Below are 57,088 nucleotides of genomic sequence, written 5' to 3'. Positions count from 1 at the left end.
CCCTGGCCGACGACGGGGCGGTGCCCGTCGTCGTCCCGGCGGCGCTCGCCCTCGCGAGCGGGCTGTCGGGTCGGGTCCACGCCCACGAGCGGGCGGTGTCCCTGCTGACGAAGGAACCCGCGCTGGTGCCGGCGGGGGCGGTCAGACCGTTCGGGCCGTACAACGCGGACCGGCTCTTCGAACGGACCCGGGCAGGCGCGGGAGCCGGTCCCTCGACGGCCGACGCCGCCGCCGCCGGTCTGCTGTCGGCGCTGGGGCACGCCGCGCTGCTGCGCGTCGTACGGGGCGGGGGCGCCGCGGTCGTGCCGCTGCCCGACCCGGACGGGCCGGACGCCGAGGGGTCGGATGCCGAGCTGGTGTTCCTCGTACGGTCCGCGGACCGTACGGGGCTGCCGGTGGAACTCCTGGACCTGGGCGAGGGCGCTCACAGCGGTGCGCAGGTGATGCTGGCCCGGGCCGGGGAGCTGTGGGCGGTCGGCGCCGGTCTGGATCGGCGTACGGCGGCGGTGGAGGCGCTGCGGGAGCTGCTGGGCGCGGCGCAGTACGAGGCCGACGCGACGGTGGCGGGCTCGGTCGCGGACACCGGCGATCCGCTGCTGCGGGACCTGGACCCGCGCGCGCTCGCGGTGGCCGGCGAGGCCGCCCCCGTCGAGGGCGGGGCCGGGACCGACTGGAACGCGGTGTCGGCGCGCCTGGAGGCCGCCGGACGGGACGCGTACGTGGTGGAGACCGGGTCGGCGGACCTGGCGGGCGTGGGCATCCACACCGTGCGGGTGCTGCTGACCGCGCCGCGGGAGCCCCGCGATGACGCGTAGCGCGCTCGTGGAGGGGCTCGGGGCCGAGGCGGCCGGGCGCTTCGCCGACCTGCTGGGACGGTCTCTGGACGCCCTCGGCGCTCCGCCCGTGCGGTTGTCGACGCTCGGTGTGCGGGACGCGTTCGCCGGCCACGACGGGTCGTCGCCCGCGGTGGACGCCGCCTCCGAGACCGCCCCGGAGGTCTCCCCGGGCGCCGTGCCCGTCTGGCTGTACGGCCACCAGGCCGTCGTCGGTCCGGTCGGACGGCCTGCGGGCGGGGCGGGGTGTCCGCACTGTCTGGAGCGGCGTTGGCAGGGGGTCCGCTCGGTGGCGCTGCGGGACGCGCTGGAGTTGGGCGGGGGCACCCGGCCGGCGGGTGAGTGGCCGTACGCGCACGCCTTCGCCGCCGATGTCCTCGCGGCGCTGGTCGCGGGAGTCGGGTCGGGCGCGGGCCCGGGGGCCGGGCCGTTCCCCGAGGTGCGGGTGCTGGACCTGCGGACCGGCACGGTCCGACGCCATCCGCTGGTGCCCGATCCCGAGTGTCCGGTGTGCGCCGTTCCCGTCGTGGACGCACCGGGGTCGTCGGAGCCGGCGCCGGCGGTGAAGTACCGGCCGGGGGTGTTCCGTACCCGGCGCGTGGAGGAGTACGGCATCGACGTGGGGGCGTTCGCGAACCCGCTGTGCGGGGCCCTGGGGCCCTCCCTGGTCCAGGACGTCTCCTCCACCTCCACCTCCGCGACGATCGGCTGCTTCTCCATGCGGTCGGGCGACTACCTGCGCGAGACGTTCTGGGGCGGTCACACCGAGTCGTTCGAACGGAGCGCACTGGTCGGGGTGTTGGAGGGATTGGAGCGTTACGCGGGGATGCGCGCGCGGTCCCGTGTGACGAACGTGCGCGGTTCGCTGACGGAGTTCGCGGGGCGCGCCGTGGATCCGCGCGAGGTCGGCCTGTACGACTCGGACTTCCACCGGGACAACCCGCGGGTGCGCCCCTTCGATCCCGATCGGGAGATCCCGTGGGTGTGGGGTTGGTCGCTGCGCGATCGGGAACCGCGGCTGGTTCCGGAGATCCTGACCTACTATCACGCGCCGGGTCTGGAGAACCGGTTCGTGCAGGAGAGCTCCAACGGCTGCGCCTCCGGCGGGAGTCTGGCCGAAGCCTGCTACTTCGGGCTGATGGAGGTCGTCGAGCGGGACGCGTTCCTGCTCGCGTGGTACGGGCGCCGGCCACTGCCCGAGATCGACCCGGCGACCAGTACGCGGGCATCGACGCGGGCCATGGTCGACCGGCTCGCCCTGTACGGGTACCGGGCGCGGTTCTTCGACACCCGGGTCGACTTCCCGATACCCGTGGTGACCGCCGTCGCGGAACGGTTCGACGGGGGGCTCGGACGGATGTGCTTCGGGGCGGGGGCCGGCCTGGACCCGGAGTCGGCCCTGGACTCCGCGCTGTGCGAGATCGCGACGGACGCCGTGAACCTGGCCGGCCGGACCGAGCGTGACGAGGCCCGGTTGCGGGCCATGGCCGCCGACTTCGACCTGGTGACGGCACTGCACGACCATCCGCTGGTGTACGGGGTGCCGGAGATGGGCCGACACGCCGATTTCCTGTTGCGGGGACCGCGGGACCGGCCGCCGGCCCCGGTGTCGGACCTGTACTGGTCGGATGCCTCGGGCGGTGGTGTGTCGACGGACGTCCGCGAGGACCTGGACCGGTGCGTCGGGGCCGTGACCGGCGCCGGGTTCGACGTGGTGGTGGTCGACCAGACCCTGCCCGAGCAGAGGACGCTGGGGCTGCACACGGTGAGCGTCCTGGTGCCGGGGCTGCTGCCGATCGATTTCGGTTGGTCGCGGCAGCGGGCGCTCGGAATGCCTCGGCTGCGGAGGTTCACGCGGCCCGACGGATCGGGTGAAGGGGCCTCCGGTGACTTCAACCCGGCTCCACATCCCTTTCCTTGACGCTCCATCAGCCGGTTCCGACCGTCTCCACCGACGACCGTAGGAGGACGTGTGGGCTTCGCCCATGACTATGCCGACGCCATCATGCACCGGGGCAGGGTGCCGATGGAGCCCGTCGACTTCGTACCCGACTGGGCGGACCGCCCGCGCGACGCGAAGTTCTACCCGGGCGCCGAGACCCTGCCGCTTCCCGAGCCGGAACCCGGCTCCGGGGAGGGGGTGTTCACCTTGCCGCTGCTGTCCGGGATGCTGCGCGACTCGTACGGTCTGACCGGCCGGCGCCTGGGCGTGCAGGCCAACACCGACCTGGCGGCGCTTCCGCACTACACGCACGCCAACTGGTCGCGGGGCACGGCGTCCGGGGGCGGTCTGTACCCGGTCGGCGTGTACTGGGTGGCGGGCCCGGGCGGGCCGCTCCTGCCCGGGGTCTACCACTACGCGCCGCACCGGCACGGACTGCGGCGGCTGTTGACCGGCGAGGCGGGCGCGGAGGTCCGCGGCGCGCTGGGAGCGGGCTTCCCGGACTCCGACCAGTACTGCCAGTACCTGATCCTGAGCGTCAAGTACTGGCAGAACGCCTTCAAGTACAACAACTTCTCCTTCCACGCCGTGAGCATGGACGTGGGCACCGTGCTCCAGACCTGGCGGCTGTGGGCCCGGGAGCGCGGGCTGCGGATCGCGCCGGCGCTCTGGTTCGACGAGGAACGGCTGGCCCGGCTGCTCGGCGTGGTCCCGCACGAGGAGGGGATCTTCGCGGTCGTCCCGCTGGAATGGGAGAGCGGCGCCGCGCCGGCGCTGCCGCCGTCCGCTCCGGTCGCCCCGGCTCCCGCCGTGCGCCACCGGGACGCCGAGCGTTCGCGTACCGTCCTGACCTTCGAGACCGCCGGCCGGATCCACGCCGCCACGCTCGGGCGCGCCGAGGACCGGCCCGTGCCCGGGGCGCTCGACGCCGCCGCCGCGGGTCCGCCGGCCGGCGGCGCCCCGGTGCCGCTGCCGCGGGCGGCGCCCCCGGTGAGGGAGGTCACCGCGGCGTTGCGGGCCCGGCGCAGCAGCTTCGGCCGGTTCGACGCGACCCGGGCGGTGGCCCCGGATCGGTTGGCCGCCGTGCTGGCCGACTGCGCCGCGGCCACGGTGGGCAGCGAGGCGGAGGGGCCGGACGGGGCGCGGCTCACCGCGCTGTACGTCTTCGTCAACCACGTGGAGGGCGTCGAGCCGGGCGCGTACGCCTACGATCCGGACGGGCATGCCCTGCGGCTGGTGGTTCCCGGCCCTCCCGGGCCGTTCCTCCAGCGCAACTACTTCCTCTCCAACTACAACCTGGAGCAGGCGGGCGCCGTCCTGGTGCCGACCGTCCGGACCGCCGCGGTGCTCGACGCGGTGGGAGACCGCGGCTACCGGCTCGTCGGGGCCACCGTCGGCGCCGTCGCGCAGACCTTCTACACCTCGGCCGCCGCGCACGACCTGGGGGCGGGGGTGGCCCTCGGCTTCGACAACATCTCGTACGCCGAGGAGTTGGGGCTGACGGGGACCGACGAGGCCGCTCTGCTGATCATGCTGCTCGGTCACGAGCGGCCCCGGCCCGCCGACTTCCGCCATGAGATCGCCTGAGCCGCACCGCGACGCATCCCTTCGGCGCAACGACGAGAGAACCAGGACGTTCAGGATGAACACCACCACCGATTGGCACGCGGGCGACCGCTTCATGCTGCGCGTGGCCGGGCTGCCCCTGACCTCGGTCGACGGGCTGCGCGGCGCGGACACCCCACGTTGGGCCGCCGACGTGCTGAGCGCCGAGGACGTGGTCCGCGCGGACGCGGAGCTCCTCGGTGACCTGTTGCACCGGGCGGTCGGCGCGACCGACCCCGCGCCCGGCGGGCCGGGCGCGGTCCTGCGCCGGGAACTGCTGCGGCTGCGGCGCCTGGTCCACAACGGTCGGGCGCCCGCCGATCCGGACGCGGCCCTGCGGGTGGTGGCCGGGCTGGACGGGGACGTCGGGCAGCGGCTGGCCGGCTGGCTGGAGCGGCGTGCGGCGCTGGAGAAGCTGCGGGGCGAGGGGGAGGCGTTGCTCGCCGCGGATCTGCGGCGCGGTCGTGACGCGCTGCGTCGGCTGCTCGCCGACGAGCGGGTGCGGCACGGGCTGTTGCTGGCCTCGCCGGTATTGGAGGCGCAGCTCGACGCGTACGCGGCGGCGACCTCGGACGGCCGCGAGCCGGGCGGTCGCATGCGCAAGGTCGAGCGGTCGGCGCTGTCGTACGTGTACCGCACCGCCTGCAAGACCAGCCCGTTCAGCACCTTCACCGCGGTGGCGACCGGCCGGTTCGGGGCCGACGCCGACACCGAGGGCATCCGCGCCGAGGACCGGTGGAGCAGTCGCGTACGGCTGAACGTCGTGGTGCTGGCCCGGCTCGCCGAGCTGATCCTCGCCGACCCCGTGCGCCGCCTGGACCTGCCGCTGCGGCCGGCCTCCGGCTGGGGGCGCGAGGACGAGCGGATCCGGTACGTCCGCCGCTCGGTCACGCCCGGGGACGACACGGCGGCGGTCACCTTCGACGCCGTCCGGGACCGGCTGTTCTTCCTGCGGCGCAGCGGCGCCCTGGACCGGCTGCTCGCCCTGTTCGCGGACCGGCCCGAGCTGCGCCGGCGGGAACTCGCCGACTGGTTGGCGACGGAGCACGGCGCGGCGCCGGCCGAGTGCGAGGCGTACGTGTCGGCCCTGATCGAGCTGGGCATGGTCCGGGTGCCGTGCCTGGACACCGAGGTCCACGACGGCGATCCGCTCGCCGCCTTCCGGCGGTCGCTGCTCGCCCTGGAGCGACCGTGGGCCGACGACCTCGCCGCGCTCCTGGACGGGCCGGCGCGGGTGTTGGAGCGCTACCCCGTCGCCGGCCCGGCGGAGCGGGCCACCCTGCTGCGTACGCTGCGCACCGATCTGGGTTCGATGGCCATCGAGTTGGGGGCTCCGCCGGACATGGCGCTGCCGCAGACCCTGTTGTACGAGGACGTGAGCGCGGGCCGTGACCTGTCGTGCCCGGCGCCCGACTGGGCGGCGGACGGGGGCGCGCTGCGTTCCGTCGAGCGGATCCTGCCGGCCTTCGACCTCACTCTGGCCCAGCGGATCACCTTCGAGGGGTTCTTCACCGCCCGGTACGGTGCGGGCGGTCGTTGTGAGGACCTGTTGGGTCTGGTGCACGACTTCCACGAGGACTTCTTCGACCAGTACCTGTCGTTCACGGCCCGGCGCACCCCGTTCGACGCGCACGGGGAGTACGTGCCCGAGGAGAACTGGTTGGGCCTGCCGGGACTGCGGGCACTGGACGCGGCGCGGCGGGCGTTCGTGACGCGGATGCGGGCGCGCTGGTCGGCCCACGAGGAGGCCCGCGGGGCCGGGCTGCGGCTCACCGAGGAGGACGTGGCGGCCGTCGCCGCCGAACTGGAGGGCGTGGCGCCCGGGTTCGCGCCGCGCTGCCACCACCTCCAGTTCGCCCGGGATCCCGCCACGGGCGAGCGGATGACCGTGCTGAACCGCTCGTACGGCGGTCTGTCGTTCCCCTTCAGCCGGTTCACGCACGTGTACGAGGAGGAGCCGGGTGGACGCCCGGACCTCGCCGGGGAGCTGCGCGGGACGGCCTCCCGGGTGACCCCCGAGGGCGCGGTGTTCGCGGAGGTGACCGGCGGGCCGGTGACGACCAACCTGAACCTGCACGCTCCGCTGACGGACTACGAGATCGTCTGCCCGGGCGAGAGCGGGACCCTGCCCGAGGAGCGCCGGCTGGACCTCGGCGACCTGTACGCCGAACACGATCCGGGGACCGGCCGGGTGGCCCTGCGGTCGCACCGGTTGGGGCGCGAGGTGATCCCCGTCTACCTGGGGTACCTGGTCCCGCTGGCCCTTCCCGCGATCCCGCGCACCCTGCTGCTGCTGTCCCCGTCGTCGATGTCGCCGCTGGACGTGTGGGCGGGCGTGCCGGAGGGTCCGGTGCGTGACGGGGTGACCTCACGGCCCAGGGTCGTCCACGGGGACCTGGTGCTCGGTCGGCGCTCGTGGACCACGACGGCCGGTGCGCTGCCGGTGTCGGGAGCCCGGGAGGCCGCGCACTTCGTGGAGTGGCAGCGCTGGCGGCGGACGCACGGACTGCCCGAGCGGGTGTTCGCGACGGTGTCGGCCGGGCCGTCGGCGCTCGGTGCGAAACCGCAGTACGTCGACTTCGCGTCGCTGCTCTCCCTCTCCGTCTTCGAGTCGCTGTTGCGGGATCCGGCCCACCGGGTCGTCTTCCGCGAGATGCTGCCCGACCCGGAGGGGCTGCACACGCACACCTCGGCGGGCGCCCACGTGGCGGAACTGGCCGTGGAGACCTTCACCGTGCCGCGCCCCTCGAACCTCCCGGGCCCCTCGAAGCCCTCGAAGTCGCCCCTCTCCCCCGACCGACGCCCGGAAGGCGGTTCCCGATGTCAGAGCTGACCGAGACGCGCGGTGCATGGCAGGCGGTGCACGTCTTCTACGCCGCCAACCCGCAGCCGTTGCTGGTGCGGTGCGTGCGGCCGTTGATCGCCTCGCTCACCGAGGACGGCCTGCTCGCCGGCCACTTCTTCATCAACTACTGGCTGGAGGGACCGCACGTGCGGTTGCGCCTGCGGCCCGTGACCCCGCAGGCCGCCCCGGAGGTGCGGCGCCGCACCGAGGAGGCCGTCGCCGCGTTCCTGAAGGCCCGGCCCGCGCTGTACGAGGTGGACTCGGGCTTCCTCAACGAGTTCTACAACACGCTCTTCGACATCGAGTTCCCCGAGGGCGACCGCGCCGGTTTCATGGGGCCGGACGGCCGGATGAACCTGCGGCCCAACAACTCGTACGCGTACGAGCCCTACGAGCCCGAGTACGGGAAGTACGGCGGCCCGGCCGGGGTCGAGCTGGCCGAATGGCACTTCGCGCACTCCAGCGATCTCGTCATGGACGCGCTGGGCACGATGAACCTGCACCTGCGGACCGTGCTGTTGGGCACGTCGGCGCAGCTGATGATGGTGATGGCCGGGGTCTTCCTGCCCGACCGGGAGGAACTCGGCGGCTACCTGGACCGCTACTACGAGTTCTGGCACCGGGCGTTCCCGGGGACCGGCTTCATCGGTTCGGCCGAGTACGACCGCACGTACGGGCAGAGCGCTCCGGGGATCGCCCGCCGGTTCGCCGCCGTCCGGGAGGCGCTCGGCTCGGGGGAGACCGGGCGACTGCCCGCGTTCCTGGCCGGGTGGGCCGAGCACTGCCGGGAGCTGCGCGAGCGGGCGGGGGCGCTGGCCGCGTCCGGGGAGCTGGTGTTCCGTTCCTGGGACGGGACCCGGGACGAGCGGGTGACGGATCCGGCGGTGGCGCTGCCGCTGCTGCTGTCCCCGTACATGCACATGACCAACAATCGGCTGCACGTGACGATCCGGGACGAGGCCTACCTCGCCCACCTGCTGGGTCGGGTGCTGCGGGAGGGCGTGGACAGCGGGGCCGCCGAGGCGGCCCGGCCGTGACCGCCTCCTCCCCCGCGCCCTCCGGGATGTTGGCGCACCGGCCCGCGCTGCGGCCCGGGATCCTGCTGTCGCCGCCGCTGCTGAACGGCCCGGCGACCGTCCACCTGGTCAAGGACCCCGTGTCCGGTGCCTCATTCGAGATCGGGCCCAAGGAGTTCTTCCTCGTCTCGCGGCTCGACGGGCGGCTCAGCCTCGCGGAGATCGGCGAGGCCTACGCCCAGGCCTTCGGGCGCAGGCTCGGCGAACGGAACTGGCAGCAGTTGCTGGGCCTGCTCGGTACGCGGCGGCTGCTCGCGGGGGGACCGCCGCCCGAGCCGGCGGCCGGCCCGGGGCCGCAACGCACCGGAAACCTGCTGCGGGGCACACTGCGACTGGTCTCCGACGCGGACGCCACGACGGCCAGGCTGCACCGGTTCCTGCGGCCCGTGTTGCGTCCGGTGGTACTGGTCGGGCTGTTGCTGTGCTGCCTCGCCATGGAAGGGGTGCTCGCCGCGTCGGCGGGCCGGCTCGTGGGCGACCTGTGGTGGTTGCTCTCGCGTCCGGTGCCGCTGCTGGCCGTGGCCACGCTCATGTGGCTCAGCACCGCCCTGCACGAGTTCGCGCACGGGGTGGCCGCCCGTCACGTCGGCGGGAGCGTCGGCGAGATCGGGCTGCGGTGGCGGCTGCCCGCCGCCCTCATGTACTGCACCGTCGACAACTACCGCTACCTGCGCCGCCGCCGTCACCAGTTGGCCGTCGCCGGGGCGGGGGCCTTCGCCAACCTGCTGTTCCTGCTGCCCTTCCTCGGGTGGTGGGCCGCCCTGCCGGTCGGCGACCCCACCGGCCGGGTGCTGGGGGCGCTGCTGCTCCTCGGCAGTGTCCAGGCGCTGGTCAACCTCCTTCCGCTGCCGCCGCTCGACGGCTACACGATGCTCGGCCACGGCCTGCGGGTGACCCGGCTGGCCCCGGCCGGTTCGGCGTACCTGCGGCTGCGGCTGCGCGACCGGGCCGCCGCGGCCGCGTACCCCGTGCGGGCGCGCCGGATCTACTCCGCGTACGGCATCGGTTCGGCCGTCCTCGTCCTGCTGCTCCTCTGTGGTGCGGCGGTCGCCTGTTGGTACGCGGTGGCCGCCACGACCTGACCCCGTCCCCGTCCCCGTCCCCGTCCTCGGCCCCGACCCCGATCCCGACCCGTGTCCGTCCCCGATCCGTCTCCATGCCCGACCCGACCCGACCCCGACTCGGCCCGACCCCGACCCCGTCTCGAATGCACACCTCGCACGACCCGCACCGATTCCGATCCCGACACCGAGGGAACCGCACATCCCATGACAACTGACAGCAACCGGCCGGCCGACGAGTCCGCCGTCACCATCGAGGACGTCCGCAAGCGCTACGGCGACCGGCATGCCGTGGACGGGATATCCCTCGACGTGCGCCGCGGCGAGTTCTTCGGACTGCTCGGCCCCAACGGCGCGGGCAAGACCACCCTCATCGAGATCATGGAAGGGCTGCGCCAGGCCGACTCGGGCACCGTCCGGGTCCTCGGCCAGAGCCCCTGGCCGCGCAACACCGCACTGCTGCCGCGCATCGGCGTGCAGACCCAGGCGTCGGCCTTCTTCGTACGACAGACCGCCCTCGAACACCTCTCCACCGTCGCGGGTCTCTACCGCCGCGACCGGGCCGCCGCCGCCCGCACGTTGGAGACGGTCGCGCTGACCGAGCAGGGCGGGGTGTCGGTCGAGAACCTCTCCGGGGGCCAGCGCCAGCGCCTGGCCATCGCCTCGGCCCTGGTCCACGACCCCGAGCTGATCTTCCTGGACGAGCCGACCGCCGCTCTCGACCCGCAGGCCCGCCGTGACCTGTGGGAGGTGCTGCGCACCCTCAAGAGCGAGGGCCGCACCATCGTCTACACCACCCACCACCTCGACGAGGCCGAGGCCTTGTGCGACCGGGTGGCGATCCTGGTCGGCGGCAAGGTGGCCGCCCTGGACTCGCCCCACCGGCTCGTCACGGCGGCCGGGGCGCCGGCCCGACTGCTGTTGCCCCTCGGCAGGATCGGCGTCGAGGAGGCCTCGGCGCTGCCGGGGGTGGACCGGGCCGGCCTCCAGGGCGGCTCGCTGGTCCTGGAGACCGCCGTGCCCGGCAAGGTCCTCCAGGCCCTGGACGGGCTCACCGGGCTCGACGGGGTCATGACCCGGACGGCCACCCTGGAGGACGTCTACCTCGAACTGACCGGCGCAGCACACCACCACCCGACGGAGTCCCAGGCATGAGCGCGTACACGGCCCTGACCGCAGCCGGCTACCGGGCGCAGGTCCGGGACAAGGCCACCCTCTTCTTCACCTTCGCCTTCCCCCTGCTCTTCCTGGTCGTCTTCGGGCTGATCTTCAGCGGGCAGGACGTCGAGGAGAGCGGCCGCCCCTACATCTCGTACATCGCGCCGGGCGTGATGTCGTGGGGTGTCGCCAACGCCGCGGTGTTCGGCATCGCCTTCACCCTCATGCAGTGGCGGCGCGACGACCTGCTGCGGCTGATCCGGCTGACGCCGACCCCGTTGACCACGGTGCTCGCCTCGCGGTACTTCCTGGCGCTGGTCGTCGGCGTGGTGCAGGCCGCGGTGTTCGTGGCGGTGGCGATGCTGCCCGGCTTCGGACTGGAGCTGGACGGGCGCTGGCCGTTGGTGCTGCCCGCGCTGGTGCTGGGCATCACCGCCTTCATGGCGATCGGGGTGATCGTGGGCACCTACGCGAACACGCCCGAGGCGGTCGCGGCCATCGCCAACTGCATGATGGTGCCGATGGCCTTCCTGTCCGGGTCGTTCCTGCCGCTGGACATGATGCCGTCCTGGCTCCGGTCGGTCTCCCTGGTGTTGCCGTTGCGGTACCTCAACGACGCCGCGACCGGCTCGCTGACGGGGTCGGGCTCGCTCGCCACGATCGGTGTCGGGTGTGCGGCGCTGGCCGGCTTCGCCCTCCTGTTCGGGGCCATCAGCCTGAAGACCTTCCGATGGAGCAACCAGGCATGACCGGGACCCTCGCGGACGCGGCGACCCCGCAGTCGACGGGCCGGGAGTCGACGGGCCCGGGATCGGGGGCGCCCCCGTCGCCGGCGCCCTCGGCCCCCGACGGCGCCCCGCTGGAGCGGGCCCGCCGGGAACTGGCCGGGGCCCTCGCCGGGCTCGGTGCCACGGTGGTCACCCTCGGCGTGCACGACGCCCTCGGACCGCGCGCGGCCGACCCCTTCGCCGGGGTCCGGCCGGCCGCCACGGTGCACCTGACCGCGCGGGACGTCCTGGTGGGCCCCTGGGGTGGCGACGGTACGTCCCCCGCATGCGGGCAGTGTCTGGCGATGCGGCGGCAGCGGTTGCGCAGCCGCAGCGAGCGGGACGCGCTGGAGACCGGCGTCGGCACGCCCGTCCCGGCGGCCCGGGAGCGTCCCTGGCTGACGGCGTTCGCGCGGGACGCCGTGCATGCCCTGCACCGCGCGGTCTTCGGCGGGGAGGTGGCCGAGGCCGGCCCGTCGGCGGCCGACCGGTCGCTGCCCCGGGTGTCACGGTTGGACCTGGAGACCCTGACGGTCACCCATCATCCACTGGCCGCCGACCCGCTGTGTCCGGACTGCGGTCCGCGCGGGACCGACGAGCCCCGGCCGTTCGTCGCGCGGTCGCGCCCGAAGCCCCACCCGGGCGCGCAGCGGCTGCGCGCGGCCTCCTCGTACCCGATGCCGCGGGAGGCGCTGGCCAATCCGGTCACGGGGGTGCTGGGCGGGGGCACCTGGATCAACGTCACCTCCCCCACCACCGCGCCGGTCGCGGGCAGCGTGTTCATGCGCGGCTACGCCGGTCTGACGGACGTCACCTGGAGCGGCCAGGCCAACAGTTTCGCGGCGAGCCGCGACCTCGCCTTCCTGGAGGGGCTGGAGCGGTACGCGGGGACCCACCGCAGGACGGGAAGTTCCCTGCTGATCGCCTCCTACGCGGAACTGGGCGATCGGGCCCTGGATCCGGCGCGGTGCGGTTTCTACGCCCCCGCCACCTACCGGGACGACCCGCTGGTCTCCCCGTTCGATCCGCGGCGCCCCATCCCGTGGGTGTACGGACACGCGCTGGGCGAGGACCGGCCCGTGCTGGTGCCGGCCCGGCTGGTGCACTACAGCGCGGGGGTGGAGGCCGACAACTTCGTCTTCGAGTGCTCCAACGGCTGCGCCATCGGCGGTTGTGTGGAGGAGGCGCTGCTCGGGGCGCTGCTCGAACTGATCGAGCGGGACGCCTTCCTGTCGGCCTGGTACGGCGGCCTGCGGCTGCCGGAGATCGACCTGGCGTCCGTACCGGGCGCCGCGGTCCGCATGATGGTGGATCGGGCGGCCCTCCAGGGATACGACGTGCACGCCTTCGACAACCGGATCGACATGGCGGTGCCGGTGGTGACCGCGCTGGCGGTGCGTCGCGACGGCGGGCCAGGCCTGTTCTCCTTCGGGGCCGGCGCGGCGCTGGAACCGGCGGCGGCGGTGGAGGCCGCCCTGTCGGAGGTGCTCACCTACATCCCGCATCTGCCCGGGCAGGTGGCGGAGCGGCTGGGCGAACTGCGGGCCATGGCAGTGGACTTCGACCGGGTGCGACACCTGAAGGACCACGCGCAGTTGTACGGGCTGCCCGAGATGGCCCCGCACGTGGCGACCTACCTGGACCCGCCGGCCGTTCGCCCCCTGGCGGATCTCGACCCGTCCGCGGGGCGGGACGGGCGGCCCGCGTCGGACGACCTGCGGGACGATCTCCGCTGGGTCGTCGCGGAGTTGGCGCGCACCGGGCACGAGGTGATCGTGGTCGACCAGACGACGCCGGAGCAACTGCGGGCGGGACTGAGCACGGTGTGCGCGATCGTGCCGGGACTGCTGCCGATCGACTTCGGCTGGTCGCGGCAACGGGCCCCGCACATGCCCCGGTTGAGGACGGCTGCCCGGCGGGCGGGACTGAGCGGAACGGACCTGACGGACGCCGACATCCGGATGGTGCCGCACCCATTCCCCTGACGCCCCCGGTTCCCCTGGCGCCCCGGCGTTCTCCGGCGCCCCGGCGTCCCGGCGTCCTCTGGCACCCCGGCGACGAACGACGCCCCGGCCCCCGCGCGTGCGGGGGCCGGGGCGTTCCCGCGCTCGGGTCAGGCGCTGCAGGAGGTGGTGCTGGTCGTCGAGGAACAGGTCGACGTGGAGCTGCAGCTCGTGGAGCCGGCGAGCACGACCTCGCTGGCGTCCGAGTAGTCGGAGATCTCGAAGGTCTCGGACTCCAGCTCAAGGATCTCGTCGGCGAGCGAGGCGAGGGGGGACTTCTCCATGGTGACTCCTTGGGTCGAGTGCGGTGGTCGTGGTGCCCTTGCTGTGGTGCCCTTCCATCAGAACCGGTCGCGCCGTCACCTCACCCGGCCTCCCGCTGTCACCTCTCTGACAGGAAGTGTCAGCGCCCTGTCTCCCGGGATCCGGCCCGATCGGTCGATCATGGGGGAATGACCCGTGCCGCCGTCCTCGCCGGACTTCCCGATCTGCTCAGGCCGTTGACCGTGTTCTACCTCGATCTGCACCGGCGTCCCGAGCTGTCGGGCGAGGAGCGGAGCACGGCCGGACGGTTCGCCGACCGACTGGAGGCCGCCGGGTACCGAACCTCGCGCGGGATCGGCGGGCACGGCGTGGCCGGGGTGCTGCGGCGCGGTGAGGGGCCGGTGGTGTTGCTGCGCGCCGAGTTGGACGCGCTGCCCGTGCGGGAGACCACCGGACTGGCGTACGCGAGCGAGGGCGAGGTGGCACACGCCTGTGGGCACGACCTCCACCTGGCCGCGGCGGCCGGGGCGGCCGAACTGCTGGCCCGCGCGGACCCGGGGGCCTGGAGCGGGACGCTGGTGGTCGTCGGGCAGCCCGCCGAGGAGACCCTGGAGGGCGCGCGGGCCATGCTCGTCGACGGGCTCTACGAACGGGTCGGGGTCCCGGACGTGGCGCTGGCCCAGCACACGGCCCCGCTGCCGGCGGGGATGGTGGCGCACGGCTACGGTCCGATGACCGCCGGGAGCGTCACGTTCCGGGTCGTGGTGCACGGTCGGGGCGGGCACGCAGGCGCCCCGCACCTGACGGTCGATCCGGTGGTGACGGCCGCGCACGTCGTGACGCGGCTCCAGACGGTGGTGGCCCGCGAGGCGGCTCCTTCCGAGCAGGTGGCCGTCACGGTCGGGTCGCTGCGGGCGGGCGAACGGGCCAATGTCGTGCCGGACCGGGCCGAGCTGGGGATCACCGTGCGGGCGGCGGGGGACGCCGCCCTCGCCCGGGCGGCCGGGGCGGTGGAGCGGATCGTACGCGCCGAGTGCGCGGCGTCGGGGTGCCCGCGGGACCCGGAGGTCCAGCGGGTGTCGACCTCGCCCGTCACCCACCCCGACCCGGCGACGACCGCCGCGATACGCGGGGTCCACGCGGCGGAGTTCGGCGCGGAGCGGGTGGCGATGTGGCCGCCGACCCTGGCCACGGAGGACTTCGGGCTGTTCGGTGACGCCGGCCGGGAGTGGCACGGGGCGTCGGGGGTGCGGCTCGCCTATTGGATGTTCGGGGTGGTGGGGCCCGGCGCCTGGGCCTCGGCGCCGGGCGCGGACGCGGCGGCGAAGTTGGCCGCGCTGCCGGCGAACCACGCGCCGGACTTCGCACCGGACGTGCGCACGGCGCTGCCGGCGGGGGTGCGGGCGCTCACCGCGGCGGCCCTGTCCTGTCTCGGATCACCCGCGTAGTGCCCGGTCCGCCAGGCGTGTCCACTTTTCGGCCATTTCGCTCGAACGAAGAACCACCTCGGGCCTCGTGACGTCGATCAGGGCAGCGCCGGGGATCCCCTCGGCAGGCACTGGACCACGGGGAAAGGCACCATCGATGTCCAAGCACGTGAGCAAGCGCACCGCCATCGCGATCACCGCCACGGCCGCCGCCGCCGTGGCGACCCTCTCCCTCGCCCTCGTCACCACGGCGTCCGCGGACGGGGCCGCCCCGCGCGCCGGGCAGGCCGCCGCCGCGCTGCCGTCGGTGTCGGGCAGCCCGGAGGGCGCGTTCACCCGTATCGCGGACTTCTACGGTTCGTACATCGACGCCGTCTACGACCACGACGGCAAGACGGCCGACCGGCTGCGTTCCTTCTACCTCTCCGCGCCCCTCCAGGCGGAGCTGAAGAAGTGGGAGGAGACCAACCACGCGAACGGGGTGCTGCGCGCCCAGAACGTGCCGACGCAGTGGAAGGTCGACTCCACCGGCAGCGGCGCGGGCAAGACCAACGCCACGGTGACCCTCACCTGGGGCGGCGGGGACACCACGCGGATCCACGTCCAGGCCGACCTGAGGACGAAGAAGATCACGTCCATCGCGGACTGATCGAGTCGCCGCGACGGAGGATCGCCGAGAAGGCGGGCCGCCACGACGCGCGAGGGGGGCCCACCGCCGGTGGGCCCCCCTCGCGCGTTCGATTACGCGCCGCTCGCGTCCAGCATGTCCTCGCGCTCGACGATCTTCACGCGCTCGCGACCCTGCGGCTCGCCCAGCGCCTTCTCGGCGGCGTCCAGGCGGTACCAGCCCTCCCACGTCGTGAAGCGGACCTCCCGCTCGACGAGGAAGGCCTCGACGGCCTCCGGGGCGGGCGTGGCCGGGGTGAGCAGCCGGCCCTCGGCGTGGTCGGCCAGGAGGTTCGCGACGGTCTCGTTCGCGTCGCCCTTGGTGTGGCCGATGAGGCCGACGGGGCCGCGGCGGATCCAGCCGGTGACGTACGTGGACGCGAGGTGCTCGCCGGCCTCGATCACCCGGCCGCCCTCGTCCGGGACGGTGCCGGACTCGACGTCCCAGGGGAGCTTGGGCAGCTCGTCCGAGAGGTAGCCGACGGCGCGGTAGACGGACTGGACGTCCCAGTCGGTGAAGGCGCCGGTGCCCTTGACGTTGCCGGTGCCGTCGAGCTCGGTGCGCTCGGTGCGCAGACCCACGACCTTGCCGTCCTCGCCGAGCACCTCGACGGGCGACTCGAAGAAGTGCAGGAAGAGCTTGTGCGGGCGGTCGCCGATGTCGCGGATCGCCCAGTTCTCCAGGGTCTTGGCGACCATGTCCGCCTGCTTGTTGGAGCGGCGGGTGGCGATCGAGCCCTCGTCGTAGTCGATGTCCTCGGGGTTGACGATGACCTCGATGGTCGGCGAGTGGTCGAGCTCGCGCAGCTCCATCGGGCTGAACTTGGCCTGCGCCGGGCCGCGACGACCGAAGACGTGCACCTCCAGCGCCTTGTTCGCCTTGAGGCCCTCGTACACGTTGGCGGGGATCTCGGTCGGGAGCAGTTCGTCGCCGGTCTTGGCGAGGATGCGCGCCACGTCGAGGGCGACGTTGCCGACGCCGAGGACGGCGACCTTCTCCGCCTCCAGCGGCCAGGTGCGCGGGACGTCCGGGTGACCGTCGTACCAGGACACGAAGTCGGCGGCGCCGTAGGAGCCGTCGAGCTCGACGCCGGGGATGCGCAGGTCACGGTCGGCGGTGGCGCCCGTGGAGAAGATGACGGCGTCGTAGAACGCGTGCAGCTCGTCGAGGGAGATGTCGTTCGGGTAGTCGACGTTGCCGAAGAGACGGACCTGCGGCTTGTCGAGCACCTGGTGCAGGGCGGTGATGATGCCCTTGATGCGGGGGTGGTCGGGGGCGACCCCGTAACGGATCAGGCCGAAGGGCGCGGGCATCCGCTCGAAGAGGTCGATGGACACGCCCGGCTCGACGGCCGCCTCGGACTTCAGCAGCGCGTCTGCCGCGTAGATGCCGGCGGGGCCGGCGCCGACGATTGCTACCCGCAGAGGGCGAGGCATGAATGGGTTCCCTTCGACCGAAAAACAGACTGATCAAAGGAACCCTAAACTAAGGCCACCCTAACCCGGCACCCGCCCCCTGGTTATGACCCCATAAACAGACCTTATGACTTCCCCAAGCTCACCTTTGACCCGCCGCGTGGGCGGCGCGCCCGAGGGATGCCCAGGCCCCCCTGCTGCCCGATCAGGCCCTCTGCCCGACCAGGCCCGCATCCGATCAGGCCCGCTGCCCGATCAGGCCTCGTACTCGGTCAGGTCGATGCTGTAGAGGGTGAGCAGCGAGGCGTACTCGGGGTGGCTCGTGTCGCGGTCCCGCTCCATGTCGAGCTTGCGCAGCACGTTCTCGGACTCCTCGTTGCCCGCCCGGTTGACGGCGATGACACGGTCGAGGCCCCGGTCCTGGAGGGCGAACTCCAAGGTGGCCTGGGCGGCCTCGGAGGCGTAGCCCTGACCCCAGTAGGAGCGTCCGAGCCGCCAGGTGATCTCGACGGCGGGCATCACCTCGGGCAGCCACTCGGGCACCGACAGGCCGACGGCGCCGATCAGCTCTCCGGAGGCCAGCAGCTCGACCGCGAAGAGGCCGAAGCCCTCCTCGTCCCACTCGTCCTCCCAGCGCTCGATGGCGTCGGCGGTCTCCTCCAGGTCGAGCGTGGAACCGTCGCCGATCCAGCGCATCACCTCGGGGTCGGCGTTGATCTCCGACAGGGGGACGAGGTCGTCGTCGGTCCAGCGGCGGAGGAGGAGGCGGGGGGTACGAATCTCGGTCATGCCCCACATCCTGCCGAACGTGTCCGGCCAGGGGTAATCGGCCCCCTCGCTGCCGCCGCATTGCAGGTTCATGACCAATGCGGCGGTGTGGTTCCCGGGGGCGGACGGGAGCCCCACCGTCCGTCGGGACCCCACCGAGAAGGAGTTCCGCCCATGTCCCTCGACCGCTCCGACGAGAGCCGGTACGACCGCACGCGCCTGCGGCAGTGGGCGCGCGGCCGGGCCCGTTACGCCGGGGTGGACCGCCGGTCCCTGCTCCGGCTGTTCGCCGCGGGGCCGTGGGGGCCGCCGGCGCGGGGCCGCTCGGCGTCGGTGTCGGGGCGGCGTCGGCCGCCGCCCTGCCGGGTGTCGTGAAACCGCTGCCGCCGGAACTGTTCACCGTGCGCGGCACCAACGCGGAGACGAACTTCGCGTCCCTGCGCGGAACGGTCCCGCTCACCCCCGTCGACCGGTTCTTCGTACGGAACCACACCTCCACGCCGCGCCTGGACGCCGCCCAGTGGAGGCTCACGGTCCGGGGAGACGGGCTGCGCGGCGATCCGGTCGACTTCTCCCTCGACCGGCTGCGCGAGCTGCCCGCCGTCGAGCGGACCCTGTTCATCGAGTGCGCGGGCAACGGCCGCAGCTTCTACACGACCCAGCAGGGGCAGCCGGTCACCGGCACCGCGTGGACGCTCGGCGCGATCGGTGTCGCACGGTGGCGCGGCGCGCGCCTGTCGGACGTGTTGCGGGCGGGGCTGCGCCGCGACGCCGTGGACGTCCTGCCGCGCGGGCTCGACGACGAGGTGGTCACCCACGGCGTGAACCTGGGGCGGGTACGGCGACCGCTGCCCGTCTCGAAGGCGCTGGACGACGTGATCCTCGCGTACGAGATGAACGGCGAGCCGCTGCCGCCCGACCACGGCGGTCCGGTTCGGGTCGTCGTACCGGACTGGGTGGGCATCTCCTCGATCAAGTGGGTGGGGGACATCGAGGTGTCCGCCTCGGCGCTGTACACGCCGTGGAACACCGACCTGTACCGGCTGTTCGGGCCGGATCAGCCGCCGGAGGGCAGTGCCCCGCTGACCCGGCAGACACCGCCCACAACACGCAGGGGTACCTCTTCGACGCGGTCGTGCGTCACCCGGTGACGGTGGTCTGACCGGCGGCGGGCGGTGGCGCCTACGGGTTGATGAAGGACACCTCCGGGGCGTCGGCGGACGGGCCGTCCAGTACGGGCCGGGGCTTGCCCTTGAGGTGCTGGTCGAAGAAGGCGGCGACGTAGCGGCGGGTCAGCTCGACGGAGCGGTCGCCGGGCAGCGGGGTCTGCGGGTCGGGGAGCCCGAGCTGATCCCCGATGGCGGGCCAGTCGGTGAAGGTGAAGTGACCGGAGCCGGCGAAGCTGATCCAGCGCTTCCAGCCGTCGAGGCGCTGCCAGTCGCGCTCCCAGCTGGGGTCCGTGCCGGGGCCATGGTCCTGGGCTCCCATCAGCAGGAACGGCCGCCCGCCGAGACCGGTTTCGGGGACGGGGGTGAACAGCGTGCCGTCCATGTCGACACCCGCCTTGACCCGGGGATCGGCCACCATCGCGGCGGCGGCCGAGGCCCCGCCGATGGAGTGGCCCGCCATCGCGATGCGGTCCCGGTCGATCAGGCCGGAGCGGTTCCAGGCCGGGTGACGGCCGGTGAGGCGGTCGAGCAGGAAGGACACGTCACGGGCCCGGTTGTCGCTGACACGCTTGAAGCCCGCCTCGTCGCCGACCTTCTCGCAGGCCAGGCAGGTCGTCACGCGTCCGCCGGGAAAGGCGGTGCCCGAGCTCTCGTAGGCGTGGTCCACCGCGGCGACCACGTAGCCGCGCGAGGCGAGGTCCTCGGCGAGCGCGGTCAGGGTGGCACGCGGGACGGTGAATCCGGGCGACAGGACGATCAGCGGGTAGCGGCCCTCGACCGGGCGGGCCCCGGAACGGGCGGAGGACTTGGTGCCGGCGAGGGTCTTGAACGGGATCGCCTTGTCGAGTCCCCGGTCCACGAGGAGCAGCCGGGCCTCTTCGTCGGTGAGGTAGCGCACGGGGCCGCCGGTGCCGGGCCGGGCGGGATAGCGCATGGTCACCATCAGCTCGCGCGGCCCCGAACCCGCCCACGGGTCGGTGCGGCTCCGGTCCACCAGGTGCAGGATGTCCTGCCCGACCGCGAACCGTCCGGTGGGGCGGGGCAGTTCGGGCAGCGTCCGGCGCGTGTCGGACACGGCCGGCGCCTCGGCGGCGACGGAGGTCCCCGCGGCGGTGAGCGGGAGGGGAAGCAGCAGCGCGCACAGGGCTGCGACGGTGACGGTGCGGCGACGATTCATGTTCCCGACGTTACGCAGCGTGTCATGACGGATCATCACCTCACAGGAGGACCGGTACCTCCCACCGCCGGGGGGCCCGCGTCCACCTCAAGTAGCACGCGAATCAAGCCGGATGGCCCGTCTTCGAGCCGCCGGAGACACTCAACGGTGCTCCAGGCCACTGCACGGTGGCGCGTAGTCCAGGTAGGGCATGTAGGTGGTCCACTGCTTGCGGCTGATCCGCGGCCCGGAGTGCGCGCAGGCGCCCGCGGCGGCCAGGTCCCGGTCGGTGCCGGCGAGTCGGAGGGTGTCGTCGTAGCCGCCGGACGCCAGGACTCCCCCGTCGGGACTGAAAGCGACGGAACCGACGGCGGTGACGTGCCCGGTGAGGGTGACCGAAAGGGCCGGGTGGGCGGGTCGGGCCACGTCCCACACCCGAACGGTGCGGTCGTCGCCGGCGGTGGCGAGGGTGCGGCCGTCCGGGCTGAAGACCACCGCGCCGACCACGTCGGTGTGGCCCCTCAGGGTGGCGAGGGGGGCGGGATGGTGCCGGTCGGTGACGTTCCACAGTCGTACCGAGGTGTGGCCGCCGCTGGCGGTGGCGAGGGTGCGGCCGTCGGGGCTGAAGGCGACGGAGAAGACGGCGGTGTCGTGGCCCTCGACGGTCGCCAGGGGCGCGGGGTGCGCGGGGTCGGCGATGTCGGTCAGCCGTACGGTGCGGTCCTCGCTCGCGGTGGCCAGGGTGCGGCCGTCCGGGCTGAACGCGACGGCGCGCAGGGCGTCGCGGTGCCCGGTCACGACCGCCGCCTCGGCGGGGTGGGTGGGGTCGGCCACGTCCCAGAGCCGTACGTCGCCTCCGGGGCCGGTGGTGGCGAGGGTGCGCCCGTCGGGGCTGTAGGCGAGGGCCCGTACGTCTCCGCCCCGGGCGACGGGTTCGGCCGCGAGGGTGGGGCGGGCGGGCTCGGCGACGTCCCAGAGCCGTACGTTCCCGTCGGCGGACGCGGTGGCGAGGATCCGCCCGTCCGGCCGGTAGGCGACGGCGCGCAGGGCGGTTCGGTGGCCGGTGAGGGTGGCGACGGCGACGGGCCGGTCGGTGCCGCGGACGGTCCAGAGCCGGGCGGTGCGGTCCCCGCCTGCGGTGGCGAGTTGACGGCCGTCGGGCCGGTAGGCGAGGGCGACGACCTCCTTCGCGTGGGCGGGGAAGGAGGTCATCAGGGTGCTCAGGAGGCTGTCGCGGGTGCGGGTGGTGGGTGAGAGCCGGTAGGCGGTCAGGCCGAGTTGGACGGCCAGGCCCGGTTCGGTGTTGGTGAGGGCGCCCGCGGTCTCGGCGAGGTTCTGCGCGACGGCGTCGTTGCGTTGGCGGGTGACCTCTTCCTCGGCCCGTACCGCGTTGCCGGTGGCGACGGCGGCGACCACCACGAGGGCGCCGAGCGAGGCGACGAGGATCCTCAGCCTGCGGGTGCGGCGGCGCGCCGAGTCGCCGGCCGCGTCCTCCGCGGCGGCGGAGGCGTCGAGGAACTCCCGCTCCGCGTCGGTCAGTCCGGCGGGGCCGGGGGTGTCGAGGAGGTCGCGGACGAGGGTGAGCCGGGTGCCCCGCAGCAGCGAGCCGGGGTCGCGCCCCACGCCCTCCCAGGTCCGGGCGGCGTCGGTGAGCTGTCGGTGCCGGCGCAGCAGTTCCCGGTCCTCGGTGAGCCAGCCGCGCAGTCGGGGCCAGGCGCGGATCAGGGCCTCGTGGGTGAGGTCGACCCGGCCTTGGCCGAGGGTGAGGAGCCTTTGTCGGGCGGCCCCGGCGAGGACGGCGTCGGTGTCGGCGTCCTGGTCGAGTTCCTCGCGGGCGACGGGCCGTTTGGTGTCCTCGGTGCCTTCCCCCAGGGCGATGAGGTGGACGAAGATCTGGCGGGCCAGGTGTTGCTGCCGGCCGGTGAGTGAGGCGTACAGGGCTTCGGCGGACTGGGCGAGGGCGCCTTCGAATCCGCCGGCGGCGCGGAAGCCGTCCAGGGTGAGGGCGGCGCCCCGGCGGCGGCGCCAGGTCTCCAGCAGGGCGTGGGAGAGCAGGGGCAGGACGCCGACGCGGCCGTGCGCGTGGGCGACGAGGGTGGCCTGGAGGGAGCCCTCGACGGTGAGTCCGGCGCGCCGGGCGGGTTCGACGACGGCCCGGCGCAGTTCGGCGGCGCTCATCGGTCCGACGAGGACCTGTGCGTCGCGCAGGACGTCGACGAGTTCGGTGTGGCGGGTGCAGTGCGCGTAGAAGTCGGCGCGCAGGCACAGGACGACCCGGCGGCGGGAGCCGGGTCGGCGCGCGGCCTCGTCGAGCGCGGTGATGAACCGGGCGCGCTCCTCGGGGTCGGCGCAGACGGTGAAGACCTCCTCGAACTGGTCGACGATCAGTACGAGTTCTTCCGATTCCTCCGTGTCGGCGGCATCCCGCCGGCCCAGCGCCTCGGCGAGGGTCCGGGTCGGGTGCGGGCCGGGGGTGAGGACGCGCACGGCGCGGTGCGGGGCGTCGGCGCGCAACCTGGGCAGCAGTCCGGCGCGCAGCAGGGAGGACTTGCCGGCTCCGGAGGCTCCGACGAGGGCGAGGACACGGTGCCGGGCGAGGGTGGCGACGAGGTCTTCGACGAGCCGTTCCCGTCCGAAGAAGAGTTCGGCGTCCTCGGCGCGGAAGGCGGCGAGCCCCACGTACGGCGGCTCCTGGCAGCCCTCCTCCCCGGCGAGCAGGTCGGGGGTCTCGACGGCCAGTTCGACGGCGACGGAGTGCCAGCGGCGTTCCCACTCCCCCGGGTCGCCACCGCAGGCCCGCACGTAGGACAGGGTCACGTCCAGGCTGGGCAACCGGCGGCCGGCGGCGGCTCCGGACAGGGTGGCGACGGAGTAGTGGGCGCGGGCGGCGAGATCCCTGTAGGGCGGTGATCCCGCCTGGTGGCGCAGCCGGCGCAGGGCGGTGGCGAACTCCCGCAGAGGCCCGTCCCCACCTTCCAGCGGACGTTCCTTTCGTGCCATGCACGACCCCTTCCCCGTAGGTGCATTCCTGCCCTCTGGGGTGGATTGTTCAGCAATTGTTTGTTCACTGCCAGGGCGCCGACGCCGAACAACGGAAGGCGGCTAGACCTGATTCCGGCACCACGGCGAACCCGCCGTGAACACCCGGAAAGGGGGCACTGCGCGGATGAACCGAACACACGCCACGACGATGACGGCGGCGGCCCTGACGGCGGCCCTGACCCTGGGCGGCTGCGGATCCACCGCCTCTCAGCGGGAGTCGGGGCCGGCGCGGGAGCCGAGCGCCGCACAGTCCCGGCTGCTGGAACGGGCCGAGCAGATCCTCATCGGCGCGTGCATGACCGAGCGGGGATTCACGTACGCCGTCACCGAGCCGGCACGGGACGGGGAGGCCCAGCGCTCGTTCCCGTACGGGGTCGACGACGTGGCGTGGGCGCGGGCCCACGGCTACGGCGGTCGCGACGAGCGGGCCGCCGCCGAGGCCCGGCGGGCCGACCCGAACCAGCGGTACTTCGCCGGGCTTTCGGCCCCTCGGCGGGCTGCGGCGCGTACCGCGCTCATGGGCGCCTCGCCCGTGGGGCTCACGGCCACCACCCCCACCGGGATGACCCTCACGGCCGGCTCCGAGGGGTGCATGGCGGACGCGCAGCGCACCCTGTACGGGGACCTGCCCGGCTGGTTCCGCGTGAAGGTCGTCACGATGAACCTGCGGCCGGTCCGGGAGGCGCGGGTGCGGGGGGACGCGCGCTGGACGGAGGCGGTCGGGCAGTGGTCCGCCTGTATGCGGGCGGCGGGCCGGCCGTTCGCCACCCCGGCCGACTCCCGGCGGGCCGCGGTCGAGGCGACCGCCGGCGTCCCGCCCGAGAAGGCCGACGAGACCGAGACCGCGCTGGCGGTCACCGAGGCGACCTGCGCGACCGGCACTTCGCTGGCCCGGGTCTCACGAACTCTGGACCGCGCCTACGGCGAGGAAGTCCGTGCACAGCACCGGGACGAGATCGACCTGAGGCGACGGTTCCAGAACGACGCGCTCCCGAAGGCGGAGCGCGTCGTGGCACGACACACCCACCGAGAAGGAGATTCCCATGCGTAAGTTCCGCACGATGATGCTGGCCTGCGCCCTCGCGGCGCCGTTGTTCGCCGTCCCCGCGACGCTGACCCCCGCGGTCGCGGCTCCCGCCGACGGCGCGGGCGTGGCGGCCGACGGCAACTACTGGGTCTGGGCGGACACCAACCGCGGCGGCCCGTCCTGTGGCTGGAGCGGCAACGACTCCGACTGGCGCACCTGTGGCAGCAGCGGCACCTACAACATGAACGACCGGGCCTCGTCCTGGTGGAACAACGGCTACGCCGGTTCCCTGGGCGACGTCCGCGTCTACGAGCACATCGGCTACACGGGGGCCTCGACCTGCGCCCCGAACGGTTCCGCGGGCAACATCCCGTGGGAGTGGAACGACCGGATCTCCTCCCACAAGTGGGTGACCAACTGCGGCTTCTGAGCAACCGGGGATCGGCCGGCGGGTGCTCGGCCGGCCGTTCCCGGGCCGTTCCCGGGCCGTTCCCGGGCCGTTCTCCGGCCGTTCTCCGCCAGATGTCCGTCGGGTCTCCCGGGCTGCGACTCGCCCGGGAGGCCCGCGGGCCGTTCGAGGCCGAGACGGCCTACAGCGGGTTCAGGCGGTACAGGACCACGCCGTCCTCGGAACCGGACTCCTGGAACCCGGCCCGCCTGACCACGGCGTGGGAGGCGGCGTTGTCCTCGTCGACCCTGGCGTGCAGACCGGTCAGGCCGGGTTGCTCGAACGCCCAGCCGGCCAGCGCGCGGAGCGCCTCGGTGGCGTGGCCCTGGCGGCGGGCCGAGGCGACGAGGTCGTAGCCGATCTCGGCCCGTCCGTCCGGGTCGGGGGCGCCGTGGAAGCCGATCCCGCCGATCGCGCGGTGGTCGCGGGCCCGGACGATGGCGTACGGGCCCCAGCCCGGCCGGTACTCGCCCACCTCGTCGGCGAGCCCCACCATCCCGGCGCCGATGCGGGTGCCCTCGGCCGGCCCGTCCTCGGTCCAGGCGAAGCCCCCGGTGCCGCCGGCGTGCAGGTCGGCGGCGGCGGCCGGGCCGATCTCGCACAGGATCACGCCGACCCCGCGGATCGGGTCGTTGTACCAGCGCCAGTTCTCCTGGGGGGCGAGGTCGGGGAGGTCGGCCCGGCCGGTGGCCGCGAGCAGCGACTCCCAGGCGTCGCCGGTGGTGGAGAGCGGCGCGTGCGGGAAGAGACGTTCGAGGACGAGGGCGGCCGTCCGCTCGTCGCCCCGCCAGTGCGTGGCACCCAGGCCGTTCAGGATGTCGTGGCAGTGCAGCAGGGTCTCGGCGGCGCCCATCGCGGCGAAGCCGTCGGGGCCCGCCGAGCCGGCGGGGTGCCAGGCGCGGACGTCCGGTCCGGTCGCGTGGACGGCGGCCACGAGCAGCCGTCCGCTCGCCTCCACGAGGTCGACGACCCCGCCCGGGGAGGTGTCGGGGGCGGCCGTGACCCGCAGGGGCAGCCAGGAGTCGGTGACCCTGCCGGCGAGCTGGGCGGCGAATCCGGTCAGGTCGCCGGCCAGGTGGACGGCGGTGTCGTGGCAGCTCCACTCCAGGCCCGCCGCCGGGACGGACCAGTCGAGGTGCGCGACGCCCCGCAGGACCCGGACGGCCTCCGAGACGGCGTGGTCGAGGTCGTGGGGGCCCATGATCGTCATGTCTTCAGACTAGTGCTGTGGCCGATGTCGAGGCGCGGGGGCGATCCGGGAGCGGGTCATTGCGGGAGTGGGTCATTCCGGGGGCGGATCGGTCCGGGAGCGGGTCATTGCGGGAGCGGGCTCGCGCAACGGGAGCAGTACCGGGCATCGCGTTCGGTGGCGAGTCGGCCGCAGTCGGGGCAGACCCGGTGGAGCAGGCAGGCCGTTTCACCGCCCTCGCCGGGCCCGGGGGCGGGTGGTGCGGTGGGGCCCGGGCCGATGCCGAGGCCGGGGCGGCGGGTGTGGACGGTCAGGTACGTCAGCCCGTCCGGGCCCGCGGTGAGCGTGCGGCGGCTGTCCCTCGGCAGCAGGGCGGCCACGTGGGGGCGCAGGTCGTGCGAGCGGCCCCCGGTGTCGAGTCGGCCCGCCCCCGCGATCACGACCAGCAGCACGTCGAGGACGGGTTCGGCGTGCTCCGCGATGACCGCTCCGGGGCGCAGCCGCACCAGGTTGGAGTCGAGTCCCCGGGTGGCGCCGGTCAGGCGCCACAGCGCCCCGCCGGCGTCGGCGGGCGCGTCGGCGATCACCGCGTCGAGGTCGGTGGGCACCTCGTCGAGGTGCGAGTGGGTCGTCATGTTCGTCCTTCCCTGCGTCCTCGGCGGGACCGCGCCGGTGCCATGGCAGTCATACACGATCCGCCGGGGCGGGCCGGTCCCGATGGGCCCTTTGCCCCACCCCGTGCGGGTTGTCGTACCGGCGAACGATAAGCTCGTGGGCACCCCCCGCCCTCGCGTCACCGCCCGCCGCCCTGCCTCGTACGGCCCCTGCCGGCCGCCCGCACCGGAAACACCTTGCCGCACATGACCACAGACACCGCGCCGTACCCCGGCACGCCCCCGACCGCCGCGGCCGATGCCCCGCCCGCGCCGCGCACGCCCCGCATCATCACCGGCAAGGCGCCGGCCCGCCCGACCGCGGCGGCCGCCCTCCACAGCGTCAGCGCGGCGACGACCGTGCTCCTCGGCCTGGTGGGGATCGGCGCGATGCTCCACGAACCGGTGCTGATCCCGCCGCTGGCCGCGAGCGCCGCCCTGGTGCACAGCGCGCCCACCCTGCCGCTGGCCCAGCCGCGCGGGGTGCTGCTCGGCCACCTGCTGGGCGCCGCCGTCGGGTACGGGGTCCTCGCGGTGGCGGGCGGCAGCGCGTGGGCCGCCGCCGTGGCGGCCGGCATCACCCTGGCCCTCCTGATCATCGCGCGGACCCCGCACTCCCCCGCCTGTGCCACGGCCGTCGTCGTGGTGCTCCAGAGCCCGGACGCCGCCCGGTTCGTTCCGCTGCTGTTCGGCTCGACCGTGCTCCTCGTCCTCACCGGATACGCCGGATCCCGGATCCGACGCAAGGCCCCGAGGTACCCCGCCTACTGGTGGTGACCCGGCCGGTAGGCGCGCCTGCGCGTCACCCGGGGTGCCGGGGCGCTACTTCTTGTGGTCGGACGGCGCGATCACGGTGGCGGTGAAGGGCGGAGCGAGCGGTGAAGATCTCGACGAGGGACGTGTTCGGAGCGCCCTGCTGGGTGAGTCTGATGGCGCGGGACCTGGTGGCGTCCCAGCGCTTCTACGGGGCGGTCGTGGGGTGGACCTTCCGCCCGGCCCGCCTGGGCGACGCCTTCTCGGTGGCCCGGCTGGACGGTGTGCCGGTGGCGGGCATCGGGGCTCTCGCCGCCGATCTGGCGGTACCGGTGGCGTGGACGCCGTACTTCGCCGTGGACGACGTCGACGTGGCGGTGAGCCGCATCCGGGAGCGCAGCGGCACGGTCGCGGTCGGCCCGGTGTCCTTCCCGAACGGCGGCCGGGCCGCGCTGGCGGCCGACCTGGACGGTGCGGTGTTCGGGATCTGGGAGGGGGTCGTCTCCACCGACTGGCGGTCCGACGAGGGGCGGGCCCCGGCCTGGCTCGAACTGAGGACCCGCAACGCCTTCGACGCCGCGATCTTCTACGGCGGGGTACTGGAGTGGGCCACCGGCAGGCCCGGCTGCTGTGAGGTCTCGTACGAGGAGGACCAGGTCGTGCTGCGGCACGGCGGTGAGGCGGTGGCCCGGCTGAACAGCGGTCCGGTGGAGCCGGCCTCGTACAGCCCGCATGCCAGGCCCCGCTGGCACGTCCACTTCCGGGTGCCGCTGCTGGAGCCCGCGATCGAGGCGGCCGTCGAGTTGGGCGGGCGGGCCGTCTCGGAGGTCACGTCGAACACGCGGGAGCGGTGGGTGGCGTTCCGCGACCCGGACGGGGCCCTGTTCACCCTGGCCGCTCCCCTCGTGCCGCCGGCCGCGCACTGATCCTCCGATGTGCCCGCTCCGCCGTCCCTTGCCACACTGGGCTCAGGAGGTGCCCCGATGGACCCGGTCGCCGCGCTGAACCGGATCGCCTTCCTGTTGGAGCGCGGTCAGGCCCCGACCTACCGCGTACGGGCGTTTCGCACGGCCGCCGCCGCGGTGGAGCACCTGGGCGGGCCCGAGGTGGCCGAGCGGGTCGCCGCCGGCTCGCTGGAGTCGGTGAAGGGTCTGGGGCCGAAGACCGCGACGGTCGTGCGCGAGGCGCTCGGTGGGGAGATCCCGCAGTACCTGCGGAAGCTGGAGGACGAGGTCGCGGCGCATCCCGACGGCCCGCCGGCCAGTGCGGGGGCCCGGGCGCTGCGGGCGGCCCTGCGCGGGGACTGCCACCTGCACTCGGAGTGGTCCGACGGCGGCAGCCCCATCGAGGCGATGGGCCGGGCGGCGATGGAACTGGGGCACGAGTGGGCGGTGCTGACGGACCATTCGCCGAGTCTGAAGGTGGCGCGCGGGTTGTCGCCGGAGCGGCTGCGCGAGCAACTGGCGGTGGTGGCGGAGTTGAACGCGGGCTGGAAGCCGTTCCGGCTGCTGACGGGCATCGAGTGCGACATCCTGGCGGACGGTTCGCTCGACCAGGAGCAGGAGTTGTTGGACCGGGTCGACCTGGTGGTGGGTTCCGTCCACTCGAAGCTGAGGATGGAGTCCCCGGCGATGACGCGGCGCCTGCTGGCGGCCGTGCGCAATCCGTCGATGGACGTGCTCGGCCACTGCACCGGGCGCCTGGTGACGGGCAAGACCCGGCCGGAGTCGGAGTTCGACGCCGCCGCCGTCTTCGCCGCCTGCGCGGAGTCCGGTACGGCGGTGGAGATCAACAGCAGGCCCGAACGGCTGGACCCGCCGCGCCGGTTGCTGCGGCGGGCCGCGGAGATCGGCACGCTGTTCGCGATCGACACGGACGCGCACGCCCCGGGCCAGTTGGACTGGCAGTCGACCGGTTGTGAGCGGGCCGTGGAGTGCGGGGTGGCGGCCGAGCGTGTCGTGAACACCTGGAGCGCGGAAGGCCTGCTGGAGTGGACCCGTACCCGCCGACCGCCCGCACCGCTCTGACCTCGGAACACGGCGCCGCGACCGCACCGTCCCGAAACGGATGTGCATGGACCGCTCGCGCGGGGCAGACGACCGGGCACGGAACCACCGCACTGCGAAGGGACGTACACCGTGTCGCGTTCGAGGATCCTCGTTGTGGGCGCCGGCTTCGCCGGGGTCGCGTGCGTACGGCGACTGGAGCGCCGCCTGTCCCCGGCCGAGGCGGAGATCTCACTGGTCACGCCCGCCTCCTACCAGCTGTACCTGCCCCTGCTCCCCCAGGTCGCCGCCGGTGTGCTGACCCCGCAGTCGGTCGCCGTGTCCCTGCGGCGCAGCAACAAGCACCGGACGCGGATCATCCCCGGCGGGGCGATCGGTGTGGACACCAAGGCCAAGGTCTGCGTCATCCGGAAGATCACGGGTGAGACCGTGGACCAGCCCTACGACCTCCTCGTACTGGCCCCGGGCAGCATCACCCGCACCTTCGACATCCCCGGGCTGGTGGAACACGCGCGGGGCATGAAGACCCTCGCGGAGGCCGTGTACCTGCGCGACCACGTGATCGCCCAACTCGACCTGGCGGACGCCAGTCAGGACGAGGCCGAACGTGCCTCCCGGCTCCGGTTCGTGGTGGTGGGCGGCGGATACGCGGGCACGGAGACGGCCGCCTGCCTCAACCGCCTCACGCGGCACGCGGCCACCCGCTATCCGCGGCTGGACCCCCGGCAGATCAAGTGGCACCTGGTCGACCTCGCCCCGAAGCTGATGCCGGAACTCGGCGACAAGCTCGGCACGGTCGCCCTGGACATCCTGCGCCGGCGCGGGATCGAGGTGTCCCTCGGTGTGTCGGTGAGCGAGGTGAACGCCGAGAAGGTCACGCTCACCGACGGCAGGGTGCTGCCCAGTCGGACCCTGATCTGGACGGCCGGCGTCGCCGCGAGCCCGCTGGTGTCCACCCTGGGCGCGGAGACGCTCAAGGGCCGGCTGGTCGTGCGCCCGGAGTTGACGGTGCCCGGGGTCGACGGCGTGTTCGCCCTCGGGGACTCGGCGGCCGTACCGGACGTGGCGAAGGGCGGCGACGCGCTGTGCCCGCCGACCGCGCAGCACGCCATGCGCCAGGGCAAGGCCGTCGCCGACAGTGTCATCGCCACGCTGCGGAACCAACCGCTGCGTCCCTACGTGCACAAGGACCTGGGGCTGGTGGTGGACCTCGGTGGCCGGGACGCGGTCTCCAAGCCGCTCGGCATCGAACTGCACGGCCTGCCCGCGCAGGCGGTGGCTCGCGGCTACCACTGGTCGGCGCTGCGGACCAACGTGGCCAAGACCCGGGTGATGACGAACTGGCTGATCAACGCGGTCGCCGGGGACGACTTCGTGCGCACCGGCTTCCTGGACCAGCGGGCCGCCACCCTGAAGGACTTCGAGCACACCGACGCCTATCTCTCCCCCGAGCAGGTCCGCGAGCACACGGAGTCGCTGCGGGCCAGGGGCTGAGCGGTTCAGCCGAGGCCGGCGCCCCGCACCAACAGCAGCGCCACGTCGGCGGCGGCGACCGCCAGCGCACCGAGGAACGGCACGCGGCCGCGGGCCCGGCAGGTGCCGGCCACCAGCAGGACCGTGAGCGCGAGCAGCATCCAGCCGTAGGCGCTCACCGGTCCCGGCGGGCCGGTGACCAGCGCCGCGGTCGAGCCGAGCAGGAGCAGGCCGGCGACCGCGGCCGAGCCGCGGGCGCCGAGCCGCTGGGGCAGTCCGGTGACGCCGGTGGCGAGGTCGTCGGCGATGTCGGGCAGCACGTTCGCGAAGTGCGCCCCGGCGCCGAGCAGCGCGGCGGCTGCGGTGAGCCAGGCCGGCGGCCACGGTGACCCCGGCAGGCCGAGCGTGACGAAGGCCGGGAGCAGGCCGAAGGCGAGGGCGTACGGCGCCCAGGACACGAGCGTGCTCTTGAGCCGCAGGTTGTAGCCCCAGGCGGCGGCGACCGCGACCAGGTGCACGACGCCGGCGAGCGGACCCGAGGCCAGGGACAGCGGAACGCACACCAGCAGCGCCACGAACGCGGCGACGGCCACCGAGGCGGGCCGTACGGAGCCCGCGACGAGCGGCTTGTCCCGCCGCCCCGTGGTCAGGTCGCGGCGCAGGTCGGCGCGGTCGTTGCTCCAGCCCACGGAGAGTTGGCCCGCCGCGACCGCCCCGGCGGCGAGGGCGCAGCCGGCGGGCCCCCGACCGGCGGCCAGGGCGAGGGCGACCGTGAAGAGGGTCACGGCGGCCGCCGGCACGGGGTGGCAGGCCGCCAGGAGGCCGGCCGTCCGGGCTCCGGCGCGCGGCCGCGCGGGGGCGTGCGCGGAGGGAGGGGTCTGTCGGGTGACGGGCACGACGTCACGCTATGCGCCGACGGCACGCCCGGTTGACCCGAATCCTCACGAAATGTCAGTTGTTCCCTATGTTGGGTCAATGACACGTGTCCTGGCAGTGAGCAGCGTGTTCCCGCCCCACCGCTACCGGCAGTCGGAGATCACCGAGGCCCTGGCCCGCTTCCTTCCGCCGGGCGCGGACGCGGCGCTCCTGCGCCGTGTCCACGAGTCGGTCCGGGTGGACAGCCGCCATCTCGCGCTCCCCCTGGAGCGCTACGGCCCGTCGAACGACTTCGGCACCACGAACGCCGCCTTCGTCGTCGCCGCGCTCGAACTCGGCACGCGCGCCCTCGAACTCGCCCTCGCCGAGGGCGGTCTGCCGGCGGGTGACGTCGATCTGGTGATGTCCACGACGGTGACCGGGCTGGCGACGCCCTCGCTGGAGGCCCGGATCGCCGGCCGGAGCGGGCTGCGTCCCGACGTGAGACGGATGCCGCTGTTCGGCCTGGGCTGCGCGGCGGGCGCCGCCGGTCTCGGCCACCTGCACGACCAACTGACCGGCCGGCCCGGCGACGCGGCCGTGTTGCTGTCGACCGAGCTGTGCTCCCTCACTCTCCAGCCCACCGACACCTCGATGGCGAACCTCGTGGCGGGGGCCCTCTTCGGGGACGGCGCCGGGGCGCTGCTGGCGGTGGGCCGCGACCATCCCCTGCACGAGACCTGCTCCGGTCCCGCCGTGGTGGCCTCCCGCAGCCGGCTGTATCCGGGGACCGAGGACCTGCTGGGCTGGGACATCGGCCACTGGGGCTTTCGCATGGTGCTGGGGCGGGAACTCCCCGACCTGGTCCGGCTGCACGTGGTGGAGGAGGTCGAGACCTTCCTCGCCGGGCACGACCTGAAGCCGTCCGACGTCGACGCCTGGATCTGCCATCCCGGAGGTCCGAGGATCCTCGACGTGCTCGCCGAGACGCTGGGCCTGCCGGACTCCGCCCTCGCGGCGAGCCGGGGGTCACTGGCCGAGGCGGGCAACCTCTCCTCCGCCTCGGTCCTGCACATCCTCGGCGGGATCCAGGCCGCCGGGCCTCCCCCGCCGGGATCCACCGGGCTCATGATCGCCTTCGGCCCGGGCTTCGCCTCCGAACTCGTCCTCCTGCGCTGGTGATCCCCTCATGTCGATGAACCTGTACCTGCTGATCCTCGCCCTGGTCGCCGTCGAACGGCTCGCCGAGCTGCTCGTGGCCCGGCGCAACGCCGCCTGGAGCCTGGCGCGCGGCGCCCGGGAGTACGGCGGCGGCCACTATCCGGCCATGGTCGCCCTGCACACCGCGCTGCTGGTGGGATGTGCGGTCGAACCGTGGGCGGCCGACCGGCCGTTCCTGCCCGCGGTGGGCTGGCCGGCGCTCGGGCTGGTGGTGGCCGCGCAGGGGCTGCGCTGGTGGTGCATCGCCACGCTCGGCCCCCGCTGGAACACCCGAGTGCTCGTCGTGCCCGGCCTGCCCCTGGTCGCGGCGGGGCCGTACCGGGTGCTGAGCCACCCCAACTACGTGGCCGTGGTGGTCGAGGGGCTCGCGCTGCCGCTCGTGCACTCCGCCTGGCTGACGGCGGCCGGTTTCACCGTGCTCAACGCGCTGCTGCTGCGGGTGCGGATCCGCTGCGAGGACACGGCGCTCACCCGGGCCCGTACGACGACCCCGCTCGTGGGCTCCGCGTCGTGATCGACCTGCTCGTGGCGGGCGGTGGTCCGGCCGGGCTGGCGACGGCCATCCACGGGGCCCTGGCCGGGCTGGAGGTGGTGGTGCTGGAGCCCCGGCCCACGCCGATCGACAAGGCGTGCGGGGAGGGGCTGATGCCCACCGCCGTGCGGCGGCTGGAGGAGCTGGGCGTACCGGTGGCGGGCCGGCCGTTCCGGGGGATCCGGTACGTGGACGGCGTCAGCGGGCTCCGCGCGGAGGGGCTGTTCCGCGCCGGCCCCGGGCGCGGGGCCCGGCGTACCGACCTCCAGGCGGCCCTCGCCGAACGGGCCGCCGCCCTGGGCGTGCGGGTGCTCCCCCGGCGGGTGGGCGAGGTGCGCCAGGACGAACACCGGGTCAGCGCGGCGGGGCTGACCGCCCGCTACCTGGTGGCCGCCGACGGACTGCACTCGCCCGTCCGGCGCGGGCTGGGCCTGTCCGCTCCGGTCGTGCCCGGTCGGCCGGTCCGGTACGGGCTGCGGCGCCACTACGCGGTGGAGCCGTGGAGCGACCTGGTGGAGGTCCACTGGTCGGCCCGGTCCGAGGCGTACGTGACCCCGCTGGGGCCCGATCGGGTGGGGGTGGCGGTGCTGACCTCGGAACAGGCGCCGTTCGACGTACAGCTCGCGCGGTTCCCGGCCCTGGCGGCGCGGTTGCCGCGGGCGCCCGAGGCTCCGGTCCGCGGGGCGGGGCCGTTGCGGCAGGGCGCCGTCACCCGGGTCGCGGGGCGGGTGCTCTTCGTCGGGGACGCCGCCGGGTACGTGGACGCGCTCACCGGGGAGGGGCTCACGCTGGCGGTGACGGCGGCGGGGGAACTCGTACGGTGCGTGTCCGCCGGTCGGCCGCAGGAGTACGAGCGGGCCTGGCGGGAGCTGTCGCGGAGCTATCGGGCGCTGACCGGTTCCCTGTTGTGGGCCCGGGCGCGGCCGGGGCTGGCGCGGCGGATCGTGCCGCTGGCGGCCCGCCTGCCCGGGGTGTTCACCCGCGGGGTGAACCTGCTCGCGTAGGCCGGGCCCGGGACCCGCGCACGCGGGAGGGACCCGGCGGTGGTCCACCAGGGCCCCGTTTCCTCGGGTCAGACCCGGTCGACCCGCTTGGGCCGGTACATCAGCGCCACGCCCGCGAGCACCGCGCCGGCGCCCGCGCAGAGCACCGTGGTGACGCCCGCCCAGGCGTGCGGGCCACCCAGCGAGCCCTCCAGGGGGTCGACGAGCGCGATGCCCGCGACCACGTGCAGCGCCACGATCGCGAGGGCCGTGACGGCCCCGGTCCGCCACACCGCCGGGGTGTCACGCGCCATCAGCAATCCGCCCTCCACGAGGCAGACGAACGCGACCGCGAGGGGCGGTACGTCGCCCGGTCCGAGGACGGACAGGGCGGCCGGGTCCCGCGGCAGGTGCAGCACGCCGCACAGGAGCAGGGCGGCGGCCACCGGCCAGCGCAGCACGTGGCGCAGCGCGCCCCCGGCGCGCGGGGCGGGGGGCCGGGGTTCGGGCCGGGTCACCGGCGGCCGCTCCCGGTGCGGTGCCGCGTGGTGGTCGGCCGGGGGGTGGGCGTGCGGCCGGGGGCCGGCCGGGGCCTCGGCCCGGTCGGTGTCGAGGCAGCCGGCCGGCAGGGCCACGTCGGCGGGGACGGCCGGGGCGGTTGAGGGGTGTCCGGGACCGGTCGAGTCGTCGTGTCGGTCCTGGAGGTCGGGTATCTCGTGGCGGTCTTCGGGGTCGGTCGCCGCGAGGGCCATGGGGTCATTCATGGAAGGCTCCGTTCGCCGACACGCGGGTCTGCACATCGCGCGCCGGTCGTCGTGCGTCACGGGAAGCGCACGTGTGGTCACATTCAGCGGCACATCGGCGCACTGCGCCATTCGGGGCGGGCAAACGGGGGGCCGGCGCGCCGGTGACGATTCCCCCGGCGAGTCGCGGGCAAGCGCTGTGACATGACCGTCTACGTCGTCACCATTCCAGGCACCCTGCTCACGGAGCTGTCGCCCGAGGCCCGCACACAACTGGTGCGCGCGCTGCGACCGGCGGATCCGCGCGGCACCGATCTCGGCGTCAAGGAGGATCTGGACATCCTGTCGTTCTACTCGGGCTCGTCGGCGTTCAGCCTGCACCTGGAGGTCGAGGCCGCCACCACCAAGGAGGCTCAGGCCGCGGCCCGGGAGCTCGCCTCGTCGGCGCTGAGCGGAGTCGGTCTGAATCAGGAGACGGCGCCGTTGGGCGATCCGGTGATCACCGGCATCGCGGGCGAGTAGAACGGCGCCGCGCCCCTTCGAGATGCGTGCGCACCGGAGTGCTGATTGCCTGGTTGCGCCCGCTCTCTCCCCACAGAGTCAAGGAGCGATCATGAGCGTTGCAGGTGAGTCCGGCCGGTCCCGGCAGCTTCGGGACAAGGCCCAGGAGATGAAGGCCGCGGCCGAGAAGTCGACCGACCCCCAGGAGCGCACGCGCCTCCAGGACAAGGCGCGCCGGCTCCAGGAGCAGAGCGAGATGGAGGGTCGCATGATGGACGACCCCGGCATGGACCTCCGCTAGTGGGACGGCTCGCCCCGTGAAGGGGACCGACGTCCTGGCCGACGGGTTCGGGCGCGTCCGGGAGGTGGTCCACGAGGTGGTGGACGGGCTCTCGGCCGATCAGCTGAACGCGCGGGTGGACCCGGCCGCGAACTCCGTGGCGTGGTTGGTCTGGCACCTGACCCGGGTGCAGGACGACCACGTGGCGGACGCGGCGGGCGGGGAACAGGTGTGGCACACGGGCGGTTGGGCGGATCGGTTCGCCCTGCCGCTGCCCGCCGACGCCACCGGCTACGGACAGAGTCCGAGCCAGGTCGGCAAGGTCCGTGTCGAGTCGGGCGAGGTCCTGTTGGGGTACCACGACGCGGTGCACGAGCGGACCCTGGAGTTCGTGCGCGCCCTCCCGGCAGCCGACCTGGACCGGGTCGTCGACGAGCGCTGGGACCCCCCGGTCACCCTCGCCGTGCGGCTCGTCAGCGTGCTCTCCGACGATCTCCAGCACGCCGGCCAGGCCGCGTTCGCCCGGGGTCTGCTGGAACGGCGCGGGTAGTCGACGTCGTGAGGCGGCGCGCCGTGCCGGCTGGCCGCCTCCGTGCCACCCGTCCCCCGGGGATCACGCCGGCGGCCGTATCGGCCCTGCTGCTCCCGGCCACCATCGGGGCGGGACTCCCGACCGCGCGGGCGGGCGCCGACGAGCGGCCCGTCGTACGGACCGACGCGGGCCCCGTACGCGGTCGCTCGCACGGCGCGTTCGACACCTTCGAGGGCGTCCCCGGGTGGCCGCGGTTCGGGTCCTCCGGGTCGGTGTTGTCCTTGGCACCGGGGCCGGCCGGGGTCCGCCCGCTGGACGCGGCGGGCGAGCACCACCGCGCGCTCTGGGACGCGACCGGCGCGCGGGATCCGGATCGTCCGACGGGAGCGGCGGTTGCGGCGGGTTCCGCGGATCCGACGGGAGCGGCGGGAGCGGCGGCGAATCCGATGGTGTCGGACCGATGAATCGGGCCCGTCCCGGGAGTCTGGAGGGGGACGGCCCCCGCCATCCGGCGGATCGGGCGCGCACGACGTCGGGAGAGGTGGAGTCATGGCCGGTCTGAGGGACGTCCTGGAACCCCGTGTGAGCAGTGGTTCCCTGCCCGGGGCGGTGGCCCTGGTGGCCCGCGGCGGCGGGGTGGAGGTGGCGGCCGTCGGTGTCGCCGAGGCGGGCGGGGACACTCCGATGGCCAGGGACTCGATCTTCCGCGTCGCCTCGCTGACCAAGCCGGTGACGGCCGCCGCGGTGATGACGCTGGTCGAGGACGGGCGGCTCGGGCTCGCGGCGCCGGTCCGGGAGTGGCTGCCCGAGCTGTCCGCGCCCGTGGTGGTCCGCACGCCGTCGAGCCCGGTGGACGACGTGGTGCCGGCGGCCCGGCCGATCACGGTCGAGGACCTTCTCACCTTCCGGGCCGGGTACGGATTCCCGTCGGACTTCACGCTCCCCGCCCTCGCCCCGCTCTTCGGCGAGCTGCGGCAGGGGCCGCCCCAACCACAACTGGTCGCCGAGCCGGACGCCTGGATGAAGGCCCTCTCCCGGATCCCGCTGCTGCACCAGCCGGGTGAGGCCTGGCTGTACAACACCTGCTCGGACATCCTGGGCGTGCTGATCGCCCGGGCGTCGGGGCAGTCGCTGCCGGAGTTCCTGGCCGAGCGGATCTTCGCGCCGCTGGGCATGACCGACACCGGTTTCGCGGTCCCCCCGGCGGATCTCGGGCGGTTCACCGGGTACTACCGGGCGGATCCCGGGGCCGGCGGGCTGACCCGGGTGGACGCGCCCGAGGGGCAGTGGAGTCGGATGCCCGCCTTCCCTTCGGGCGCCGGCGGCCTGGTCTCCACCGCGGACGACCTGTACGCCTTCGGCCGGATGTTGCTCGCGGACGGCGAGGCCCCCGACGGGAGCCGTCTGCTGTCCCCCGCGTCGGTGCGGGAGATGACCGCGGATCGGCTCACCCCCGAACAGCGCGCGGGCGGCGCGCTGTTCCTGGAGGGCCAGGGCTGGGGGTTCGGCGGTTCCGTCGATGTCGCCCCGGTCGATCCGTGGAACGTGCCGGGGCGCTACGGCTGGGTGGGCGGCACCGGAACCGCCGCGCACGTCGTGCCCGCGACGGGCACCGTGTCCGTACTGCTGACCCAGCTCGAACTGACCGGCCCGACCCCGCCCCCGCTGATGCGCGCGTTCTGGACGTACGCGGGCGGGGACCGGGTCTGAGCCACGCAGTCCCGCGCCCGCGCCCCCGCGTCATGGAACGGCCGCCGCGGAGGCGGGGCGGGAGGCCGGGTCCGCTCAGCGGCGGACGTGCCAGTCGACCGTGGTGCGCAGCGTCCGGGCGATCTTCGGGTCGCGGACCGAGGGGGTGCGGTCCTCGACCCTGACGGACAGGGTCCGGGTCCGTGCGCCGAGGAGGAACAGGTCCGAGACGCGCACCTCGGTCCGGCCGGCGAACCGCTTCAGCTCCCGGCCGTCCAGGTACCAGCGGACCACGAGCTGCCGTCCGTCCGGCGCCGCCAGCCGGGGCACCGCCGCCCTCGCCCTGTCGCGCGCCCGGAGGGTGCGGTCGGTGGGGGTGAGCGGGGTGACGGTGTTCGCGTGGCGGTGGAAGCCCGCGATCATCGCCTCGACGCCGGGGAGGTTGAAGGGTTTGTCCAGGACCCGCATGAGCGAGTTGTCGGTGGGCCGGTTCAGCCCGGTGACGTAGTAGCCGCCGCCCTCGTACGCGCCGACCTTGCCGCCGTCGGGAGACTCCTCACCGAGCCATCGGTACCACTTGGCGCGGGTGCGGGCCATCCGGTCGGCGCTCAGCGTGGAGGTGTTGGAGTCCGAGGGCTCGGGGCCGGTGTACTTCTCGTAGTCCGGGGAGCCCGGGTAGAAGTACTCGTCGGCGAGCTTGCCGAGGGAGTGCCCGGTCTCGTGGATGGCGACCTGTCCGGACTTGGCGTTTCCGGCCGAGGCGGTGGATATGCCCTCGTAGCCGAGGGTGGGGCTGGGTTCGTTGTAGCCCGCCCCGCCGTACTTGGAGCTGTTGGCGAGGACGAGGACGAGGTCGGCGGCGGGAGCCTTCGCCACGTAGGTGTCCACCTTGGGCTGGTCGACGCAGAGCAGCCGTTCGATGTCCTCGCACCAGAAGTAGGACCCGAGCGCGGTGTCGCGGACGGTGGCCGGGTCGGGGTCGCCCGACACCCCGGACTCGCGGGACACGGCGTCGACGGTCCAGACGTTGAAGAGGGAGCGGTACGTCGCGTAGGGCTCGACGGCCGCGATCTCGTCCCATTTGCGGCGGGCGTCCTCGTGGAACCGATCGAGCTCGGCAGCGGTGTAGCCGTCGCCGACGACGACCACGTCGAGGCGGTCGGCCGTGGGGCCGTTGTCGACGAGGGCGGTGACCTCGCCGTCGGCTTCCCGTTCGGCGGCGGAGAGCCGGGGCGCGGCCTTCGCCCGCCCGGCGACCGGTACCCGTACGTGGCCCGACCCCGCGATCCGGCCCTCTTCCGGGCCGGGTACCTCGATCTCCACGCCGGTGCCCGCGGCGGTGGACACCGGAGCGGGTGTCGGTGCGGCGGCGGCTCCGGCGGGTACCGCGGCGAACAGCACCGCGGTCGCCCCGGCCGCGGCGACGACCAACCGGACGGTTGAGTTCAAGGGGTCCCCCTCGGAGTTGACTGCGTTGATAATCAGACTTAATTGGTTGCTTAACCTAGGGGCGCGCGAGGGACCTGCGCAATGGACTACTGCGGCCGGATGCCGGAGAGTTCACGTGAACGGGGGGACGAGATGGACGAACAGGGCTTGATCGGCGGCAGGGTTCATCGACTGCGCATCGAACGCGGTCTGACCCAGCGGCAATTGGCGGAGCCCGCGTACACCCCGGCCTACATCTCCACCCTGGAGTCGGGCCGGGTCCGCCCTTCCGAGGCCGCGCTGCGCTTCCTCGCGGAGCGGCTCGGCACCTCCTACGAGGAACTGGCGACGGGCCGCCCGCCACACCTGGCAACGGAGCTGCGACTGGCCCTGACCGACGCCCAGAGGGCATTGGCCACGGGCGCCGCGGACGAGGCGGCCGCCCGATACCGGCGCCTGCTCGCGGACGCGGAGCTCCTCGACCTCACGCCCGAGCGGGCCGAGGCCCTGCTCGGTCTCGGCGACTGCGCCCTGGAATCCGGCGAACTCGCCTGCGCGACCGCCCATTTCGAGGCGGCCGAGCGGCTCCTCGCGGACGAGCCGCTGCCCCGTCGCGCCCGGCCGATCCGCGGCCGGGCCGTCGCACACCTGCTGGCCGGTGAACTGCGGTACGCCTGCTACCTGCTGGAATCGACGATCGACGAGCTGAACGCCGGCGGGTTGGGCGACCCCGAGGCACTGGTGTTGCTGTACGCGGCGGCGATCGGCCCGTACATCGACATGGGCGCCCACGCGCGGGCCGCCCGCGCCGCCGAACTCGCCCTCGCGCTGGCCCCGCACGTGCAGGACCCGGCTCTGGTGGCGGGCATGCATCGACAGGTCGCCCGCACCTTCCTCGCCGAGGGACGGGTGGCCGACGCCGACGCGTCACTGGCCAAGGCCCAGACGGTCTACCGGCAGTTGCGGATGCGCACCGACCTGGCGCACTGCCACTGGATGCGCGGCTACGTCCAGGCCCAGAACGGCGAACTGAACGCGGCCGAGGTCGAGTTGCGCACCGCCCGGGAGATGCTCTCGGCCAAGCGTGCCGCCCTGTACACCGCCCAGGTCGAGGTCGAGCTGGCCGATGTGCTGCGCCGGCTCGGCCGTCACGACGAGGCCGCCGGGCTGCTCTCGGCCGTGCTGGAGCTGGGCGACAGCCACGGCGCGGTCCACGCGGGCGGCGCGCACCGGCTGCTCGGGCTCATCGCGGAGGAGCGCGGGGAGGTCGAGTCCGCGGAGGAGCACTACGTGCAGGCGCTGGCCCTGTTGGAACGCAGCGGGGCGACCGGGGACCTCGCCGACCTGTGCCGACTGCTCGGCGACCTGCTGCGCCGTACGGGCCGGATCGAGGCCGCCCTCGACGCGTACCGGACGGGCCTGGGCCACCGCGCCTCCCCGGGCACCACCACGCTCGGTCCCGCACCGAAGGGCCTGACCGCCGCTCCCCCGCGGGCCGGGTGAGCGCCCGACCTCAGGTGCGGAGCACGGCGTCGAGATCGCGGATGTGCTCTCCCACGCGTCCCCCTCCGGAAGGTGCGGCGGGCAGCCGGCCGAGTACCGTCCCGACGGCCGCCGGTGCGTGGTGTCGCGCCCATTCGAGGGTGCCCCCGGTGACCCCGTCCTCCCCGCTCTCCAGTTCCTCCGCCCGCGCCGCGTGGGCCGCCGCGCCGAGGATGTGTTTCACCTGGTGGGCGCTCGCCTTGGGGTGGAGGAACGCGGCGGCAGCGGCGTGGCTCGCCGCCCGCGCCGCGTCCGCCGCCGCGGGTGAACCGGCCTCGCCCGCCGCCTTGTAGGCCGCCCACGCGCTCTGTCGCAGGGCGGTCGTGCGCCGGCCGCCCGCGGCGAACTCGTCCGCCGCGTCGATGGCCTCGCGGGGACGAGGATCGGCGGAAGGGTCCTGTTCGAAGATCGGCAGCGCCCTGCGGGCACACGCCGCCGCGTAGCCCGTGATCTCACGAAGTTCGTCTTCGCTCAGTTCGATCGTGTCCGACTCGGTTGGCATGCGCCAATCATGCCGCAGGTCCGACGAGCCGTCCGCGTCAACCACTTCGGTCGACCGGAGGCCCGGTGCGGCTTCGGGCGACCTCCTCGGCGAAGATCCGGGCGGGCGGGGCCAGGGCGCTCCAGCGTCGGACGGCCCAGCCGACGGGCAGGGCCGGCAGGGCGGGCACCGGAACCAGGCGCAGCGGCCCGTCGGCGCCGGGGACGGGCAGGCCGGGCAGGGCGGGTACGACGGCGTGGCCGAGGCCGAGTTCGGCGAGCAGGAGGGCGGTGTCCCAGTCGGCGACGCTGGTGTCGGAGCGGTCGATCCGTACTCCGGCGGCGGCCAGGGCGGCGTCGAGGTGGGCGCGGGACCTGGAGTTCTCCGGGAGCCGGATGTGGCGGATCCCGGCAAGGTCCGCGGGCTCGATGTGGGATCGGGCGGCGAGGGGGTCGTCGGCGGCGACGGCGAGGACCCAGGGCAGCTCCATCACCGTGCGCTGTTCGACGCCGTGGACCGGGGTGCCGATGGTGATCCAGGCGAGGTCGAGGTCGTCGGCGGCGAGGGCGTCGAAGCAACCGCGGCTGGAGTTCTCCGTCCGGAACTCCAGGCTGACTTCGGGATGGCGGTGGCGGAAGGCGACGATCGCCTCGGCCATGAAGTGCCGGACGGTCGTCGCGCCGGTGGTGACGCGGACGGAACCGCCGGTGGCGTGGACGAGGTCGTCGAGCCGGCGCAGGGCCCCGTCGAGGCCGGCCATCCCCTCGGCCGCGGCGGCCCACAGGATGCGTCCGGCCTCGGTGGGCACCACTCCGCGGGCGTGGCGTTCCACCAGGGCCGTGCCGGTCTCCTTCTCCAGCCGGCGTATGTGCTGGCTGACGGCCGACTGGGTGCGGCCGAGGTCGCGTGCGACGGCGCTGAGGCTTCCCGCCCGGCAGACGGCGACGAGGACACGGAGGTCGTCAAGGGTCACGAGCCCCAAGGTACAGCTTGGGGTCCGGGCTCGAATTCGGGGATTGACCTGGGGTGTTCGGCTGCACGACGATCAATGCAGGGCCCGGGCGGCAACCCGGCCCCGCTCACGCCGCGGAGTCCGGACTCCTGGTGGAGGCGGGTCCGGGTGTCGACCCACCCCCGCACCGCTCCAGGTCCCCCGAGCGGGCTCCCCCGTGGTCAACGCACCCCGAGGCTGCCCGTCCCCGTCCGTCCGAAGGGCTGGCCGTGATGCCCGTACCGACCGATGACCGCGACCCGCGTGCGGCGCACGCCCTCGTCCTGCTCCGGGACCTGGGGGCGGCGGAGCTCGAACATCCCGGTGGCACCCTGCTCGCGCACCTCGTGCGGGTGCGGGACCGGCTCGCGGGGTGGGGCGCCCGGCCCGAACTCCGGCTGGCGGGCCTGTGCCACGCGTTCTACGGCACGGACGGCTTCCCGTCGGGCCTCCTCCCGGTCGACCGGCGGAGCGAACTGGCCGCGGTGATCGGAACCGGGGCCGAGGAACTCGTGTACTTCTACGCGAGCTGTGACCGCGGGGTCTCCCACCCGACGCTCGCGGACGCGTCCGGCCTCTGGCGGGACCGGTTCACCGGGCGGGTGTACTGCCCCGACGTTCGGTCCAGGCGGGACTTCGCCGAGTTGAGCGCCGCGAACGAACTCGACCTGGCCGACCACGATCCGGCCTTCCGCGCCGCGCACGGCGCGGCCCTGCGCGGCCTGTTCGAGCGCTGGGCACCGCTGCTCGGCGAGCCGGCCCGCCGCGACTGCGGTGCGCTGCCGTGAGGTTCCCGCATCCCCCGGTCGATCCGGGGAAGGCGGGAACGGGGTCAGGGGACGGGTCGGGTGCCCGGTGTGGTGGCGGCGTGCGGCAGGTCGAGACGGCTCACGGAGACCGCGTCGGTGGGGCCGCGTTGCGGAGGGTCGCGGTGCCCGGGAGCGGTGACGCGCGCCCGGTGAGGGTGAGTTCGGCGGCACTGGTCCAGGGGCCCCGGGACCCCGCCTCGCCGAGGGCCCTCACCCTGAGGTAGCGGCCGGTCGCGGCGGACAGGGGGATCGATGTGGCGGCCGGGGTGTCGGGGAGGGTGCCGGTGGCGACCGGTGGGCCCCAGCCGGTGGGGCTGTCGGACACGTACACCTCGTAGCGGCCGATCCGGCCGTTGACCCCGCCGTCCTGTCGGGGCAGGTGGCCGAGGGAGTCCAGCGCGTAGCGGGCGCCGAGGTCGACGCGGATCTCGTGCGGGAACGCCGCCGGGGTGCCGGTGGACCAGGCGGTGTGCCAGATCGTCGCCGGGTCGCCGTCGAAGGCGTTGCGGGCGGCGCCGTTCTCGGCCGCGGTCTCCTGGCTGTCGGCGGAGAGCAGGCTCCAGGCCGTCTGGGGTACGGGGGTGGGTTCGGCGGGTACGGGGTCCGCCGGCGGGATGCCGGCGCCGGTGGCCACGACGGCGAAGGCGCCGGACGTGGTGCCGGTCTTGACCCACAGGACGCCGGACCGGTCGGCCGGGTCGAAGAACCAGCCGGTGGCGGCGGAGTCATAGGCGTTCTTGGTGGTGAGCCGGGTCAGGGCGGAGCCGTTCACGGTGAGGGCGGTGGGGGCGCGGGACACGTGCAGGGTGAGTTCGTATCCGCGCGAGGCGGGCTTGCCGGCGTAGTCGCCGGTCGGGGCGCCGACCTTGACGGTGATGTCGCCGACGCCGGTGGTCGGCGCGGTGACGTCCACCCGCTGGCGGGCGAAGGCCCCGGACTGGTGGGCGCGGGTGCGGCCGTCGTCCTCGTACAGCTCGAAGGAGGAGGCGCCGCGCGGGTGGATGTCGTAGGTGAGGGTGGAGACGGGCTTCTCGCCCGTGTGGTTCATCTGCGGCCACATCGGCACGATCGCGCCGCCCTTGACGAACAGCGGGAGGGTGTCGAGCGGGGCCCGGTGGCCGTCGAGCCGGCCGGGGCCCGCGTAGGTCTTGCCGGTCCAGTAGTCGGTCCAGGTGCCGGCGGGCAGGTGGATGCCGTCGCGGACGGCGGTGTCGGAGACGACGGGGGCCACGAGGAAGGAGTCGCCCGCCATGAACTGTCCACTGGTCTGGTTGCCCCGGGCCACGGGGTCGTCGGGGTACTCCAGGACCATGGCGCGGGTGCTGGGGACGCCGCTCTCGTGGGCGACGCGGCTCATCGTGTACAGGTAGGGCATCAGCCGCATCTTGAGCTGGAGGTACTTCCGGTTGATGGACAGGTAGGGCTCGGCGAACCGCCAGGGCTGCTTGTCCTGGTAGCCGGCCCGGGGGTTGGTGGCGCCCCAGCCGGACATGGTCATGAAGGCGGGGGTGAAGGCCTTCCACTGGAGGTCGCGGACGTAGGTCCGGGGGCTGCCGCCGAAGATGCCGTCGATGTCCCCGGAGGCGTAGTTGAGGCCGGACAGGCCCGCGCCGGTGATCGCGGGGACGTGCCACCGCATGTCGTCCCAGGTGCCGTTGGTGTCCCCGGTCCACACGACGGCGTTGCGCTGGGTGCCCGCCCAGCCGTCGACGGTCCAGACGTAGCGCCGGGCGTCGGAGTTCTTCTCGATGCCGTCCACGGCCTGTCGCACTCCGTCGAAGGCGTACTTGTAGCCGCTGCCGATCCAGGCCACGTCGGTCTTCACGCCCCGGCTGCCGGCCGCCCCGACCTCGTCGGCGATGGAGCCGAGACCGGTGGAGGTCCACAGGCCCGTCTGGAACCCCTTGGCCTTGAGGGCGTCCACGGTGGACTTCAGGGGCGCGGTGTAGCCACAGCCGTACCCGTCGTTGGGCAGGAACCAGCCCGAGGGCATGTCGGCGGCGCGGGCGTCGTCGGCGTACCCGACCACGTCGGGGGTGGTCTGGTGGCGGAGGCGTCCGTGATCGCCCTGGTAGTCGGGGTTGGAGGCGTTGAAGCAGTCGGCGTTGCCGAGTTCGAAGCCCCACATCGGCGCCAGGAAGGGCTTTCCGCTGACGTCGGTGTAGGCGTCGAGGACGCCCTTGAGGGAGTCCCCCGCGAAGTACCAGGCGTCGAAGCGCTTCTCGTCGTGGGTGAGGGTGGTGGGTTCGTTGAAGCCGTAGGACCCCGGGGCCCATGTGTTGCGCATGACCCCGTAGTTGTTGGTGGACATGTAGAAGGGGGCGGGGCTGGCGTTGGTGTTCTCGCGCCACTTGTTGTCGACGGCGACGGGTACGGTCTTGCCGCGCAGTGCCCACTCCCCCAGTCGCAGGCCCGTTCCGTAGAACTGTTCGTCGGCTCCGCGGGTCAGGTACTGGGTGGTCCGGCCGCCGGACCAGGAGGTCGGGCGGCTTTCCTCCCAGAGCGGCGTGGAGTCGTCGGCCCGCAGGACGGAGAATCGGAGGGGTGCCTTGTGGACCCGGATGGAGAGGGCTCCGGTGGTGATCCGGTAGTGCGTGCCGGCGTCCGCGGAGGCGGAGCCTACGGGGCCGAAGTCGGTGGTGGGCGCGAGGTCGGAGCCGGCCGGGTCGTCGGTGAAGGTCCCGTCGGGGGAGAGCCAGAGCCGGAAGACGTCGGCGCGGGCGACGACCACGCGCGCCTTGGCCCCGCTGGTCGTCGTCACGGTGTAGGTGTTCCCGGACCGGCTGATGCCGGTGACGTCGCCCGCGGTGTCGGGGGCCGCCGAGGGCTCCGCGACGGCGGGGCGGGCCATCGGTCCGGCCGCGGCCAGTCCCGCGACGGCGAGGGCGGCGGCGAGCAGTGCCGCCGCGCACCGTCGCCGTGGATTCCTGCTGAAGCGTGTCAGTGTCATGGGCAGCTCCTCGTGCGGTCCGGGTCTCGGACACACCGGCTTGGCATGCTCTCGGCAACATAGCGGCGGATCGACATCGCTTGAAGGAAGTTGCTCGAATACGGCTGATGCCAAGCAACTTTGAGCACGTGTCAGCGATGCCGTCGCGCGGACCGGCCATTGTCAGACCCCTGGGTCACCATCGGGACATGACGATCACCACCGCTTCCACCCTGGCCACCCGTGACGAGTACGCCGACGCGATCGGCACCGCCATCAGGGCCTCAGCCGCCTATTACGGCTCGGGAGACTCGCCGCTCGACGATGCCTCCTTCGACCTCCTGGTCTCCCTGATCCAGGCGTACGAGGCCGCGTACCCGGAGCACGTGGATCCCGCCTCCCCCACGGGGAAGGTGGCCGGCGGCGCCGTGCCGGCCGGCGAGGTGGCCCACACGGAACCGATGCTCTCCCTGGCCAACGCCTTCGGCCCGCAGGACCTCCTCGACTGGGAGGCTTCGCTGGCGCGGAGGCTGGGCGGGCCCGTCACGGGCGGATACGTGGTCGAGCCGAAGCTGGACGGCGCGTCACTGGCCGCGCGCTACCGCGAGGGAAGGCTGACCCAGTTGGTCACCCGGGGCAACGGGAGCAGCGGCGAGGACGTCTCGCACGCGATCGGGACCATCGTGGGCCTGCCCCGCGAGCTGGCCACGGACGCCTCCTTCGAGGTCCGCGGCGAGGTCCTGCTCACCACCGCCCAGTTCGAGCGGGCCAACGAGATACGCGCCGCCCACGGGGCGGCGCCGTTCTCCAATCCGCGCAACGGCGCGGCCGGCACGCTGCGGGCCAAGGGCCGCCCGTACACGGTGGAGATGACCTTCTGGGCGTTCGGCGCGGTCGCCCTCGACGATGGCGGGGCGCTGCCCCGCGGCCGGCACTCCGAGGTGATGGCGTACGTGGCCGGGACGGGCGTGCGGACGGCGGCGGCCACCGAGGCGGGGATGACGGTGGTGGACACGATCGCCGAGGTCCAGGAGCAGGTGGGGCGGATCTCCGCACTCCGTGCCGCGCTGCCCTTCGGCATCGACGGGGTGGTCGTCAAGCTGGACTCGCCGGACGAGCAGGCGGCGGCCGGGACGGGATCGCGCCATCCGCACTGGGCGACCGCGTACAAGCTGGCGGCCGTCGAGCGGCGCACCCGCCTGTTGGAGGTCACCTGGGCGGTGGGCCGGACGGGCGTGCTGGCGCCGACCGCCGTCCTGGAGCCGGTGGAGATCGACGGCTCGGTGGTGCGCCACGCGACGCTGCACAACCCCGCCGACATCCTCCGGCGCGGGCTGCGGCTGGGCGACACCGTCACCGTCCACAAGGCGGGCGACATCATCCCGCGCGTCGAGGCCCCGGTGGTGGAGCTGCGCACCGGCGCGGAGCGGGAGATAGAACTGCCCGAGGTGTGCCCCGGCTGCCAGGGGGAGATCGACCGGTCGCAGGAGCGCTGGCGCTGCGCGCAGCCCGTCGACTGCGGGCGGATCGCCGCCGTCCTGTACGCGGCGGGGCGCGACCAGTTGGACATGGACGGCCTGGGTCAGACGTACGTGAGGGCGCTGGTGGATTCCGGTCGGGTCCGCGATGTCGCGGACCTGTTCACCCTCGACCACGCGGCGCTCGCGGAGGCCGCCGGCAGTGAGCGGCGGGCCGTGAAGCTGCTGGAGCAGATCGAGGCGGCGAAGGGCAGACCGCTGTCCCGCGTGTTCTGCGCCCTCGGGGTGATCGGGACCGGGCGGGGCATGTCCCGGCGGATCGCCCGCCACTTCGTGACGATGGACGCGATCCGGGCCGCCGACACGCGGGCGATGACGGCCGTGGAACTGGTCGGTGAGGCCAAGGCGGCCGCGATCGTGGCCCAGGTCGCGGCGCTGGGTCCGGTCATCGACAAGCTGGCGGCCGCGGGGGTCAACCTCACCGAGCCGATCCCGCCGGTCGTGCCCGGGGCCGAGGAGGGGCCGTTGGCCGGTCAGTGCGTGGTGGTCACGGGGAAGATGACGGGCGCCCTCGCGGCGTACGACACCCGCGACAAGGTGCGCGAGCTGATCGAGCGGGCGGGCGGGAAGTCCGCGAGCACCATATCGGGGAAGACCACCCTGCTGGTGGCGGGCGAGAAGGCGGGCGGCAAGGTCGCCAAGGCCGAGGCGGCCGGGATCGAGATCCTGGGCGAGGAGGCGTTCGCCGAGCGGATCGCCTCCTTCCTCACTTCCTGACGGGTACCGGCGGGGTCACGACCAGCAGGGGCGGTGCCGGGGACGAGTGGCGGTGGCCGCAGGGCTCGAAGACCAGCACCACGGGCTCACCCGGGCGCTGTCGCCAGGAGATCCGTTCCGGCGTCCCGGTACAGACCGGACATACGGGCAACGGGCTCGGTCGCCGCGGACACTCGGGCTCGGCCACGAGCGTCGGCGGAATCGAGTGCGGATCACGCATGGAGGCTCCCTGGTCCGGCGGTTGTACTGCTGGCACTGTGCCATGCGCGACGCCTCGTCCGCATGGACGAATCATCCAGTGTTCCGGCTGGTCAGAGGTAGGGTCACCGGGTCGATTCCGGGCCTCTGCGGGCACTTGGTGATCAAGTGTTCCTCCGTTCGACCTCGACCAGGCCTCGTTCGTACGCCGCGATCACCGCCTGCGCGCGGTCGCGCACACCCAACTTGCCGAAGATGCCGGTGATGTGGTTCTTGACCGTCGAGACGCTGATGTCCAGGTCCCGGGCGATCTCGGCGTTGTCCAGGCCCCGGGCCAGCAGCCGCCAGATCTCCAGCTCGCGCGGGGTCAGTCCGTCCGGCGGGGCCGTGGTGTCGGCGGGCCTCGGACGGGGGTCGGGAGCCCGTACGTAGGTGGAGATCAGACGGGTCAGCAGTCGGGGCGCCACGACGGCCTCGCCGGTGTGGACGGTGCGTACCGCCGCGATCAGCTCCTCGGGGGAGACGTCCTTGGGCAGGAACCCGTGCGCGCCGGCCCGCAGCGCGGCGACCACGTACTCGTCCATGTCGAAGGTGCTGAGGGCCAGTACGCGGGACTCGGGGCACAGCCGGGCGAGTTCCGCGGTGGCCCGCACCCCGTCGAGGACGGGCATGCGGATGTCCATGACCACGACGTCGGGCCGCAGTCGCCCGGCGAGGTCCACGGCCTCGGCGCCGTCCCCGGCCTCCCCCACGACCTCGACGTCCGGGTCGGGGGAAAGGATCAGCGCCAGACCCCGCCGCACCAGCGGCTGGTCGTCGGCGATCAGCACACGGATCATCGCTGTGTCACTCTCCCTCTCCCCCGGCCGCACCCGTTGCCACCGGCATGCGGGCCGCCACCCGGAAGCCGCCGCCGTCGATCGGCGCGGCCTCCAGGGTGCCGCCCTGCAGGGCGACTCGTTCACGCATTCCCATCAGACCGTACCCGGCGACGGGCTCCGACGGTGAAGGCAACGGGCGGGGCGGCGGCGCGCCCGCCCCGTCGTCGCTGACCTCCACCGTGATCTCGTCCCGGCCGTACGTCAGGCGTACGTCGGCCCGCGCGGGTCCCGCGTGCTTGCGGGCGTTGGTCAGGGCCTCCTGCACGATGCGGAAGACCGTCAGGCCGACCGTCGGTGGCAGGGGCCTGGCCCGGCCGTGGACGGTGAACCGGGTCTCCATCCCGGCCAGTCGGGACTCGGTGATGATCCGGCCCAGGTCCCCGGCCCCGGGTTGCGGGGCGGGCGGGACGTGTTCGGGTTCCTCACCGGCCCGCAGCACGTCGAGGAGTTGGCGCATCTCGCGCAGTGCCATCCGCCCCGAGCCCTCCAGGGTGACCAGGGCGTCCCGGGCGGCCTCCGGGTCGTGGGCGAGGTTGGCCCGTGCCCCGCCGGCCATCAACTGCATGGTGGTGATGTGGTGGGCCACGATGTCGTGCAGTTCGCGGGCGATGCGGCGGCGTTCCTCGGCCACGGCGCGGTCGGCGAGCAGCTTGCGGTGCGCCGCGACCTCGCGCTGCCGGTGGCGGACCGCCACACCCGCGGCGACGACGATGCCCGCCGCGACGAGGTTGCCGAACACACCCCAGCCCGAGTCGACCCAACGTCCGTTCCGGCCGATGAGCGGGATCGGCAGGACGGCCAGGACGCCGGCCGTGACCACGGCGGGGCCGCGCGTCATGGCGACCGAGTACAGGGCGACGGCGAGGTTGGCCGTGAACCCCGGGGAGAGGGGGCTGACGATGTTGAAGACCGCGGCGAGGACGAGCGCCGCCACGAACACGGCCACCGGGTGCCGCCGTCGGGCCGGCAGGGCCACTGAGGCGAGCACCAACAGCCCGAACGCGGGGACGCTGAGGGTCAGTCCGGCGTCCATGGTCCCGATCGAGTACCCGGTCAGGTCGACCGCGCCGGACCCTATGGCCACCAGGGCGTCGTTGCGGGTCCAGGTGAACCCCTCGGCGAGGGCCCGGGCCCTCGGGCCGCCCGGGGCGTACGGGTCGCCCCCTCGACGCGTGCGCATGCCGACCGGTCCCCCCTCGTCGCCGACCGCACCGGTCCGTACCGCCGCGCCCCGGGTCACGTACGTGATCCATTCTCCCATCGGGGTGACCGCGGACGCCCGGGTCCAGGGGATGAGCCCGCACCCGGGACCCGGGTCCTGGTCCGGGCCCTCCCCCGGACCCGGGTCCCGGGTGCGGGCTCATCCCGGGCACCGACGTTTCGGGGCCCGGCCGGTGATGGGCTGGGAGCAGCCGGGAAACCCCGGCCTCGACTCCCGTTACGGAGGACCCCGTGATCCGCGCCCTGACCGGCTACGCCACCCGAAGTCCGTGGAAGGTGATCGCCCTGTGGGCGGTGCTGGGCATCGCCCTGACCCTGCTGGGCCAAGCGCTCGTCTTCCGCGCCACCCAGGCCTCGTCGGGCGCCTTCCTGCCGGCCGACTACGACTCGGCCGCCGCGTTGCGGGTCGCCGAGCGGCACTTCGGGGCCAGGCCCGACGCCAACCCCTCCACCATGCTGGTGGCCCGCGCCGACGGGGAACCGCTGACCGCCGCCGACGAGCGGCGCATCGACGCCGAGGCCGCGAAGTTGGCCCGGCGCCCGGTCGTGATGCCCCGGTCCGAGGACGCGCTGCCGTTCGCGCGGGACCACTCCCAACGGCCCCTGGTCGGCCCGGTCATGACAGCGCCCGATCGGGGTTTCCGGTTGCTGTCCGTGGAGCTGACCGGGAATCCCACGGATCCCGGGATGCAGGACCTGTACCGCGCGTTCCGGGAGCAGGCGCGGGCCGAGTTCGCGGAGGCGGGGCTGCGGACCGGGTTCACCGGTGGGCTCGCCGACACCGTGGACTCCGCGGACGCGGGCAAGACCCGGTCGACCGTCGTGGGCATCGTGATGCTCGTGGTGATCGTGCTGCTGAACGTCCTCGTCTTCCGCAGCTTCCTCGCGGCGCTGCTCCCGCTGCTCGCGGTGACCGTGATCGGGGGCGCGGCGGCGGGCGCCGTGGTCGGCTCGGCCCTGTTGGCCGGCATCGACCTCGACCCGTCCACACCTCAACTGATCAACGTGGTGCTGGTGGGCATCGGCATCGACTACTTCCTCTTCCTGCTGTTCCGCTTCCGCGAGCGGTTGCGCGACCGGCCGGAGCAGTCCGGTCGGGCCGCGGCGGCGGAGGTGGCGGGCCGGGTGGGCACGGCGATCACCTCGGCGGCGCTGACCATCGTGGCGGCCTTCTCCACGCTCGGGGTGGCCACGTTCGGGCAGTTCCGGGTCCTGGGTCCGGCGATCGCCGTGGCCGTGCTGGTGATGCTGGTCGGCAGTCTGACCCTGATGCCGGCGATCCTCGCCGTCGCCGGGCGCAGGATGTTCTGGCCCTCCCGGGGGCTGAAGGGGCAGCCCCGCGAGGGTGTGGCCGCGCGGATGGGCGACCGGGTGGCCCGACGCCCCCTCACGGTGGTGTTCGCCTCGGTGGCCCTGTTGGGAGTGCTGGCGGCGGGGCTGGTGGGGATGCGGATGGACTACGGGCAGAGCGGCGGGGACGGGGAGCGCACGGCCGCGGCCGGCACGGCGGCGGAGATCGCCGGCGCACTGCCGGCCGGGGTGTCCGACCCCACCGGCGTGTTCGTCACCGCCTCCGACGGGGGCACGTTGACCGCGGAGCGGCTCGGTGGGCTCGCCGAGGCGCTCACCGCGATGGACGGGGTGGGTCAGGTGGCCCCGACCGTGCTGAGCGAGGACCGGAAGGCGGCTCGGATCGACGTGTTCCCGACCGCCGATCCGCATCGGCAGGAGGTCCGCGACCTGGTCTCGGGGCCGATCCGGGAGACGGTGGCCGCGCACCGGCCGGCCGGTACCGAGGCTCATGTCGGCGGGACGGCGGCGGTGTTCGCGGACATCTCGAAGGCCGTGGACAAGGACCTGAGGGTGGTCTTCCCGGTGGCGGCGGCCCTGATCACGCTGATCCTGCTGGTGCTGCTGCGAAGCCTGCTCGCGCCGGCCGTCCTGATGATCTCCGTGGGGTTGGGCTTCGCCGCCACCCTGGGCGCCTCGGCATTGGTGTTCCAGCACGCCCTGGGCCGGTCAGGGGTGGACTTCACGCTGCCGCTGGTGCTGTTCCTGTTCGTGGTCGCGCTGGGCACGGACTACAACATCCTGATCGGCGACCGGATCCGGGAGGAGATGGAGCGGCCCGGTCCGGCCCGCGCGGCTGTGGCCCGCGCGGTGCGGCACACGGCTCCGACGATCGCGACGGCGGGTCTGGTGCTGGCCGCCTCGTTCGGCGGCCTGGCCGTCGGTCCCGGGTCGGCGACGCAGCAGATCGGTTTCGCGACGGCGCTCGGGATCCTGCTCTCGGCGTTCGTCCTGTCGATCGCACTGGTCCCGGCGCTGGCGGCGCTGCTGGGGTGGAGCATCTGGTGGCCGGTGCCGCCGCGCCGGACGGCGGGCCCCGCCGAACCCGTACCGGCGCCGACCGAGCGGCGGATCCGGGTCGGCTGAACGGCAGGTCAGAGTCGGCCGAGCGGCGGATTCGGGTCGGCCGAACCGCAGGTCAGAGTCGGCTGAACCGGGGGCCCGGGTCGGCTGAACCGGGGGCCCGGGTCGGCTGAACCGCGGCTCCGGGTCGGCTGAACCGGGTCCGGACACACGAAGGCGCCGGCGCGCGGAGGAACGTACGGTCTCCTCCGCGCGCCGGCGCCTCGCGGTGCTCAGGCCAGCTTGTCGATCTCCGGGTGATCGGCCAGCCAGGTGCGGACCGCCTGCTGTTCCTTGCCCTTGCCGGCCTCCTGGATCTTGGCTTCCAGGCCGGTCAGCTGCTCCTCGGTCAGCTTGAAGGAGCGCAGCCACTTCGCGACCTCGGGCTCGTCCGAGCCGAAGTCCTTGCGGGCCAGGGTGTGGATGCCGTCGCCCTTGCCCCAGGCCCCCTTGGGGTCCTCCAGCTTGGTGAGCTGGTAGGAGGAGTAGGCCCAGTGCGGGGACCACAGGACGACCGCGACGGGCTCCTTCTTCTCGTAGGCCCGCTTCAGCTCGGCGAGCATGCCCGGGGTGGAGCCGTCGACGACCTTGTACTCGCCGTCGAGGCCGTACTCCCCGAGCACCTTGTCCTTGAGGATGGACATCTCGCCGGCGCTCGGCTCGATGCCGATGATCCGGCCCTTGAACTGTCCGGACTTTCCCTTGAGGTCGGCGAGCGAGCGCACGTCCTTCATGTACGAGGGGACGGCCAGCTCCAGCGAGGTCGGACCGTACCAGGAGCCCAGGTCCTCCAGCTTCTTCCCGTACTTCTCCCAGTACTTCGCGTGGGTGACGGGCAGCCAGGAGTCGGTCTGGAAGTCGATCTGTCCACCGGCCAGGCCGGTGTAGAGCGCGCCGGCCTCCAACTGGCGGGCGTCGACCTCGAAGCCGCGCCGCTCCAGCAGTTCCTTCCAGAGGAAGGTGGAGGCGATGCCCTCGTCCCACGGGATGTAGCCGAGGTTGATCTTGCGGCCCTTGCCGACGTTCTCGGCGCCGCTCGCCGTGGTCTTCGACTGGTCCGAGCCGCCGAAGGCGCCGAGGCCACCCGCGACGAGGGCGAGGATCACGGCTCCGCTGACCGCGTACGCGGGCTGGGGCCGGTGGTTCCACAGCTTGGCGGCGCCGCGCGCGGCGGCCTGGGTCTTGGCCAGGGCGCGCCGGCCGAGCGGGGAGACCTGGCGGCCGAGGGCCCCGGTCATCCGGTCCAGGTACATGGCGAGGATGACGATGGAGATGCCGGCCTCGAAGCCGAGGCCGATGTCGACGTTGCCGATGGCGCGGTAGACGGCTCCGCCGAGTCCGCCGCCGCCGACCATGCCGGCGATGACGACCATGGACAGGCCGAGCATGATGACCTGGTTGATGCCGGCCATGATGGTGGGCAGGGCCAGCGGGAGCTGGACCCGTACGAGGGTGTCGCGCGGGGTGGTGCCGAAGGCGTCGGCCGCCTCGACCAGCTCGCCGTCGACCTGCCGGATGCCGAGTTCGGTCATCCTGACGCCGGGCGGCAGCGAGAAGATGATCGTGGCGATGATGCCGGGCACGACGCCCACGCCGAAGAAGATGATGCCGGGGATCAGGTAGACCATGGCCGGCATGGTCTGCATGAAGTCCAGGACGGGCCGCAGGACGGCACTGACCCGGTCGGAGCGGGAGGCCCAGATGCCCAGCGGAACCGCGAAGAACAGCGTGACCAGGGTGGCGACCAGCACGAGGGAGAGCGTGGACATGGCTTCGGACCACAGGCCGACGGAGTCGACGAGTGCGAAGCCCACGAAGGCCAGGAGCGCGGCGAGCAGGCCGCGCAGCCACCAGGCGGCGACGGCGAGGATGCCGGCGAACAGCAGGGGCGCGGGGGCGTTCAGGACGGCGTCGATGCCGTCGTAGAGCCCGGTGACCACCGTGCTGATGGCGTCGAACAGCCAGGACAGGTGGCGCTGGAGGAAGTCGACACCACTGTCGACCCAGGCGCCGAGGTGCAGGCGGGGCATCAGGCTGCCACCTCCGCGCAGTGCATCGGGGGTCGTTGTTCGTCGCCTATGAAGGCGATGAGGCGGTCCTGCGGCACGGAGCCGACCACGGCGCCCTCCTTGTCGGTGACGGCGACCGGGTGCGGGACCCGGGCGCTGACGGCGCACAGTTCGGCGAGCGGGGTGTCGGTGCCGACCGTCGGACAGGCGCAGGCGTCGGCGTCCGGGACCGGGACGTCCATGACGGCGTCTGCCGTCAGGACGCGCGAGCGGTCGACGTCCTGGATGAAGGAGGCCACGTAGTCGTCGGCCGGCCGCATCAGGATGTCCTCGGCGGTGCCCAGTTGGACGATCCGGCCGTCGCGCATGACGGCGATGCCGTCGCCGAGGCGCATGGCCTCGTTGAGGTCGTGGGTGATGAAGACGATGGTCTTCTTCAGGCGCCGCTGGAGTTCGAGCAACTGGTCCTGCATGTCACGGCGGATCAGCGGGTCGAGGGCGCTGAAGGACTCGTCCATCAGCAGCAGGTCGGCGTCGGTGGCGAGGGCGCGGGCGAGGCCCACGCGCTGCTGCATGCCGCCGGACAGCTCGTCGGGCCAGGAGTTCTCCCAACCGCCGAGCCCGCACAGCTCCAGCGCCTCGGCGGCGCGCCGTTCGCGCTCGGCCCGGGGGACGCCCTGGACCTCCAGTCCGTACGCGGCGTTCGCCAGGACGTCGCGGTGCGGAAACAGCGCGAAGTGCTGGAACACCATGCTGATCTTGGTGGAGCGGACCCGGCGCAGCTCGCGCGCGGTGAGCGCGGTGAGGTCCTCGCCGTCGAAGAGGATGCGTCCCGAGGTGGGTTCCAGCAGTCCGTTGAGCATGCGCAGCAGCGTGGACTTGCCGGATCCGGACAGCCCCATGACGACGAAGATCTGGCCGGGTTCGACGCTGAAGGACGCGTCGATCACAGCGGCCGTCGTTCCGTCGGCGCGGAGCTCGTCGCGGTCGGCGCCGCGTTCGAGAGCGCGGACGGCGTCGGCGGCGCCATCGGGGTGTCTGCCGAACACCTTGTAGACGTGCTCGGCCTGGAGCGTGGACACATACACCTCGCGGGTCGATACGGGTACGGCGCGCCGATGGGGTCGGCGGGCCGTGGAGCGATGCGGGATCCGCCCGCCCTCGCGCGCGCCGCGTCGACGGCAAGCGGAAGGTTCCGTTCCAGGGGCCCGGGTGCCCTCCCTCAACCACCGCAAACGCCAAGGTGATCCACCTCACGCAACCGCGGGCGGCCGTGTGATCCCCCTCACGCGCACCGGCGTTCGTCGGTCCCGCGAACACGGTCGACGATCGGCCGGGGTTACCACGGGTCGGGCCGAAACGGCTGGGCATACGGTGCCCATGAATCCGATACGGCACAGGAATCCGGTACCCGGGACGGGAGCGCACCCGGCGCTGCGGGCGCTCGCGATGGCGGCCGCGCTGGGGGCGACGGTGGCGTTCAGCGTGGTGCTCGCCCGGCTGACGCTGGAGCCTTCCCCGGCCTCCGAGGCCCTGACCTACAGCAACGTCCACCCGGGGCAGTCGATCCGTGCCTACGTCAATCACGGCACGGCCCGGGAGGCCGCGCGCCAGATCGGCGGGAACCTGCTGCTGGGGGTGCCGTTCGGGGTGCTGCTGCCGGTGCTGGTGCCGCAGGTCCGCGGTCTCGCGCGGGTCGTGCTGTGCACGACGGTCGTGATGACCCTGGTCGAACTCGTACAGGGGGCCCTGGTCACGGGGCGGGCCTTCGACGTCGACGACGTGATCCTGAACACGACGGGCGCCCTGCTGGGCTACCTGTTCCTGGGCCGGCGACTCGGGCGGGCCG

47 protein-coding genes and 1 pseudogene (2 of these 48 cut by a window edge) are annotated in these 57,088 nt (G+C 73.7%); 31 read left to right on the top strand and 17 right to left on the bottom strand.

Features of this window, described 5'->3' with window-relative positions; genetic code table 11:
• The 9 genes from ACFYW3_RS05115 to ACFYW3_RS05075 all read left to right on the top strand — a co-directional run.
• Positions 1-815 carry the final stretch of a TOMM precursor leader peptide-binding protein gene (locus ACFYW3_RS05115; RefSeq protein WP_389385574.1) on the top strand. Its footprint begins 1,402 nt before the window's first position, so 815 of the gene's 2,217 nt are visible here — the last part of the coding sequence; the start codon falls outside the window, past its left edge; its stop codon occupies positions 813-815.
• On the top strand, positions 805-2,754 hold the full coding sequence (locus ACFYW3_RS05110; RefSeq protein ID WP_389385573.1) for a TOMM precursor leader peptide-binding protein: 1,950 nt from the start codon (positions 805-807) through the stop codon (positions 2,752-2,754). Before ACFYW3_RS05115 ends, ACFYW3_RS05110 begins: the two co-directional genes overlap by 11 nt.
• 51 nt (positions 2,755-2,805) lie before the next feature.
• Complete coding sequence (locus tag ACFYW3_RS05105; protein WP_389385572.1) at positions 2,806-4,362, top strand: SagB family peptide dehydrogenase; 1,557 nt, start codon at positions 2,806-2,808, stop codon at positions 4,360-4,362.
• A 55-nt stretch (positions 4,363-4,417) separates the two neighbouring features.
• On the top strand, positions 4,418-7,213 hold the full coding sequence (locus ACFYW3_RS05100) for a lantibiotic dehydratase (protein ID WP_389385571.1): 2,796 nt from the start codon (positions 4,418-4,420) through the stop codon (positions 7,211-7,213).
• A complete protein-coding gene (locus tag ACFYW3_RS05095) occupies positions 7,201-8,262 on the top strand; it encodes a lantibiotic dehydratase C-terminal domain-containing protein (RefSeq protein ID WP_389385570.1) in 1,062 nt (353 codons plus the stop codon). Before ACFYW3_RS05100 ends, ACFYW3_RS05095 begins: the two co-directional genes overlap by 13 nt.
• A 26-nt stretch (positions 8,263-8,288) precedes the next feature.
• Positions 8,289-9,383: a peptidase M50 gene (locus ACFYW3_RS05090; RefSeq protein ID WP_389385632.1), complete on the top strand. Its 1,095-nt coding sequence runs from the start codon at positions 8,289-8,291 to the stop codon at positions 9,381-9,383.
• Positions 9,384-9,569: 186 nt separating this feature from the next.
• Positions 9,570-10,517: an ABC transporter ATP-binding protein gene (locus ACFYW3_RS05085; RefSeq protein ID WP_389385569.1), complete on the top strand. Its 948-nt coding sequence runs from the start codon at positions 9,570-9,572 to the stop codon at positions 10,515-10,517.
• Positions 10,514-11,269 (top strand): ABC transporter permease, encoded by a 756-nt coding sequence (locus ACFYW3_RS05080; RefSeq protein ID WP_389385568.1) that lies wholly within the window; start codon positions 10,514-10,516, stop codon positions 11,267-11,269. Before ACFYW3_RS05085 ends, ACFYW3_RS05080 begins: the two co-directional genes overlap by 4 nt.
• Positions 11,266-13,272: a TOMM precursor leader peptide-binding protein gene (locus ACFYW3_RS05075; RefSeq protein ID WP_389385567.1), complete on the top strand. Its 2,007-nt coding sequence runs from the start codon at positions 11,266-11,268 to the stop codon at positions 13,270-13,272. The genes ACFYW3_RS05080 and ACFYW3_RS05075 overlap by 4 nt, the downstream gene beginning before the upstream one ends.
• A gap of 128 nt (positions 13,273-13,400) precedes the next feature.
• Here the strand turns inward: ACFYW3_RS05075 and ACFYW3_RS05070 are convergent, their stop codons facing one another.
• Positions 13,401-13,574 carry a thiazolylpeptide-type bacteriocin gene (locus ACFYW3_RS05070; RefSeq protein WP_007268044.1) on the bottom strand — a complete coding sequence of 58 codons (174 nt, stop codon included), beginning with the start codon at positions 13,572-13,574 and terminating at the stop codon, positions 13,401-13,403.
• Positions 13,575-13,742: 168 nt separating this feature from the next.
• Between ACFYW3_RS05070 and ACFYW3_RS05065 the strand changes: the two genes are divergently transcribed.
• A complete protein-coding gene (locus ACFYW3_RS05065) occupies positions 13,743-15,002 on the top strand; it encodes an amidohydrolase (protein WP_389385566.1) in 1,260 nt (419 codons plus the stop codon).
• A gap of 136 nt (positions 15,003-15,138) precedes the next feature.
• Entirely contained in the window at positions 15,139-15,630 is a 492-nt protein-coding gene (locus ACFYW3_RS05060) for a hypothetical protein (RefSeq protein WP_351751671.1), read from the top strand.
• 92 nt (positions 15,631-15,722) lie between these two features.
• Here ACFYW3_RS05060 and ACFYW3_RS05055 read toward each other — a convergent pair whose 3' ends face one another.
• On the bottom strand, positions 15,723-17,084 hold the full coding sequence (locus tag ACFYW3_RS05055) for an FAD-dependent oxidoreductase (RefSeq protein ID WP_351751669.1): 1,362 nt from the start codon (positions 17,082-17,084) through the stop codon (positions 15,723-15,725).
• 234 nt (positions 17,085-17,318) lie between these two features.
• Positions 17,319-17,852: a GNAT family N-acetyltransferase gene (locus ACFYW3_RS05050; RefSeq protein WP_351751668.1), complete on the bottom strand. Its 534-nt coding sequence runs from the start codon at positions 17,850-17,852 to the stop codon at positions 17,319-17,321.
• 153 nt (positions 17,853-18,005) lie between these two features.
• Between ACFYW3_RS05050 and ACFYW3_RS05045 the strand changes: the two are divergent.
• Positions 18,006-18,928, top strand: a pseudogene (locus ACFYW3_RS05045) (molybdopterin-dependent oxidoreductase); the annotation flags it as partial.
• 85 nt (positions 18,929-19,013) lie between these two features.
• On the opposite strand, the gene ACFYW3_RS05040 reads toward ACFYW3_RS05045, so the two are convergent.
• The gene (locus ACFYW3_RS05040; RefSeq protein ID WP_351751666.1) at positions 19,014-20,177 is read right to left on the bottom strand and encodes an alpha/beta hydrolase; all 1,164 of its coding nucleotides are present in this window, start codon (positions 20,175-20,177) and stop codon (positions 19,014-19,016) included.
• Positions 20,178-20,318: 141 nt separating this feature from the next.
• Positions 20,319-23,156 (bottom strand): hypothetical protein, encoded by a 2,838-nt coding sequence (locus tag ACFYW3_RS05035; protein WP_389385565.1) that lies wholly within the window; start codon positions 23,154-23,156, stop codon positions 20,319-20,321.
• 166 nt (positions 23,157-23,322) lie between these two features.
• Here ACFYW3_RS05035 and ACFYW3_RS05030 point away from each other — a divergent pair, with 166 nt between their 5' ends.
• Positions 23,323-24,249, top strand: coding sequence for a hypothetical protein (locus tag ACFYW3_RS05030; RefSeq protein WP_389385564.1), 927 nt, complete (start codon positions 23,323-23,325; stop codon positions 24,247-24,249).
• On the top strand, positions 24,242-24,655 hold the full coding sequence (locus tag ACFYW3_RS05025) for a peptidase inhibitor family I36 protein (protein WP_351751662.1): 414 nt from the start codon (positions 24,242-24,244) through the stop codon (positions 24,653-24,655). Before ACFYW3_RS05030 ends, ACFYW3_RS05025 begins: the two co-directional genes overlap by 8 nt.
• Before the next feature lie 160 nt (positions 24,656-24,815).
• On the opposite strand, the gene ACFYW3_RS05020 is transcribed toward ACFYW3_RS05025, so the two are convergent.
• Both ACFYW3_RS05020 and ACFYW3_RS05015 read right to left on the bottom strand, forming a co-directional pair.
• Entirely contained in the window at positions 24,816-25,883 is a 1,068-nt protein-coding gene (locus tag ACFYW3_RS05020; RefSeq protein ID WP_351751661.1) for a GNAT family N-acetyltransferase, read from the bottom strand.
• Between the two features lie 104 nt (positions 25,884-25,987).
• Entirely contained in the window at positions 25,988-26,497 is a 510-nt protein-coding gene (locus ACFYW3_RS05015) for a hypothetical protein (protein WP_389385563.1), read from the bottom strand.
• A gap of 225 nt (positions 26,498-26,722) precedes the next feature.
• Between ACFYW3_RS05015 and ACFYW3_RS05010 the strand changes: the two genes are divergently transcribed.
• The 4 genes from ACFYW3_RS05010 to ACFYW3_RS04995 all read left to right on the top strand — a co-directional run bounded on the left by ACFYW3_RS05010 (position 26,723) and on the right by ACFYW3_RS04995 (position 30,768).
• The gene (locus ACFYW3_RS05010; protein ID WP_351751657.1) at positions 26,723-27,292 is read left to right on the top strand and encodes an HPP family protein; all 570 of its coding nucleotides are present in this window, start codon (positions 26,723-26,725) and stop codon (positions 27,290-27,292) included.
• Between the two features lie 152 nt (positions 27,293-27,444).
• Positions 27,445-28,194, top strand: a complete 750-nt coding sequence (locus ACFYW3_RS05005) for a VOC family protein (RefSeq protein WP_351751755.1) — start codon at positions 27,445-27,447, stop codon at positions 28,192-28,194.
• Between the two features lie 57 nt (positions 28,195-28,251).
• A complete protein-coding gene (locus tag ACFYW3_RS05000) occupies positions 28,252-29,295 on the top strand; it encodes a PHP domain-containing protein (RefSeq protein ID WP_389385562.1) in 1,044 nt (347 codons plus the stop codon).
• Between the two features lie 111 nt (positions 29,296-29,406).
• Positions 29,407-30,768, top strand: a complete 1,362-nt coding sequence (locus ACFYW3_RS04995) for an NAD(P)/FAD-dependent oxidoreductase (protein ID WP_389385561.1) — start codon at positions 29,407-29,409, stop codon at positions 30,766-30,768.
• 5 nt (positions 30,769-30,773) lie between these two features.
• On the opposite strand, the gene ACFYW3_RS04990 is transcribed toward ACFYW3_RS04995, so the two are convergent.
• Positions 30,774-31,643: a UbiA family prenyltransferase gene (locus ACFYW3_RS04990; protein WP_389385560.1), complete on the bottom strand. Its 870-nt coding sequence runs from the start codon at positions 31,641-31,643 to the stop codon at positions 30,774-30,776.
• A gap of 79 nt (positions 31,644-31,722) precedes the next feature.
• Between ACFYW3_RS04990 and ACFYW3_RS04985 the strand changes: the two genes are divergently transcribed.
• Genes ACFYW3_RS04985 through ACFYW3_RS04975 form a run of 3 tightly spaced genes read left to right on the top strand, consistent with a single transcriptional unit; the run spans position 31,723 to position 34,359 of the window.
• A complete protein-coding gene (locus ACFYW3_RS04985) occupies positions 31,723-32,784 on the top strand; it encodes a type III polyketide synthase (protein ID WP_389385559.1) in 1,062 nt (353 codons plus the stop codon).
• 13 nt (positions 32,785-32,797) lie between these two features.
• Positions 32,798-33,337 (top strand): isoprenylcysteine carboxyl methyltransferase family protein, encoded by a 540-nt coding sequence (locus tag ACFYW3_RS04980; RefSeq protein WP_389385631.1) that lies wholly within the window; start codon positions 32,798-32,800, stop codon positions 33,335-33,337.
• The gene (locus ACFYW3_RS04975; protein WP_351751651.1) at positions 33,334-34,359 is read left to right on the top strand and encodes an NAD(P)/FAD-dependent oxidoreductase; all 1,026 of its coding nucleotides are present in this window, start codon (positions 33,334-33,336) and stop codon (positions 34,357-34,359) included. The genes ACFYW3_RS04980 and ACFYW3_RS04975 overlap by 4 nt, the downstream gene beginning before the upstream one ends.
• Positions 34,360-34,427: 68 nt before the next feature.
• Here ACFYW3_RS04975 and ACFYW3_RS04970 read toward each other — a convergent pair whose 3' ends face one another.
• Positions 34,428-35,102, bottom strand: a complete 675-nt coding sequence (locus ACFYW3_RS04970) for a hypothetical protein (protein ID WP_389385558.1) — start codon at positions 35,100-35,102, stop codon at positions 34,428-34,430.
• A gap of 183 nt (positions 35,103-35,285) precedes the next feature.
• Here ACFYW3_RS04970 and ACFYW3_RS04965 point away from each other — a divergent pair, with 183 nt between their 5' ends.
• The 5 genes from ACFYW3_RS04965 (at position 35,286) to ACFYW3_RS04945 (ending at position 38,104) form a co-directional block, all read left to right on the top strand.
• Positions 35,286-35,603, top strand: a complete 318-nt coding sequence (locus ACFYW3_RS04965) for a hypothetical protein (RefSeq protein ID WP_266953185.1) — start codon at positions 35,286-35,288, stop codon at positions 35,601-35,603.
• A gap of 91 nt (positions 35,604-35,694) precedes the next feature.
• Positions 35,695-35,883 (top strand): DUF6381 family protein, encoded by a 189-nt coding sequence (locus tag ACFYW3_RS04960; RefSeq protein ID WP_266953183.1) that lies wholly within the window; start codon positions 35,695-35,697, stop codon positions 35,881-35,883.
• 16 nt (positions 35,884-35,899) lie between these two features.
• Positions 35,900-36,412, top strand: a complete 513-nt coding sequence (locus ACFYW3_RS04955; RefSeq protein ID WP_351751649.1) for a DUF664 domain-containing protein — start codon at positions 35,900-35,902, stop codon at positions 36,410-36,412.
• A 23-nt stretch (positions 36,413-36,435) separates the two neighbouring features.
• Positions 36,436-36,858: a hypothetical protein gene (locus ACFYW3_RS04950; protein WP_389385557.1), complete on the top strand. Its 423-nt coding sequence runs from the start codon at positions 36,436-36,438 to the stop codon at positions 36,856-36,858.
• Between the two features lie 85 nt (positions 36,859-36,943).
• Positions 36,944-38,104: a serine hydrolase domain-containing protein gene (locus ACFYW3_RS04945; protein ID WP_389385556.1), complete on the top strand. Its 1,161-nt coding sequence runs from the start codon at positions 36,944-36,946 to the stop codon at positions 38,102-38,104.
• 75 nt (positions 38,105-38,179) lie between these two features.
• On the opposite strand, the gene ACFYW3_RS04940 is transcribed toward ACFYW3_RS04945, so the two are convergent.
• Positions 38,180-39,532: a M64 family metallopeptidase gene (locus ACFYW3_RS04940; protein WP_389385555.1), complete on the bottom strand. Its 1,353-nt coding sequence runs from the start codon at positions 39,530-39,532 to the stop codon at positions 38,180-38,182.
• 132 nt (positions 39,533-39,664) lie between these two features.
• Here ACFYW3_RS04940 and ACFYW3_RS04935 point away from each other — a divergent pair, with 132 nt between their 5' ends.
• Positions 39,665-41,014 carry a tetratricopeptide repeat protein gene (locus tag ACFYW3_RS04935; RefSeq protein WP_389385554.1) on the top strand — a complete coding sequence of 450 codons (1,350 nt, stop codon included), beginning with the start codon at positions 39,665-39,667 and terminating at the stop codon, positions 41,012-41,014.
• Between the two features lie 10 nt (positions 41,015-41,024).
• On the opposite strand, the gene ACFYW3_RS04930 is transcribed toward ACFYW3_RS04935, so the two are convergent.
• Both ACFYW3_RS04930 and ACFYW3_RS04925 read right to left on the bottom strand, forming a co-directional pair.
• Positions 41,025-41,555 (bottom strand): putative immunity protein, encoded by a 531-nt coding sequence (locus ACFYW3_RS04930; RefSeq protein ID WP_351751641.1) that lies wholly within the window; start codon positions 41,553-41,555, stop codon positions 41,025-41,027.
• A gap of 37 nt (positions 41,556-41,592) precedes the next feature.
• Positions 41,593-42,507, bottom strand: a complete 915-nt coding sequence (locus ACFYW3_RS04925; protein ID WP_389385553.1) for a LysR substrate-binding domain-containing protein — start codon at positions 42,505-42,507, stop codon at positions 41,593-41,595.
• A 251-nt stretch (positions 42,508-42,758) separates the two neighbouring features.
• Between ACFYW3_RS04925 and ACFYW3_RS04920 the strand changes: the two genes are divergently transcribed.
• On the top strand, positions 42,759-43,313 hold the full coding sequence (locus ACFYW3_RS04920; RefSeq protein ID WP_389385552.1) for a DUF6817 domain-containing protein: 555 nt from the start codon (positions 42,759-42,761) through the stop codon (positions 43,311-43,313).
• A 100-nt stretch (positions 43,314-43,413) separates the two neighbouring features.
• Here the strand turns inward: ACFYW3_RS04920 and ACFYW3_RS04915 are convergent, their stop codons facing one another.
• Positions 43,414-46,284 carry a TIM-barrel domain-containing protein gene (locus ACFYW3_RS04915; protein ID WP_389385551.1) on the bottom strand — a complete coding sequence of 957 codons (2,871 nt, stop codon included), beginning with the start codon at positions 46,282-46,284 and terminating at the stop codon, positions 43,414-43,416.
• A gap of 188 nt (positions 46,285-46,472) precedes the next feature.
• Here ACFYW3_RS04915 and ligA point away from each other — a divergent pair, with 188 nt between their 5' ends.
• Positions 46,473-48,518: an NAD-dependent DNA ligase LigA gene (gene ligA, locus ACFYW3_RS04910; RefSeq protein ID WP_389385550.1), complete on the top strand. Its 2,046-nt coding sequence runs from the start codon at positions 46,473-46,475 to the stop codon at positions 48,516-48,518.
• A gap of 362 nt (positions 48,519-48,880) precedes the next feature.
• Here ligA and ACFYW3_RS04905 read toward each other — a convergent pair whose 3' ends face one another.
• Both ACFYW3_RS04905 and ACFYW3_RS04900 read right to left on the bottom strand, forming a co-directional pair.
• Positions 48,881-49,555, bottom strand: a complete 675-nt coding sequence (locus ACFYW3_RS04905) for a response regulator transcription factor (RefSeq protein WP_351751634.1) — start codon at positions 49,553-49,555, stop codon at positions 48,881-48,883.
• A gap of 7 nt (positions 49,556-49,562) precedes the next feature.
• Positions 49,563-50,858, bottom strand: coding sequence for a sensor histidine kinase (locus ACFYW3_RS04900; RefSeq protein ID WP_389385549.1), 1,296 nt, complete (start codon positions 50,856-50,858; stop codon positions 49,563-49,565).
• Positions 50,859-51,049: 191 nt separating this feature from the next.
• On the opposite strand from ACFYW3_RS04900, the gene ACFYW3_RS04895 reads away from it, so the two are divergent.
• Entirely contained in the window at positions 51,050-53,254 is a 2,205-nt protein-coding gene (locus ACFYW3_RS04895; RefSeq protein ID WP_389385548.1) for an MMPL family transporter, read from the top strand.
• Positions 53,255-53,463: 209 nt separating this feature from the next.
• On the opposite strand, the gene ACFYW3_RS04890 is transcribed toward ACFYW3_RS04895, so the two are convergent.
• Positions 53,464-55,260, bottom strand: coding sequence for an ABC transporter permease/substrate binding protein (locus tag ACFYW3_RS04890; RefSeq protein ID WP_351756674.1), 1,797 nt, complete (start codon positions 55,258-55,260; stop codon positions 53,464-53,466).
• A complete protein-coding gene (locus ACFYW3_RS04885) occupies positions 55,260-56,321 on the bottom strand; it encodes a glycine betaine/L-proline ABC transporter ATP-binding protein (protein WP_351756677.1) in 1,062 nt (353 codons plus the stop codon). Before ACFYW3_RS04885 ends, ACFYW3_RS04890 begins: the two co-directional genes overlap by 1 nt.
• Before the next feature lie 298 nt (positions 56,322-56,619).
• Here ACFYW3_RS04885 and ACFYW3_RS04880 point away from each other — a divergent pair, with 298 nt between their 5' ends.
• Positions 56,620-57,088, top strand: the 5' portion of a protein-coding gene (locus ACFYW3_RS04880) for a VanZ family protein (RefSeq protein WP_351756680.1). Its footprint extends 152 nt past the window's final position; 469 of the gene's 621 nt are visible here — the first part of the coding sequence; its start codon is at positions 56,620-56,622; the stop codon falls past the right edge of the window.

The organism is Streptomyces sp. NPDC002602 (assembly GCF_042889445.1).
Taxonomy (GTDB): domain Bacteria; phylum Actinomycetota; class Actinomycetes; order Streptomycetales; family Streptomycetaceae; genus Streptomyces.
The sequence above is the reverse complement of the archived record's forward strand: the minus strand, read 5'-3'. Positions and strand labels throughout refer to the sequence as shown.

Coding starts and splice junctions, on each gene's coding strand:
- ACFYW3_RS05090 (WP_389385632.1), top strand. CDS start 8,289: ATGTTGGCGCACCGGCCCGCGCTGCGGCCCGGGATCCTGCTGTCGCCG.
- ACFYW3_RS05015 (WP_389385563.1), bottom strand. CDS start 26,497: ATGACGACCCACTCGCACCTCGACGAGGTGCCCACCGACCTCGACGCG.
- ACFYW3_RS04920 (WP_389385552.1), top strand. CDS start 42,759: ATGCCCGTACCGACCGATGACCGCGACCCGCGTGCGGCGCACGCCCTC.
- ACFYW3_RS04935 (WP_389385554.1), top strand. CDS start 39,665: ATGGACGAACAGGGCTTGATCGGCGGCAGGGTTCATCGACTGCGCATC.
- ACFYW3_RS05065 (WP_389385566.1), top strand. CDS start 13,743: ATGACCCGTGCCGCCGTCCTCGCCGGACTTCCCGATCTGCTCAGGCCG.
- ACFYW3_RS05040 (WP_351751666.1), bottom strand. CDS start 20,177: ATGAATCGTCGCCGCACCGTCACCGTCGCAGCCCTGTGCGCGCTGCTG.
- ACFYW3_RS05025 (WP_351751662.1), top strand. CDS start 24,242: ATGCGTAAGTTCCGCACGATGATGCTGGCCTGCGCCCTCGCGGCGCCG.
- ACFYW3_RS05035 (WP_389385565.1), bottom strand. CDS start 23,156: ATGGCACGAAAGGAACGTCCGCTGGAAGGTGGGGACGGGCCTCTGCGG.
- ACFYW3_RS05110 (WP_389385573.1), top strand. CDS start 805: ATGACGCGTAGCGCGCTCGTGGAGGGGCTCGGGGCCGAGGCGGCCGGG.
- ACFYW3_RS04965 (WP_266953185.1), top strand. CDS start 35,286: ATGACCGTCTACGTCGTCACCATTCCAGGCACCCTGCTCACGGAGCTG.
- ACFYW3_RS05010 (WP_351751657.1), top strand. CDS start 26,723: ATGACCACAGACACCGCGCCGTACCCCGGCACGCCCCCGACCGCCGCG.
- ACFYW3_RS04900 (WP_389385549.1), bottom strand. CDS start 50,858: ATGGGAGAATGGATCACGTACGTGACCCGGGGCGCGGCGGTACGGACC.
- ACFYW3_RS04960 (WP_266953183.1), top strand. CDS start 35,695: ATGAGCGTTGCAGGTGAGTCCGGCCGGTCCCGGCAGCTTCGGGACAAG.
- ACFYW3_RS05050 (WP_351751668.1), bottom strand. CDS start 17,852: ATGACCGAGATTCGTACCCCCCGCCTCCTCCTCCGCCGCTGGACCGAC.
- ACFYW3_RS05100 (WP_389385571.1), top strand. CDS start 4,418: ATGAACACCACCACCGATTGGCACGCGGGCGACCGCTTCATGCTGCGC.
- ACFYW3_RS05080 (WP_389385568.1), top strand. CDS start 10,514: ATGAGCGCGTACACGGCCCTGACCGCAGCCGGCTACCGGGCGCAGGTC.
- ACFYW3_RS05055 (WP_351751669.1), bottom strand. CDS start 17,084: ATGCCTCGCCCTCTGCGGGTAGCAATCGTCGGCGCCGGCCCCGCCGGC.
- ACFYW3_RS04985 (WP_389385559.1), top strand. CDS start 31,723: ATGACACGTGTCCTGGCAGTGAGCAGCGTGTTCCCGCCCCACCGCTAC.
- ACFYW3_RS05070 (WP_007268044.1), bottom strand. CDS start 13,574: ATGGAGAAGTCCCCCCTCGCCTCGCTCGCCGACGAGATCCTTGAGCTG.
- ACFYW3_RS05030 (WP_389385564.1), top strand. CDS start 23,323: ATGAACCGAACACACGCCACGACGATGACGGCGGCGGCCCTGACGGCG.
- ACFYW3_RS05075 (WP_389385567.1), top strand. CDS start 11,266: ATGACCGGGACCCTCGCGGACGCGGCGACCCCGCAGTCGACGGGCCGG.
- ACFYW3_RS05005 (WP_351751755.1), top strand. CDS start 27,445: ATGGCGCGGGACCTGGTGGCGTCCCAGCGCTTCTACGGGGCGGTCGTG.
- ACFYW3_RS04890 (WP_351756674.1), bottom strand. CDS start 55,260: ATGCCCCGCCTGCACCTCGGCGCCTGGGTCGACAGTGGTGTCGACTTC.
- ACFYW3_RS04905 (WP_351751634.1), bottom strand. CDS start 49,555: ATGATCCGTGTGCTGATCGCCGACGACCAGCCGCTGGTGCGGCGGGGT.
- ACFYW3_RS05060 (WP_351751671.1), top strand. CDS start 15,139: ATGTCCAAGCACGTGAGCAAGCGCACCGCCATCGCGATCACCGCCACG.
- ligA (WP_389385550.1), top strand. CDS start 46,473: ATGACGATCACCACCGCTTCCACCCTGGCCACCCGTGACGAGTACGCC.
- ACFYW3_RS05095 (WP_389385570.1), top strand. CDS start 7,201: ATGTCAGAGCTGACCGAGACGCGCGGTGCATGGCAGGCGGTGCACGTC.
- ACFYW3_RS05085 (WP_389385569.1), top strand. CDS start 9,570: ATGACAACTGACAGCAACCGGCCGGCCGACGAGTCCGCCGTCACCATC.
- ACFYW3_RS05000 (WP_389385562.1), top strand. CDS start 28,252: ATGGACCCGGTCGCCGCGCTGAACCGGATCGCCTTCCTGTTGGAGCGC.
- ACFYW3_RS04945 (WP_389385556.1), top strand. CDS start 36,944: ATGGCCGGTCTGAGGGACGTCCTGGAACCCCGTGTGAGCAGTGGTTCC.
- ACFYW3_RS04930 (WP_351751641.1), bottom strand. CDS start 41,555: ATGCCAACCGAGTCGGACACGATCGAACTGAGCGAAGACGAACTTCGT.
- ACFYW3_RS05020 (WP_351751661.1), bottom strand. CDS start 25,883: ATGACGATCATGGGCCCCCACGACCTCGACCACGCCGTCTCGGAGGCC.
- ACFYW3_RS04970 (WP_389385558.1), bottom strand. CDS start 35,102: ATGAATGACCCCATGGCCCTCGCGGCGACCGACCCCGAAGACCGCCAC.
- ACFYW3_RS04915 (WP_389385551.1), bottom strand. CDS start 46,284: ATGACACTGACACGCTTCAGCAGGAATCCACGGCGACGGTGCGCGGCG.
- ACFYW3_RS04980 (WP_389385631.1), top strand. CDS start 32,798: ATGAACCTGTACCTGCTGATCCTCGCCCTGGTCGCCGTCGAACGGCTC.